The organism is Streptomyces sp. AC512_CC834, from assembly GCF_019049325.1.
GTDB lineage: Bacteria > Actinomycetota > Actinomycetes > Streptomycetales > Streptomycetaceae > Streptomyces.
Window position 1 is genome coordinate 54,970 of record NZ_JAGMUO010000013.1, and the last position, 57,671, is coordinate 112,640.

51 protein-coding genes and 1 riboswitch (1 of these 52 running past the window's edge) are annotated in these 57,671 nt (G+C 72.5%); of the genes, 27 read left to right on the forward strand and 24 right to left on the reverse strand.

Annotation, left to right across the window (positions count from 1 at the left end; translation table 11 throughout):
* Positions 1–66 precede the first annotated feature (66 nt).
* On the reverse strand, positions 67–771 hold the full coding sequence (locus KUM40_RS03675; protein WP_308401055.1) for a class II aldolase/adducin family protein: 705 nt from the start codon (positions 769–771) through the stop codon (positions 67–69).
* A gap of 224 nt (positions 772–995) precedes the next feature.
* Here KUM40_RS03675 and KUM40_RS03680 point away from each other — a divergent pair, with 224 nt between their 5' ends.
* The 9 genes from KUM40_RS03680 to cobI all read left to right on the forward strand — a co-directional run bounded on the left by KUM40_RS03680 (position 996) and on the right by cobI (position 14,087).
* Complete coding sequence (locus tag KUM40_RS03680; protein ID WP_217162749.1) at positions 996–2,294, forward strand: inorganic phosphate transporter; 1,299 nt, start codon at positions 996–998, stop codon at positions 2,292–2,294.
* A 34-nt stretch (positions 2,295–2,328) separates the two neighbouring features.
* Positions 2,329–2,550, forward strand: coding sequence for a hypothetical protein (locus KUM40_RS03685; protein WP_217162751.1), 222 nt, complete (start codon positions 2,329–2,331; stop codon positions 2,548–2,550).
* Between the two features lie 158 nt (positions 2,551–2,708).
* A riboswitch (cobalamin riboswitch) is annotated at positions 2,709–2,853 on the forward strand.
* Between the two features lie 126 nt (positions 2,854–2,979).
* Complete coding sequence (locus KUM40_RS03690; RefSeq protein WP_254394492.1) at positions 2,980–3,999, forward strand: cobalamin biosynthesis protein; 1,020 nt, start codon at positions 2,980–2,982, stop codon at positions 3,997–3,999.
* Positions 3,996–5,504, forward strand: a complete 1,509-nt coding sequence (locus KUM40_RS03695) for a cobyric acid synthase (protein WP_217162753.1) — start codon at positions 3,996–3,998, stop codon at positions 5,502–5,504. The genes KUM40_RS03690 and KUM40_RS03695 overlap by 4 nt, the downstream gene beginning before the upstream one ends.
* On the forward strand, positions 5,501–9,151 hold the full coding sequence (gene cobN / locus KUM40_RS03700) for a cobaltochelatase subunit CobN (RefSeq protein WP_217162755.1): 3,651 nt from the start codon (positions 5,501–5,503) through the stop codon (positions 9,149–9,151). Before KUM40_RS03695 ends, cobN begins: the two co-directional genes overlap by 4 nt.
* A gap of 169 nt (positions 9,152–9,320) precedes the next feature.
* Positions 9,321–11,321 (forward strand): putative cobaltochelatase, encoded by a 2,001-nt coding sequence (locus KUM40_RS03705; protein ID WP_217162757.1) that lies wholly within the window; start codon positions 9,321–9,323, stop codon positions 11,319–11,321.
* A complete protein-coding gene (gene cobO / locus KUM40_RS03710) occupies positions 11,321–11,920 on the forward strand; it encodes a cob(I)yrinic acid a,c-diamide adenosyltransferase (RefSeq protein WP_217162758.1) in 600 nt (199 codons plus the stop codon). Before KUM40_RS03705 ends, cobO begins: the two co-directional genes overlap by 1 nt.
* On the forward strand, positions 11,917–13,359 hold the full coding sequence (locus KUM40_RS03715) for a cobyrinate a,c-diamide synthase (RefSeq protein ID WP_374227336.1): 1,443 nt from the start codon (positions 11,917–11,919) through the stop codon (positions 13,357–13,359). Before cobO ends, KUM40_RS03715 begins: the two co-directional genes overlap by 4 nt.
* A complete protein-coding gene (gene cobI, locus KUM40_RS03720; protein WP_217162760.1) occupies positions 13,356–14,087 on the forward strand; it encodes a precorrin-2 C(20)-methyltransferase in 732 nt (243 codons plus the stop codon). Before KUM40_RS03715 ends, cobI begins: the two co-directional genes overlap by 4 nt.
* Before the next feature lie 11 nt (positions 14,088–14,098).
* On the opposite strand, the gene KUM40_RS03725 is transcribed toward cobI, so the two are convergent.
* Positions 14,099–14,827 (reverse strand): ZIP family metal transporter, encoded by a 729-nt coding sequence (locus KUM40_RS03725; RefSeq protein ID WP_217162761.1) that lies wholly within the window; start codon positions 14,825–14,827, stop codon positions 14,099–14,101.
* A 131-nt stretch (positions 14,828–14,958) separates the two neighbouring features.
* Between KUM40_RS03725 and cobM the strand changes: the two genes are divergently transcribed.
* Genes cobM through cobC form a run of 5 tightly spaced genes read left to right on the forward strand, consistent with a single transcriptional unit; the run spans position 14,959 to position 20,848 of the window.
* Complete coding sequence (gene cobM, locus KUM40_RS03730; RefSeq protein WP_217162763.1) at positions 14,959–15,807, forward strand: precorrin-4 C(11)-methyltransferase; 849 nt, start codon at positions 14,959–14,961, stop codon at positions 15,805–15,807.
* Positions 15,804–17,060 carry a precorrin-6y C5,15-methyltransferase (decarboxylating) subunit CbiE gene (cbiE, locus tag KUM40_RS03735; RefSeq protein ID WP_217162765.1) on the forward strand — a complete coding sequence of 419 codons (1,257 nt, stop codon included), beginning with the start codon at positions 15,804–15,806 and terminating at the stop codon, positions 17,058–17,060. The genes cobM and cbiE overlap by 4 nt, the downstream gene beginning before the upstream one ends.
* Positions 17,057–18,826, forward strand: a complete 1,770-nt coding sequence (cobJ, locus tag KUM40_RS03740; protein ID WP_254394495.1) for a precorrin-3B C(17)-methyltransferase — start codon at positions 17,057–17,059, stop codon at positions 18,824–18,826. The genes cbiE and cobJ overlap by 4 nt, the downstream gene beginning before the upstream one ends.
* Positions 18,823–19,728 (forward strand): sirohydrochlorin chelatase, encoded by a 906-nt coding sequence (locus KUM40_RS03745; RefSeq protein ID WP_217162767.1) that lies wholly within the window; start codon positions 18,823–18,825, stop codon positions 19,726–19,728. The genes cobJ and KUM40_RS03745 overlap by 4 nt, the downstream gene beginning before the upstream one ends.
* Positions 19,712–20,848 carry an Rv2231c family pyridoxal phosphate-dependent protein CobC gene (gene cobC / locus KUM40_RS03750; protein WP_254394496.1) on the forward strand — a complete coding sequence of 379 codons (1,137 nt, stop codon included), beginning with the start codon at positions 19,712–19,714 and terminating at the stop codon, positions 20,846–20,848. Before KUM40_RS03745 ends, cobC begins: the two co-directional genes overlap by 17 nt.
* A 124-nt stretch (positions 20,849–20,972) precedes the next feature.
* On the opposite strand, the gene KUM40_RS03755 is transcribed toward cobC, so the two are convergent.
* From KUM40_RS03755 to KUM40_RS03770, 4 genes are all read right to left on the reverse strand, one after another.
* Positions 20,973–21,932 (reverse strand): SCO1860 family LAETG-anchored protein, encoded by a 960-nt coding sequence (locus KUM40_RS03755; protein WP_217162770.1) that lies wholly within the window; start codon positions 21,930–21,932, stop codon positions 20,973–20,975.
* A gap of 196 nt (positions 21,933–22,128) precedes the next feature.
* The gene (locus KUM40_RS03760; protein ID WP_217162772.1) at positions 22,129–23,220 is read right to left on the reverse strand and encodes an amidohydrolase family protein; all 1,092 of its coding nucleotides are present in this window, start codon (positions 23,218–23,220) and stop codon (positions 22,129–22,131) included.
* A 173-nt stretch (positions 23,221–23,393) separates the two neighbouring features.
* On the reverse strand, positions 23,394–24,575 hold the full coding sequence (locus tag KUM40_RS03765) for a hypothetical protein (RefSeq protein ID WP_217162773.1): 1,182 nt from the start codon (positions 24,573–24,575) through the stop codon (positions 23,394–23,396).
* Positions 24,576–24,788: 213 nt separating this feature from the next.
* The gene (locus tag KUM40_RS03770; protein ID WP_217162775.1) at positions 24,789–25,274 is read right to left on the reverse strand and encodes a hypothetical protein; all 486 of its coding nucleotides are present in this window, start codon (positions 25,272–25,274) and stop codon (positions 24,789–24,791) included.
* A gap of 264 nt (positions 25,275–25,538) precedes the next feature.
* Between KUM40_RS03770 and KUM40_RS03775 the strand changes: the two genes are divergently transcribed.
* The 5 genes from KUM40_RS03775 (at position 25,539) to thpD (ending at position 30,319) form a co-directional block, all read left to right on the forward strand.
* Positions 25,539–26,666, forward strand: a complete 1,128-nt coding sequence (locus KUM40_RS03775) for an aminotransferase class V-fold PLP-dependent enzyme (protein WP_217162874.1) — start codon at positions 25,539–25,541, stop codon at positions 26,664–26,666.
* 329 nt (positions 26,667–26,995) lie between these two features.
* Complete coding sequence (gene ectA / locus KUM40_RS03780) at positions 26,996–27,508, forward strand: diaminobutyrate acetyltransferase (protein ID WP_217162777.1); 513 nt, start codon at positions 26,996–26,998, stop codon at positions 27,506–27,508.
* A gap of 127 nt (positions 27,509–27,635) precedes the next feature.
* A complete protein-coding gene (gene ectB, locus KUM40_RS03785; RefSeq protein ID WP_217162779.1) occupies positions 27,636–28,907 on the forward strand; it encodes a diaminobutyrate--2-oxoglutarate transaminase in 1,272 nt (423 codons plus the stop codon).
* A gap of 104 nt (positions 28,908–29,011) precedes the next feature.
* Entirely contained in the window at positions 29,012–29,410 is a 399-nt protein-coding gene (locus tag KUM40_RS03790; RefSeq protein ID WP_217162780.1) for an ectoine synthase, read from the forward strand.
* A gap of 6 nt (positions 29,411–29,416) precedes the next feature.
* Positions 29,417–30,319 (forward strand): ectoine hydroxylase, encoded by a 903-nt coding sequence (gene thpD, locus KUM40_RS03795; RefSeq protein WP_217162783.1) that lies wholly within the window; start codon positions 29,417–29,419, stop codon positions 30,317–30,319.
* 121 nt (positions 30,320–30,440) lie between these two features.
* On the opposite strand, the gene KUM40_RS03800 is transcribed toward thpD, so the two are convergent.
* The 4 genes from KUM40_RS03800 to KUM40_RS03815 all read right to left on the reverse strand — a co-directional run bounded on the left by KUM40_RS03800 (position 30,441) and on the right by KUM40_RS03815 (position 34,619).
* A complete protein-coding gene (locus KUM40_RS03800) occupies positions 30,441–31,544 on the reverse strand; it encodes an aminotransferase class V-fold PLP-dependent enzyme (protein ID WP_217162785.1) in 1,104 nt (367 codons plus the stop codon).
* A 33-nt stretch (positions 31,545–31,577) separates the two neighbouring features.
* Positions 31,578–32,252 (reverse strand): DsbA family oxidoreductase, encoded by a 675-nt coding sequence (locus KUM40_RS03805; protein WP_217162787.1) that lies wholly within the window; start codon positions 32,250–32,252, stop codon positions 31,578–31,580.
* Between the two features lie 85 nt (positions 32,253–32,337).
* Positions 32,338–32,946 (reverse strand): DUF1349 domain-containing protein, encoded by a 609-nt coding sequence (locus KUM40_RS03810; RefSeq protein ID WP_217162789.1) that lies wholly within the window; start codon positions 32,944–32,946, stop codon positions 32,338–32,340.
* Positions 32,947–33,089: 143 nt separating this feature from the next.
* A complete protein-coding gene (locus KUM40_RS03815) occupies positions 33,090–34,619 on the reverse strand; it encodes an aldehyde dehydrogenase (NADP(+)) (protein WP_217162796.1) in 1,530 nt (509 codons plus the stop codon).
* Between the two features lie 124 nt (positions 34,620–34,743).
* Here KUM40_RS03815 and KUM40_RS03820 point away from each other — a divergent pair, with 124 nt between their 5' ends.
* The 8 genes from KUM40_RS03820 to KUM40_RS03855 all read left to right on the forward strand — a co-directional run bounded on the left by KUM40_RS03820 (position 34,744) and on the right by KUM40_RS03855 (position 42,031).
* Positions 34,744–35,517, forward strand: a complete 774-nt coding sequence (locus tag KUM40_RS03820) for an IclR family transcriptional regulator (protein WP_217162798.1) — start codon at positions 34,744–34,746, stop codon at positions 35,515–35,517.
* A gap of 3 nt (positions 35,518–35,520) precedes the next feature.
* Positions 35,521–35,991 carry a GNAT family N-acetyltransferase gene (locus KUM40_RS03825; protein WP_217162800.1) on the forward strand — a complete coding sequence of 157 codons (471 nt, stop codon included), beginning with the start codon at positions 35,521–35,523 and terminating at the stop codon, positions 35,989–35,991.
* A gap of 102 nt (positions 35,992–36,093) precedes the next feature.
* Entirely contained in the window at positions 36,094–37,125 is a 1,032-nt protein-coding gene (locus tag KUM40_RS03830) for a hypothetical protein (RefSeq protein WP_254394498.1), read from the forward strand.
* Positions 37,122–38,423, forward strand: a complete 1,302-nt coding sequence (locus KUM40_RS03835; RefSeq protein WP_217162801.1) for a histidine kinase — start codon at positions 37,122–37,124, stop codon at positions 38,421–38,423. Before KUM40_RS03830 ends, KUM40_RS03835 begins: the two co-directional genes overlap by 4 nt.
* A 10-nt stretch (positions 38,424–38,433) precedes the next feature.
* Complete coding sequence (locus KUM40_RS03840) at positions 38,434–39,093, forward strand: response regulator transcription factor (RefSeq protein WP_217162803.1); 660 nt, start codon at positions 38,434–38,436, stop codon at positions 39,091–39,093.
* 73 nt (positions 39,094–39,166) lie between these two features.
* The gene (locus tag KUM40_RS03845; protein WP_217162806.1) at positions 39,167–40,621 is read left to right on the forward strand and encodes a penicillin-binding protein 2; all 1,455 of its coding nucleotides are present in this window, start codon (positions 39,167–39,169) and stop codon (positions 40,619–40,621) included.
* A gap of 76 nt (positions 40,622–40,697) precedes the next feature.
* Positions 40,698–41,273, forward strand: a complete 576-nt coding sequence (locus tag KUM40_RS03850; RefSeq protein WP_217162808.1) for a SigE family RNA polymerase sigma factor — start codon at positions 40,698–40,700, stop codon at positions 41,271–41,273.
* On the forward strand, positions 41,270–42,031 hold the full coding sequence (locus KUM40_RS03855) for a hypothetical protein (RefSeq protein WP_217162810.1): 762 nt from the start codon (positions 41,270–41,272) through the stop codon (positions 42,029–42,031). Before KUM40_RS03850 ends, KUM40_RS03855 begins: the two co-directional genes overlap by 4 nt.
* 19 nt (positions 42,032–42,050) lie before the next feature.
* Here KUM40_RS03855 and KUM40_RS03860 read toward each other — a convergent pair whose 3' ends face one another.
* The 14 genes from KUM40_RS03860 to KUM40_RS03925 all read right to left on the reverse strand — a co-directional run.
* Positions 42,051–42,848, reverse strand: a complete 798-nt coding sequence (locus KUM40_RS03860) for an HAD family acid phosphatase (RefSeq protein ID WP_217162812.1) — start codon at positions 42,846–42,848, stop codon at positions 42,051–42,053.
* Between the two features lie 143 nt (positions 42,849–42,991).
* Complete coding sequence (locus KUM40_RS03865) at positions 42,992–44,131, reverse strand: pectinesterase family protein (RefSeq protein ID WP_217162814.1); 1,140 nt, start codon at positions 44,129–44,131, stop codon at positions 42,992–42,994.
* A 99-nt stretch (positions 44,132–44,230) separates the two neighbouring features.
* The gene (locus tag KUM40_RS03870) at positions 44,231–45,565 is read right to left on the reverse strand and encodes a polysaccharide lyase family 1 protein (protein ID WP_217162816.1); all 1,335 of its coding nucleotides are present in this window, start codon (positions 45,563–45,565) and stop codon (positions 44,231–44,233) included.
* Between the two features lie 60 nt (positions 45,566–45,625).
* A complete protein-coding gene (locus KUM40_RS03875) occupies positions 45,626–46,426 on the reverse strand; it encodes a rhamnogalacturonan acetylesterase (protein WP_217162818.1) in 801 nt (266 codons plus the stop codon).
* Positions 46,427–46,593: 167 nt separating this feature from the next.
* Entirely contained in the window at positions 46,594–47,952 is a 1,359-nt protein-coding gene (locus KUM40_RS03880; protein WP_374227337.1) for a sugar ABC transporter substrate-binding protein, read from the reverse strand.
* An 84-nt stretch (positions 47,953–48,036) separates the two neighbouring features.
* A complete protein-coding gene (locus KUM40_RS03885; RefSeq protein WP_217162823.1) occupies positions 48,037–49,575 on the reverse strand; it encodes a glycoside hydrolase 43 family protein in 1,539 nt (512 codons plus the stop codon).
* Positions 49,572–50,462 carry a PmoA family protein gene (locus tag KUM40_RS03890; RefSeq protein WP_217162825.1) on the reverse strand — a complete coding sequence of 297 codons (891 nt, stop codon included), beginning with the start codon at positions 50,460–50,462 and terminating at the stop codon, positions 49,572–49,574. The genes KUM40_RS03885 and KUM40_RS03890 overlap by 4 nt, the downstream gene beginning before the upstream one ends.
* Complete coding sequence (locus KUM40_RS03895) at positions 50,459–51,616, reverse strand: Gfo/Idh/MocA family protein (protein ID WP_217162827.1); 1,158 nt, start codon at positions 51,614–51,616, stop codon at positions 50,459–50,461. The genes KUM40_RS03890 and KUM40_RS03895 overlap by 4 nt, the downstream gene beginning before the upstream one ends.
* A 5-nt stretch (positions 51,617–51,621) precedes the next feature.
* The gene (locus KUM40_RS03900) at positions 51,622–52,518 is read right to left on the reverse strand and encodes a carbohydrate ABC transporter permease (protein WP_217162829.1); all 897 of its coding nucleotides are present in this window, start codon (positions 52,516–52,518) and stop codon (positions 51,622–51,624) included.
* On the reverse strand, positions 52,515–53,450 hold the full coding sequence (locus tag KUM40_RS03905) for a carbohydrate ABC transporter permease (RefSeq protein WP_217162832.1): 936 nt from the start codon (positions 53,448–53,450) through the stop codon (positions 52,515–52,517). Before KUM40_RS03905 ends, KUM40_RS03900 begins: the two co-directional genes overlap by 4 nt.
* A 140-nt stretch (positions 53,451–53,590) precedes the next feature.
* A complete protein-coding gene (gene araD, locus KUM40_RS03910) occupies positions 53,591–55,354 on the reverse strand; it encodes an L-arabinonate dehydratase (protein ID WP_217162834.1) in 1,764 nt (587 codons plus the stop codon).
* Complete coding sequence (locus KUM40_RS03915; RefSeq protein WP_217162836.1) at positions 55,351–56,259, reverse strand: dihydrodipicolinate synthase family protein; 909 nt, start codon at positions 56,257–56,259, stop codon at positions 55,351–55,353. The genes araD and KUM40_RS03915 overlap by 4 nt, the downstream gene beginning before the upstream one ends.
* Positions 56,256–56,924 (reverse strand): GntR family transcriptional regulator, encoded by a 669-nt coding sequence (locus KUM40_RS03920; protein ID WP_217162837.1) that lies wholly within the window; start codon positions 56,922–56,924, stop codon positions 56,256–56,258. Before KUM40_RS03920 ends, KUM40_RS03915 begins: the two co-directional genes overlap by 4 nt.
* A gap of 190 nt (positions 56,925–57,114) precedes the next feature.
* A protein-coding gene (locus tag KUM40_RS03925) for a TIGR03086 family metal-binding protein (protein WP_217162839.1) crosses the window boundary here: on the reverse strand, positions 57,115–57,671 show its 3' portion. It continues 46 nt past the right edge of the window; only the last 557 of its 603 coding nucleotides appear in the window; its start codon lies off the right edge, out of view; its stop codon occupies positions 57,115–57,117.

Here is a 57,671-nt window from a genome sequence, read left to right on the forward strand (position 1 = left end):
CTCGCGTGTTGCCCGGGTCATGCGTCGCGTGTTGCCCGGGGGCCGTGCCTTCGCGTGTTGCCCGGGTCAGGACCCGTCCCGTTCGTCGGTCCGCTGCCCGTATCCGCGGAGCCGTTCCGTCACCTCCGCAAGTTGGGTCTCCGTCAGGAGCGACGGGGACCGGCCCGGCACGGAGGAGGCCGTCAGCCACAGGCGGCACATCCACTCCAACTGGGCGGTGCGGTCGTAGGCCTGGTCGAGGGAGGTGCCGTAGGTGACCGTGCCGTGGTTCTGGAGCAGGCAGCCGGTGCGGCCGGTGAGGGCGTCGAGCATGGCACGGGCGAGTTCGTCGCTGCCGTAGGCCGCGTACGGGGCGACCCGGACGGGGCCGCCGAGCGCGGCGGTCATGTAGTGGACCGGCGGGAGTTCGGGGACGAGCAGCGAGACCGCCGTCGCGTGCACGGCGTGGGTGTGGACGACGGCCCGGGCGCCGGTGTCGGCGCGGTACACGGCGAGGTGCATGGGCAGTTCGCTGGTGGGGACCAGCGTGCCGAGCACCTGCCGTCCGTCGAGGTCCACGCCGGTCATGTCGTCCGGGGCCAGTCGGTCGTAGGGCACCCCCGACGGGGTGACCAGGACCGTGTCGCCGACGCGCACCGAGACGTTGCCGGAGGTGCCGACCACCAGCCCGTCCGCGACCGTCCGCCGGGCCGTCGCGACGAGTTCCTCCCAGGCCGTCGCGGCCCGTTCCCCTGCCGCTCCGCCCACCCGTCCGACCCGCGATCGCGTCACAGTCACCGTCTCCTCACGGGCACCTCCGCGCCCCTCACGTCCCGCCGCCGCACGGCCTCGCGGCGATCCTGCCAGGGACGTCTCCGGAGAGCACCGGACCGGGCACGCAGAGGGAGCCGCCGACACCGGTTCCGGTCACCGTGAAGCCCTGCTCAGTTCATCTTCCGTTCACTCTGGTTACCTAGGTTCGTCCAGCCAATGACCTCGAACGATTGCCTGGGTAAATGGAAAGCTTCTCGCTGATCCTCGCGATTGTGGTGGTAACCGCACTCGCGTTTGATTTCACGAACGGTTTCCACGACACCGCGAACGCGATGGCAACGACCATTTCGACCGGTGCGCTCAAGCCCAAGGTGGCGGTGGCGATGTCCGCCGTCCTCAACCTTGTAGGCGCCTTCCTCTCGGTGGAGGTCGCCAACACGATCTCCAAGGGTCTCGTCGACGAGACCGGCATCCGTCCCGAGGTCATCTTCGCCGCCCTGGTCGGCGCGATCCTCTGGAACCTCATGACCTGGCTGGTCGGGCTCCCGTCCAGCTCCTCGCACGCCCTGATGGGCGGTCTGATCGGTGCCGCCGTCGCCTCGGCGGGCATCGGCGCGGTCAACGGTGACGTGCTCGTCACCAAGGTGCTCCTCCCGGCGATCGCCGCCCCGATCGTGGCCGGTCTCGCGGCGATGCTCGCGTCCCGGATGACGTACTCGCTGGGCCGCAAGGCCGACGGCAAGGCCGCCAAGAAGGGCTACCGCGCCGGGCAGATCGCCTCCGCCGGTCTGGTCTCGCTGGCCCACGGCACCAACGACGCGCAGAAGACGATGGGCATCATCACCCTCGCCCTGATCGCCGGCGGCTCGCTCGCCCCCGACTCCGACCCGCCGGTGTGGGTCATCCTGGGCGCGGGCCTGGCCATCGCGCTCGGCACCTACCTCGGCGGCTGGCGCATCATCCGCACCATGGGCAAGGGGCTGACCGACCTCCAGCCGCAGCAGGGCTTCGCCGCCCAGACCAGTGCCGCCACGGTCATTCTGGCCTCCTCCCACCTCGGCTTCTCCCTGTCCACCACGCACTCGGTCTCCGGCGCGGTGATGGGCGCGGGCCTCGGCCGCAAGGGCGGCGTGGTCCGCTGGTCCACGGCCACCCGGATGTTCGTCGCCTGGGGTCTGACGCTGCCGGCTGCCGCCCTGGTCGCGGCGCTCGCCGAGTGGGTGTGCCGCCTCGGCGACTGGGGCACGGCCCTCGTCGCGGTCTTCCTGATCGCGTCCAGCTTCGCGATCTGGCGGATCTCCCGCCGCGAGGTCGTCGACCACACCCACGTCGTCGGCGCCGACCCCGACACCGACGCCGAGGGGGCCGGGCAGTCCGAGCCGGCCGGTGTGGTCACCACGGCGATGGCCGCCGTATCGCCGCCCCCCGTGGGCGTGACCGAGGACGTGAGCGAGGGCGTGACCGAGGACCTGGCGGCCACCGTCCCGGCCCCGGCCACCACCCCCGACCCCAAGGCCCCGTCGGCCGCCACCACCGTCTGAACCCGCGCACCGGGTACGAAGAAAGCGAACCTCCATGAGCATCGACTGGGCAGCACTCGGCTCCGTCTTCGGCATCAGCCTCGTGGTCACGGTGGCCCTGGTGGGCCTGTTCACCCTCGGCATCGTCGGCCTCTCCCGTCAGGAGCGGGCCGTCGCCCAGGGCGGCTCCGCGGGCCTCGCGGTCACCGGCGCGTACGCGTGCTTCGCGGCCTGCGCGGCGGCCGTGGCGTACGGGATCTACCTGATCGTCGCCTGATCCACCTGATCGTCGTCGCCTGACCACCGCGCACCCGTGAGGCGGGGCGCCGGACGGACTCGAACCGTCCCGCGCCCCGCCTTCGCGTGTGCCGGCGCATACCACCCGTGTGTGGGCCTTCGCACACTCCCCCGTCGCAGGTCAACGCCAGGTTGACGGGTGTTCGCGGGCCGTGGTGGACTTCCGAGGCCATCTACGGCGGCAGGAGAGGAAGCCCGGTGCGAATCCGGCGCGGTCCCGCCACTGTGACCGGGGAACAGGACCCTCGGGAGCCAGGAACTCTCACCGCCGGACTCTTCGAACCAGGGCGTGGACACCCTGAGTGAGGACATGACGCGATGCCCGGCTGCCGATCGACGTTGAGTACCAGGTACTTCCCTGGCGTCCCTGACTTCCCTGGCGTCCCTGACCGTGTGACCGGCTGAGCCCATGCGTGCCGGACGCGTCTTCGCGTACGGCGCCGCCGCCGGCCTTCTCGGCGACCTCCTTCTCGGCGATCCGCGCCGCGGACACCCGGTCGCCGTGTTCGGCCGTGCCGCCGGTGCCGTGGAACGGGTGCTGTGGCGGGACCACCGGGGGTGGGGCGCGCTGCACACCGTCGTGTGCGCCGGTGGCGCCGCCGCCCTCGGCTCGGCCGCCGCGCAGGCCGTACGCCGCTCCCCCGCCGCCTCCGTCGCGCTGACCGGCGCGGCCACCTGGGCCGTGGTGGGCGGCACTTCGCTGGCCCGCGAGGCGGGTGCCATCGGGCGGGCCCTGGAGGCGGGCGACGTCGAGGCGGCGCGGGCGCGGCTGCCGCACCTGTGCGGGCGGGACCCGCAGGCACTGGACGCCGACGGGATCGCGCGGGCCGTCGTGGAGTCCGTCGCCGAGAACACCTCGGACGCGGTCGTGGGCGCCCTGGTGTGGGGCGCCGCCGGCGGGGTGCCGGGGCTGCTCGGCTTCCGGGCCGTCAACACGCTGGACGCCATGGTCGGCCACAAGTCCCCCAAGTACCGCCGCTACGGCTGGGCCTCGGCCCGCCTCGACGACCTCGCGGGCTGGCCGGGCGCCCGCCTGACCGCCGTCCTGACCATCGTCGCCGGCGGCGATCCGCGGGGCGCGGCACGAGCCTGGCGCGCGGACGCGCCACGGCACCCGAGCCCCAACGCCGGGCCCGTGGAGGCCTCGTTCGCGGGCGCCCTGGGCGTGCGGCTCGGCGGGACGCTGTCCTACGGCGGGCGCGTCGAGCACCGGCCCGTCCTCAACGGGGCGGCGGGACGCGCGGTCCGGGCCGGTTGCGGCGACATCGACCGGGCGGTACGCCTCTCCCGGCGCGTGGGCTGGCTGGCGCTGGGCGTGTGCGCGGGCGCGCGGCTGCTCGTGCGCGGGGCCGCCGGGAAGCGCCTGGCTGCCGGGACGCACCTGGCCGTCAGGAAGCACCTGGCCGTCGGGAAAGGACGTACGTCATGAACGGTGGCCTCCTCGTCGCCGGCACCACCTCCGACGCCGGCAAGAGCGTCGTCACCGCCGGGATCTGCCGCTGGCTGGTGCGCCAGGGCGTCAAGGTCGCGCCCTTCAAGGCGCAGAACATGTCGCTCAACTCCTTCGTGACCCGCGAGGGCGCCGAGATCGGCCGGGCGCAGGCCATGCAGGCCCAGGCCTGCCGCGTGGAGCCGACCGCGCACATGAACCCGGTGCTGCTCAAGCCCGGCGGGGAGCGCAGCAGCCAGGTCGTGCTGCTCGGCAGGCCGGTCGGCGAGATGAGCGCGCGCGGCTACCACGGCGGGCGCCAGGAGCGGTTGCTCGGCACGGTGCTCGACTCCCTGGCCGAGCTGCGCGGCACGTACGACGCGGTGATCTGCGAGGGAGCGGGCAGTCCCGCCGAGATCAACCTGCGCCGCACCGACATCGTGAACATGGGGATCGCCCGGGGCGCCCGGCTCCCCGTCCTGGTCGTCGGCGACATCGACCGCGGGGGCGTCTTCGCCTCCTTCTTCGGCACGGTGGCGCTGCTGGCGCCCGAGGACCAGGCGCTGGTCGCCGGGTTCCTCGTCAACAAGTTCCGTGGCGACGCAACCCTGCTGGAGCCGGGGCTGGACATGCTGCACGGCCTCACCGGACGGCGGACGTACGGCGTCCTGCCCTTCCAGCACGGTCTCGGCATCGACGAGGAGGACGGGCTGCGCGTCTCCCTGCGGGGGACGGTGCGGGAGTCGGCCGTCGCCCCGCCGGTCGGCGAGGACGTGCTGCGGGTCGCCGTCTGCGCCGTCCCGCTGATGTCCAACTTCACGGACGTGGACGCGCTGGCCGCCGAACCGGGCGTCGTGGTGCGGTTCGTGGACCGGCCCGAGGAGCTGGCCGACGCCGACCTGGTGATCGTGCCGGGGACGCGCGGGACGGTACGGGCGCTGGAGTGGCTCCGGGAGCGGCGGCTCGCGGACGCGATCGCCCGCAGGGTGGCCGAGGACCGGCCCGTGCTCGGGATCTGCGGCGGTTTCCAGCTTCTCGGCGAGCACATCGAGGACGAGGTGGAGTCGCGCGCCGGGCACGTGGACGGGCTCGGGCTGCTGCCCGTGCGGGTGCGGTTCGCCCGCGAGAAGACCCTCACGCGCCCGGTGGGCGAGGCCCTCGGCGAACGCGTCGAGGGGTACGAGATCCACCACGGGGTCGCCGAAATCCATGCGGGGGAAGCCTTCTTGGACGGCTGCCGGGTCGGCCGGACCTGGGGCACGCACTGGCACGGTTCGCTGGAGTCGGACGGCTTCCGGCGGGCGTTCCTGCGCGAGGTGGCCGCCGCCGCGGGCCGCCGCTTCGTGCCGGCGCCCGACACCTCCTTCGCCGCGCTGCGCGAGGAGCAGCTCGACCGGCTCGGCGACCTGATCGAACACCACGCGGACACCGACGCGCTGTGGCGGCTCATCGAGTCCGGCGCGCCACAAGGACTGCCCTTCATTCCACCGGGAGCGCCCGCATGAGCACAGTGTTGTTGTTGTCGACCGCCGACACGGATCTGCTGGCGGCCCGTGCGTCTCGGGCCGCCTACCGGATCGGCAACCCGACCCGGGTCGACGTGACGCAGGAACTGCCGGGGCTGGTCGAGGGCGCGGACCTCGCCGTCGTGCGCCTGCTCGGCGGCAAGCGCGCCTGGGAGGACGGGCTGGCCGCGCTGAAGGCGTCCGGAATCCCCACCGTGCTGCTCGGCGGCGAGAGCGTGCCGGACGCGGAGCTGATGGCCGAGTCGTCGGTGCCGGCCGGGGTGGTGGCCGAGGCCCTGCGCTATCTCGTCGAGGGCGGCCACGACAACCTCACCCAGCTCGCCCGGTTCCTGTCGGACACGGTGCTGCTGACCGGCGAGGGCTTCGACGAGCCGCGGAAGATGCCGGAGTACGGCGTCCACGGCGAGCGGACGATCGTGGGGGGCCGCCCGACGGTCGGCGTGCTCTTCTACCGCGCCCACCAGCTCAGCGGCAACACCGCCTTCGTCGACACGCTGTGCGACGCGATCGAGGCGCGCGGCGCCAACGCGCTGCCCGTGTACTGCGGTTCGCTGCGCGGCGCGGACCCCGGGCTGTACGAGCTGCTGGGCCGGGCCGACGCCCTGGTCGCCACCGTCCTCGCGGCCGGCGGCACGCACGCCTCGCAGGCGTCGGCGGGCGGCGACGAGGAGGCCTGGGACATCGGGACGCTGGCCGACCTGAACATCCCGGTGCTGCAAGGTCTCTGCCTGACCTCCTCCCGGGCCGCCTGGGAGGCCTCCGCCGCCGCGCTCTCCCCCATGGACGCGGCGATGCAGGTGGCCATCCCGGAGTTCGACGGACGGCTGATCACGGTGCCGTTCTCCTTCAAGGAGCAGGGGCCGGACGACGTGCCGGTGTACGTCGCCGACCCCGGGCGGGCCGGCCGCGTCGCCGGGATCGCCGTGCGGCACGCGGCGCTCGGGCACAAGGCGAACGCCGACAAGAAGCTCGCGCTGGTCTTCACGGCGTATCCGACCAAGCACTCCCGGGTCGGCAACGCGGTCGGCCTCGACACCCCGGCGTCCGCGATCCGCGTCCTGGACGCGCTGCGGGACGCGGGGTACTCCCTCACCGAGTACCCGTCCGGCGGCGACGAGTTGATCCACCGGCTCATCGAGGCCGGCGGTCACGACGTGGAGTGGCTGACGGAGGACCAACTGGCCGCCGCGCCCGCGCGGGTGCCGCTGGCCGACTACCGGGCGTGGTTCGAGAAGCTGGACCCGGAACTGCGCGACGGCATGCGGGAGGCGTGGGGCGAGCCGCCGGGTTCGCTGTACGTGGACGGGGACGACATCGTGCTCGCGTCGCTCCAGTTCGGGAACGTCGTGGTCATGATCCAGCCGCCGCGCGGCTTCGGCGAGAACCCGATCGCGATCTACCACGACCCGGACATGCCGCCGTCGCACCACTACATGGCCGCGTACCGCTGGCTGGAGAACAGTTTCGGCGTCGACGCGATCGTGCACATGGGCAAGCACGGCACGATGGAGTGGCTGCCGGGCAAGGGCCTCGGACTGAGCGGCGGCTGCGCGCCCGACGCCGTACTGGGCGACCTGCCGCTGATCTACCCGTTCATCGTCAACGACCCGGGCGAGGGCACCCAGGCCAAGCGGCGCGGGCACGCCACGGTGGTCGACCACCTCGTCCCGCCGATGGCGCGCGCCGACACCTACGGCGACCTGGCCAAGCTGGAGCAGTTGCTCGACGAGTACGCGCTCGTCTCCGACCTGGACCCGACTAAGGTGCCGGCCGTCCGCGCGCAGATCTGGACTCTGGTCAAGGCGGCCGAGCTGCATCACGACCTGCACGTGGACGACCAGCCGGACGACGAGGCGTTCGACGAGTTCGTCATGCACATCGACGGCTATCTGTGCGAGATCAAGGACGTGCAGATCCGCGACGGCCTGCACATCCTGGGCGGCGGCCCGGTCGGCGAGCCGCGCGTCAACCTGGTGCTTGCGGTGCTGCGCGCCTCGCAGGTGTGGGGCGGACAGGCGAACGCGCTGCCGGGGCTGCGGGCCTCGTTTGCGGAGCACTTCGGGCTGGTGGAGAAGGAGTTGCTGGCCGAGCCGGGCGCCCCGGTGAAGGTGCCGGTGGAGCTGACGGAGCTGGTGGACGGTCCGGCGCGGTCGGCGGCCGACGCGGTCGACCTGCTGGAGCAGCTCTGCCGGCGGGTCGCGGAGGGGATGGAGGCGCGGGACTGGGACCGGGCGGCCGTACCGGGCCTGGCACGGGAGGTGCTGGGCGCCGAACTGCCCGCCGCGGTCGCGGTGCTGGAGTTCGCCTGCGCGGAGGTCGTGCCGCGGCTCGCCCGTACGACGGACGAGATCGGGCACATCCTGCGGGCGCTGGACGGGGGTTACGTTCCGGCGGGACCGTCGGGTTCGCCCACGCGCGGGCTGGTCAACGTGCTTCCGACCGGGCGGAACTTCTACTCCGTCGACCCCAAGGCGATTCCGTCCCGGCTGAGCTGGGAGGTCGGGCAGTCGCTGGCGGAGTCGCTGGTGCAGCGGTATCTGCAGGACACGGGTGAGTACCCGAAGTCCGTCGGCCTCACGGTGTGGGGTACGTCGGCGATGCGCACCCAGGGTGACGACATCGCGGAGATCCTCGCGCTGCTGGGCTGCCGTCCGGTGTGGGACGACGCGTCGCGCCGGGTGACGGGCTTCGAGGTGGTGCCGGTGGCGGAGCTGGGCCGGCCGCGCGTCGACGTCACGGTGCGCATCTCGGGCTTCTTCCGGGACGCGTTCCCGCACGTGGTGGGGCTGATCGACGACGCGGTACGGGCGGTGGCGGAGCTGGACGAGCCCGCCGAGTCCAACTACGTGCGGGCGCATGTGGAGGAGGACGCGGCGGAACACGGCGACCGGCGCCGGGCGACCTCCCGCATCTTCGGCTCCAAGCCGGGCGCGTACGGCGCCGGTCTGCTGCCGCTGATCGACGCCCGCAACTGGCGCAGCGACGCGGACCTCGCCGAGGTGTACGCGGTGTGGGGCGGTTACGCCTACGGGCGCGGGCTCGACGGACGGGCGGCGCGCGGCGACATGGAGACGGCGTTCCGGCGGATCGCGGTGGCGGCGAAGAACGTCGATACGCGTGAGCACGACCTCGTCGACGCCGACGACTACTTCCAGTACCACGGCGGCATGGTGGCGATGGTGCGCCATCTGACGGGTGAGAGCCCGGAGGCGTACGTGGGTGACTCCGCCACGCCGGACCAGGTGAAGACGCGCACCTTGGGCGAGGAGACGCACCGGGTCTTCCGCGCGCGGGTCGTCAATCCACGGTGGATGGCGGCCATGCGGCGGCACGGCTACAAGGGTGCCTTCGAGATGGCGGCCACCGTGGACTACCTCTTCGGGTACGACGCCACGGCCGGGGTCGTGGACGACTGGATGTACGAGAAGCTCAGCGTCGAGTACGTCTTCGACGCGGAGAACAGGGACTTCATGAAGAAGTCCAACCCGTGGGCCTTGCGCGGCATCACGGAAAGACTACTGGAGGCGTCCGACCGCGGCCTGTGGGCTGAGCCGGACCAGGAAACCCTGGACCGGCTCCGGGCGACCTACCTCGAGCTTGAGGGAGATCTGGAGGGAGACGCGTGATCTCCCTGGAAATCCCCGCGAGTGCGGGGAGCACACCAGCACACCGCCTACCGCTGGCGACACGGCAGGACCATCCCCGCGTCGGCGGGGAGCATGCCTCGACCATGACGGCTCTGTGGCCCCGCCGCGAGTGGTCTTGGCACGATTCCCTCGAAGGAGTGATCACCGCGTGAGCACGCCCTATCCCTTCACCGCCCTGGTCGGACAGGAAGACCTCCGCCTGGCCCTGCTTCTGAATGCGGTCAGCCCGGCCGTCGGCGGTGTGCTGGTTCGTGGTGAGAAGGGCACCGCGAAAAGCACGGCCGTGCGGGCGCTGTCGGCGCTGATGCCGGAGGTGGACGTCGTCTCCGGGTGCCGCTTCTCCTGTGCCCCCGACTCCCCCGACCCGGGCTGCCCGGACGGCCCGCACGAGCCGGGTGCGTTCGCCTCGCGCCCGGCTCGCATGGTCGAGCTGCCCGTCGGCGCCTCCGAGGACCGGCTGGTGGGCGCGCTGGACATCGAGCGGGCGCTGGCGGAGGGCGTGAAGGCCTTCGAGCCGGGGCTGCTGGCCGACGCACACCGCGGGATCCTGTACGTCGACGAGGTCAACCTGCTCCACGACCACCTCGTGGACCTGCTGTTGGACGCCGCCGCGATGGGTGCCTCCTACGTCGAGCGTGAGGGCGTGTCCGTGCGGCACGCCTCGAAGTTCCTGCTTGTCGGGACCATGAATCCGGAAGAGGGGGAACTGAGGCCACAACTGCTCGACCGGTTCGGGCTCACCGTCGAGGTCGCCGCCTCGCGCGAGGCCGACCAGCGGGTCGAGGTCGTGCGGCGCCGACTGGCCTACGACGACGATCCGGGCGGTTTCGCCGCGCGCTGGGCCGACGAGGAGGCCGCCGTACGGGCGCGGATCGTGGCGGCGCGAGAGCTGCTGCCGTCGGTGCGCCTGGGCGACGGGGCGCTGCGGCAGATCGCGGCGACGTGCGCGGCCTTCGAGGTGGACGGCATGCGGGCCGACATCGTCATGGCGCGCACGGCGACCGCGCTGGCGGCCTGGGCCGGGCGGACGGACGTGCTCGCGGAGGATGTGCGGCAGGCCGCGTTGCTCGCGCTGCCCCACCGGCGGCGGCGCAATCCGTTCGACGCCCCGGGGCTGGACGAGGACAAGCTGGACGAGACGCTGGAGGAGTTCAGCGGGCAGAACGGGGATGAGGGCGAGGACGATCCGGACCCGGGTCCCGGCGGCGGTCCCGGTGGGCAGCCCGAGCCCGATGACGCGCCCCAGGGCGACACCGCCGCGCGGCCCGAGGCCGGGGAGGGCGGCGAACCCCAACCTTCCGGCGGTACCGGCGAGCGGTCTCCCGCGCGCGCTGCTGAGCCGTTCCGGACCAAAGTGCTCAGCGTGCCCGGGCTTGGACAGGGAGCTGCCGGACGTCGTTCGCGGGCGCGGGCCGAGCAGGGGCGGACCACGGGCGACCGGCGTCCGCGAGGTGCGCTGACGAAGCTGCATCTGGCGGCCACCGTGCGGGCTGCGGCGCCGCACCAGCGGACGCGGGGGCGCCGCGGGCCCGGGCTCGTGGTGCGCCGGGACGATCTGAGGCAAGCGGTGCGTGAAGGTCGCGAATCCAACCTCGTGCTTTTCGTCGTCGACGCCTCCGGGTCGATGGCCGCGCGGCAGCGGATGAGCGCGGTGAAGGGCGCCGTGCTGTCGCTCCTGCTGGACGCCTATCAGCGGCGGGACAAGGTGGGGCTGGTGACCTTCCGGGGTTCGGCCGCTGATGTGGCGCTGCCGCCGACGTCCTCGGTGGACGCGGCCGCCGCCCGGCTGGAGTCGTTGCCGACCGGTGGCCGTACGCCGCTCGCGGCCGGGCTGCTGCGCGCCCACGAGGTGTTGCGTGTAGAGCGGTTGCGGGATCCGGCTCGTCGGCCGCTGCTGGTCGTCGTGACGGACGGCCGGGCAACGGGCGGTCCTGAGCCGGTGGCGCTGTCGGGGCGTGCGGCGCGGCTGTTCGCGGCCGAGGGGGTCGCCTCGGTGGTCGTGGACTGCGAGTCGGGGCCGGTGCGGCTGGGGCTCGCCGGGCAGCTCGCCGGTGAGCTGGGCGGTACGGCGGTGACGCTGGACGAGTTGCGGGCGGACTCGATCGCCGGTCTGGTCAAGGACGTTCAGGGCAGCAGGAGGGCCGCGTAATGCCGAAGGGGCAGCCGAGTGTCGTACCGGACGACGGTTTGACCACCCGGCAGCGGCGCAACCGGCCGCTGGTCGTGGTGCACACGGGCGTCGGGAAGGGCAAGTCCACCGCCGCGTTCGGGCTGGCGCTGCGCGCCTGGAACCAGGGGTGGCCGATCGGGGTGTTCCAGTTCGTCAAGTCGGCCAAGTGGAAGGTCGGCGAGGAGAACGCGCTGCGGGTGCTCGGTGCCAGTGATGAGGGCGGCAGCGTCGACTGGCACAAGATGGGCGAGGGCTGGTCCTGGGTTCAGCGCGACGCGCAGATGGACAACGAGGAGAAGGCCCGGGAGGGCTGGGAGCAGGTCAAGCGGGACCTGGCCGCCGAGACGTACAAGCTTTACGTGCTGGACGAGTTCGCGTATCCGATGCACTGGGGGTGGGTCGACACCGACGAGGTGGTGTCGGTGCTGCGTGAGCGGCCCGGGACCCAGCATGTCGTGATCACCGGGCGGAACGCGCCCGACACCCTCGTGGGGTTCGCCGATCTCGTCACCGACATGTCCAAGGTCAAGCACCCGATGGATGCCGGTCAGAAGGGGCAGAGGGGCATCGAGTGGTGACCCCTTCCGTCCCCAGGCTGGTCGTCGCCGCGCCCTCATCGGGCAGCGGCAAGACCACCGTCGCCACGGGGTTGATGGCCGCGCTGGCGGGGCGCGGGTTCGCCGTGTCGCCGCACAAGGTCGGGCCCGACTACATCGATCCCGGGTACCACGCGCTCGCCACCGGGCGGGTGGGCCGCAACCTCGACGCGTACCTGTGCGGGCCCGAGCTGGTCGGGCCGCTGTTCCTGCACGGGGCGCGCGGGTGCGACATCGCCGTGGTCGAGGGCGTGATGGGGCTGTACGACGGTGCCGCGGGCGAAGGTGAACTGGCGTCCACCGCCCAGGTCGCCAAGCTGCTGCGGGCGCCGGTCGTGCTGGTCGTGGACGCGTCGTCGCAGTCGCGGTCGGTGGCGGCGCTGGTGCACGGGTTCGTGAGCTGGGACCCGGAGGTGCGGGTCGGGGGCGTGATCCTGAACAAGGTCGCCTCGGACCGGCACGAGGTGCTGCTGCGGGAGGCGTTGGACTCCGTCGGGGTGCCGGTGCTGGGGGTGTTGCGGCGGGCGCCACAGGCCGATGTGCCGTCCCGGCACCTTGGGCTGGTTCCTGTTGCCGAGCGGGGCTCGCGGGCGGTGGAGGCGGTTGCGGCGATGGCCGCGCAGGTGGCCGACGGGTGTGATCTGGAGGCGTTGGTCGGGCTGGCGCGGGGGGCGGGGGCGCTTGGTTGTGCGGCTTGGGATGCGGGTGAGGTTCTTGGTTCTTCGCCCCCGCCGCCCCTTCCCGTCCCGTCCCTGGGGGCTGCGCCCCCAGACCCCCCTGTCGGCCTGCGGCCTCGTCCTCAAGCGCCGGACGGGCTGAAGAAGCAGGTTGCCTTGGCCGGTGGGGCTGCGTTCACCTTCTCCTATGCCGAGCACTCCGAACTGCTCGCCGCTGCCGGGGCCGAGGTCGTCGTCTTTGATCCGTTGCGGGACGAGGAGCTGCCCGAGGGGACGGGCGGGCTGGTCCTCGGTGGGGGGTTTCCCGAGGTGTACGCCGCTGAGTTGTCGGCCAACGACGGGCTGCGGAAGTCCGTCGCCGAGCTGGTGGTGAGCGGTGCTCCCGTCGCGGCCGAATGTGCCGGGCTGCTGTATCTGTGCCGGGAGCTGGACGGGTTGCCGATGTGCGGGGTGCTGGACGCGTCCGCTCGGATGTCGCAGCGGCTGACCCTGGGTTACCGGGACGCCGTGGCCGTGTCCGACAGTGCGCTGGCCGTGGCGGGTACGCGGATGCGGGGGCACGAGTTCCACCGGACGGTCGTGGAGCCGGGGGCCGGGGCGGCGCCGGCCTGGGGTGTGCGGGCGCCCGAGCGGCGCGTCGAGGGATTTGTGGAGCGCGGTGTGCACGCGAGCTATCTGCACACGCACTGGGCGTCCGAGCCCGGTGTCGCCCGTCGGTTCGTGGAGAGGTGCCGGACGTCATGAGCAGCAGGCTGATCGGGGTGGGGGTCGGGCCCGGGGATCCCGAGCTGGTGACCGTCAAGGGTGTGAACGCGCTGCGGGCCGCCGATGTCGTCGTCGTACCCGTGATGGACACTGGCGAGCGCGGGCGGGCCGAGGCGACCGTGCTGCACTACGTGGGCGCCGAGAGGGTCGTACGGGTCGTGTTCGCGTTGAACGAGCGCACCGACCGGGCGCGGCGCGAGGCGGCCTGGGACGCGGCCGGGGAGCGGGTTGCCGGGCTGCTGCGGGAGTACCCGAGCGTTGCCTTCGCGACCATCGGGGATCCAAACGTGTACTCGACCTTCACCTACCTCGCGCAGACCGTGGGCGCGCTCGTGCCGGGCACCGTCGTGGAGACCGTGCCGGGGATCACCGCCATGCAGGATCTCGCGGCGCGGTCGGGGGCCGTACTGACCGAGGGCACCGAGCCGTTGACGCTGGTGCCGGTGACCGCGGGGGCCGCCGTGCTCAAGGAGGCGTTGCACGGGCCCGGCACGGTCGTCGCCTACAAGTTCGGCCGGCAGGCGGCGGAGGTGGCCGAGGCGCTGCGGGAGAGCGGGCGGCTGGACGACGCGGTGTGGGGGTCGGCGCTGGGGCTGCCGGAGGAATCCGTACGGGCGGCGGACGAGCTGGACGGGGCGCCGCTGCCCTATCTGTCGACGCTCATCGCGCCCGCCCGGCGCGAGGGCGGGCGGGGCGGCAAGCTGTGAGCGGCCGTGGCTCAGTCGGCGATGCCCACCACCAGCCAGATGAACGCCGCTCCCGCGATCGTGCACAGCAGGGTCGAGCGGGCGGGGTGCTCGTGGTGGGCCTCGGGCAGGATCTCGGCCGCGGCGAGATAGAGGAGTACGCCGCCGAAGAGGCCGAGATAGGCGCCGAGCGCGCCCTCCGGGATCGTGAACAGGAGGGTGGAGGCCGCGCCGACGACGGGGGCCAGCGCGTCGGCGACCAGCATCGCGATCGCGCGGCGGCGGGCGTTCCCGTACAGGCTGGTCAGCGTGTAGGTGTTGAAGCCGTCGGCGAAGTCGTGGGCGATCACGGCCAGCGCCACCGCCGTGGCCATGCCGCCGCCGACCTGGAAGGCGGCGCCGATCGCCACGCCGTCCATCGCGCTGTGTCCGACCATCGCGGCGGCGGCCGTCAGGCCCACCTCGGGCGAACGGTGTCCGTGCTCGTCGGCGCCGTGCGCAGCGCGGCGGGCGGCCAACAGGCGTTCCACCAGGTGCGCGAGCAGGAATCCGGCGACGAAGAGCAGCAGTGCCGCGGGCACGCCGAACACCTCGTCGCCCGCCGCCTCGAGCGCCTCCGGCAGCAGGTCGAGGCCGACCACGCCCAGCATCAGGCCGCCGGCCAGGCCCAGGACCAGGTGGCGCCGGTCGGTCACGCGCTGTGCCGTCCAGCCGCCGGCCAGCGTCATCAGGAACGCGCCGAGCGCGACGAAGACCGCCATGGGCCCTTGGTATCCGATCACCCCGCGTTCACGCGCGTCCGACAGCAGCAACCGCAGTAAATATGCGCAGGATGCGCAGGAGAGGACCGAAAACGATGGATTCCGTGGGTTCTGTAGGTTCCGTGGGCTCCGTGGGGTCCACGGTTTCCGGCGCCGACGCCGACGCCGAGGCGCGGGGCGGTCGGGTGACCTTCGTCGGTGCCGGGCCCGGCGCCGCCGATCTGCTGACGTTTCGCGCCGCGCGTGCCATCGCCGAGGCCGACGTGGTGATCTGGGCGGCGAGCCTGGTCCAGGCGGAGGTCCTCCAGCACGCGCGGGAGGGCGCCGAGGTGCTGGACTCGGCGACGATGTCGCTGGAGGACGTCGTCGCCGTCTACCGGCGGGCCCGGGAGGAAGGGCTGCGGGTGGCCCGTATCCACTCGGGCGACCCGGCGCTGTGGGGCGGTACCCAGGAGCAGCTCGACCGGTGCGCGGAGCTCGGCATCGCGACCGAGATCGTGCCCGGTGTCTCGGCCTTCTCCGCGGTCGCCGCGCTCGCGCGGCGGGAGCTGACGATCCCGGAGGTCGCGCAGTCCGTGGTCCTCACCCGGCTCGGCGGCGGCAAGACGCCGATGCCGCCCGGGGAGGAGGTCCGCGAGTTCGCGAAGCACGGCACCACCATGGCGATCTTCCTGTCGGCGGCCCGCAGCGGTCAGTTGGTGCGGGAGCTGCTGGAGGGCGGTTATCCGACCGAGACGCCGGTCGTCGTCGCGTACCAGGCCACCTGGCCCGAGGAGCTGGTCGTGCGGTGCACGATCGGGACGCTGGAGGAGACGGTCAAGGAGCACAGGCTCTGGAAGCACACCCTGTTCCTGGTCGGCCCGGCCCTCGACGCGCACGGTACCCGCTCGCACCTGTACCACCCGGGGCACTTCCACGGCTATCGCAAGGCCGACCCCGAGGCGCGCCGTGAGTTGCGTTCGCGGGGTGCGAGCACGTGATCACCGTGGTCGGGACGGGGACCGGCGCGGCGACCGCCGGGGACTTCGCCGCCGGGGATGTCGCCGCCGGTGCGGAGCTGGTCGTCGGCGGGCGGCGGCATCTGGACGCCGTACGGCTGCCGGAGGGGGCCGAGACGGTCGTCCTCGGGGCGTTGGCCCCTGCCCTCGACACGGTCGCCGAGTATGTCGCGAAGGAGCGGCCGGTGGTCGTGCTGGCCTCCGGCGACCCGGGGTTCTTCGGGATCGTGCGGGCGCTGGCCGAGCGGTTCGGGCCGGAGCGGCTCGACGTCCGGCCCGGTGTCTCCTCCGTCGCCGCCGCCTTCGCGCGGGCCGGGCTGCCGTGGGACGACGCCGTGGTGGCCAGCGCGCACGGGCGGGACCTGCGGACGGCGGTGAACCTGTGCCGGGCGCACCCGAAGGTCGCCGTGCTGACGGGGCCGGGGGCCGGTCCCGCGGAGCTGGGGGCCGCGCTTCGGGGCGAGGCGCGGGTGCTCGTCGTCGCCCGTGCGCTGGGCTCGGCCGAGGAGCACGTGGAGCGGGTGACGCCCGCCGAGGCCGCCGTCCGGGACTGGGGGGCGGCGGTGAGCGTGGTGCTGTGCCTGGACGAGGCTCGGGTGCTGGGGCCGGTGCGGACCGTCGCGGGGCGGGGCTGCGGGCCCGCCGGGTGGGCGCTGGACGAGGACGCGTTCGCGCACCGGGACTCGATGATCACCAAGTTCGAGGTGCGGGCGCTGGCGCTGGCCCGGCTCGGCCCCCGCCCCGGCGACCTGGTGTGGGACGTCGGTGCGGGGTCCGGGTCCGTGGCCGTGGAGTGCGCGCGGCTGGGCGCCGCCGTCACCGCCGTCGAGAGGACGCCGGACGGTGTCGGGCGGGTCCGCGCCAACGCCGTCGCGCACGGCGTCGACGTACGGGTGGTGCACGGGGCGGCGCCCGCGGTGCTGTCGGAGCTGAACGACGACCCCGACCCCGATGCCGTCTTCGTGGGCGGTGGTGGAGGCGAACTGCCCGCGATCGTCGCCGAGTGCGCGCGGCGGGCCCGGCGCGCGGTGGTCGTCGCCGTGGCCGCGCTCGACCGGGTGCCGGCGGCCCGCGAGGCGCTGCTCGCGGCAGGGCTCGAGTGCGGCGGGGTGCTGTTGCAGTCGTCCCGGCTCGCGCCGCTGCCGGGGGACGTGACCCGGCTCGCGGCCACCAATCCCGTCTTCCTGCTGTGGGGCGTGAGGCCGCACAGCCGTACCGAAGGAGTCTCCCCTTGATCGGCCTCATCTCCGCCACGGCGGCGGGAGCGGCGGCGCGGGACCGGCTGGCCGCGGCGTGGCCGGACCGCACGCGGGTGTACGAGGGTCCCGTCGCGGACGCCGTACGGTCCGCGTTCGCCGAGTGCGAGCGGCTCGTGTGCTTCCTGGCCACGGGGGCCGTGGTCCGGCTCGTGGCGCCGCTGCTGGACGACAAGCGCACCGACCCGGGTGTGGTGTGCGTCGACGAGGGCGGGCGGTTCGCCGTGTCGCTGGTCGGCGGGCACGGGGGCGGTGCCAACGAACTCGCCCGCGCCGTCGGCGAGGTACTGGGCGCCGAGCCGGTGGTGACGACGGCGACGGACGCCGTGGGCCTGCCCGGCCTGGACACGCTCGGGCTGCCCGTGGAGGGCGACGTCGCCGGGGTCTCGCGGGCCCTGCTGGACGGTGTGCCGGTGGCTCTGCGCGCGGAGGTGGGCTGGCCGCTGCCGCCGCTGCCGGTGACGACCGAAGGCGCGGACGGGGCGTACTCGATCCGGTTGACGGACCGGCTGGTGGAGCCGGCCGGGCGCGAGGCCGTCCTGCGTCCGCCGTCCCTGGTCGTCGGCGTCGGCGCCTCCAGGGGCGCGCCGGTGGACGAGGTGCTCGGGCTGGTGGAGGACGCCCTGCGCGAGGCGGGGCTGTCCGCGGCGTCGGTCGCGGAACTGGCCACTGTGGACGCCAAGGCCGGGGAGCCGGGGATCGTCGGGGCCGCCGAGCGGCTGGGCGTGCCCCTGGTGACGTATCCCGCCGAGGCGCTGGCAGGTGTCGAGGTGCCCAACCCCTCCGACGCCCCGCTCGCGGCCGTGGGCACTCCGTCGGTCGCGGAGGCGGCGGCGCTGGTGCGCGGGGGCGAACTCCTCGTGCCGAAGCGGAAGTCGGCGGCGGTTCCCGCGATGGCGACCTGCGCGGTCGTACGGCGTCCCGGGCGCGGGCGGCTCGCGGTGGTCGGGCTCGGGCCCGGCGCCCGGGACCTGGTGACGCCGCGGGCGCGGGCGGAGCTGCGGCGCGCCTCGGTGCTGGTCGGCCTGGACCAGTACGTCGACCAGATCCGCGACCTGCTGCGGCCCGGCACGCGGGTCCTCGAGTCGGGACTCGGCGCCGAGGAGGAGCGGGCCCGGACGGCGGTCGAGGAGGCCCGGCGCGGGCACGCGGTCGCGCTGATCGGCAGCGGGGACGCCGGGGTGTACGCCATGGCCTCGCCCGCGCTGGCCGAGGCGTCCGACGACATCGACGTGGTCGGGGTGCCGGGCGTGACGGCGGCGCTGGCGGCCGGGGCGATCCTGGGCGCGCCGCTCGGCCACGACCACGTGTCGATCAGCCTGTCCGACCTGCACACGCCGTGGGAGGTCATCGAGCGGCGGGTGCGGGCGGCGGCCGAGGCAGACCTCGTGGTGACGTTCTACAACCCGCGCAGCCGGGGCCGCGACTGGCAGTTGCCCGAGGCGCTCGCGATCCTCGCGGCGCACCGGGAGCCGACGACGCCGGTGGGTGTCGTGCGCAACGCGTCGCGTGCCGACGAGTCGAGCCGTCTGACCACGCTCGCCGCTCTCGACCCGGCGACGGTCGACATGATGACGGTCGTGACGGTGGGCAACACCGCGACCCGGGAGATCGCCGGGCGCATGGTGACGCCGCGCGGCTACCGCTGGCAGACGGACGACACCGCGCCGCGCGAAGAGAACCCCGTTTCATCCGAAGTATCCGCGGCATCCGAGAACTCCGAAAACTCCGAGGAGAACCTGTGACCACCCCGCCCGCCCTGCTCATCGCCGGACACGGCACCCGGGACGAGGCCGGAGCCGAGGCGTTCCGTGACTTCGTGCGGGAACTGGGCCGCCGCCACCCCGAACTGCCCGTCGCGGGCGGCTTCATCGAGCTGTCCCCGCCCCCGCTGGGCGAGGCGGTCGCCGAACTGGTCGAGCGCGGTGTGCGCCGGTTCGCCGCGGTGCCGCTGATGCTGGTGTCCGCCGGGCACGCCAAGGGGGACATCCCGGCGGCGCTGTCCCGTGAGCGGGAGCGTCACACCGGCATCTCCTACACGTACGGGCGTCCGCTGGGCCCGCATCCCGCGCTGCTGCGCGTACTGGAGCGGCGGCTGGCGGAGGCGGTCGACCCGGCCTGGGACCCCGCCGAGGTGACGGTGCTGCTGGTCGGGCGCGGGTCCACGGACCCGGACGCCAACGCCGAGGTGTTCAAGGCGGCGCGGCTGCTGTGGGAGGGGCGCGGATACGCGGCGGTGGAGACGGCGTTCGTGTCGCTGGCGAAGCCGGACGTGCCGGGCGGCCTGGACCGGTGTGTGCGGCTGGGGGCGCGGCGGGTCGTGGTCCTGCCGTACTTCCTGTTCACCGGCATCCTCCCGGACCGGGTCCGGCGCCAGACCGAGGAGTGGGCCGCCGCGCATCCGGAGACCGGGGTGCGGTCGGCGGACGTGATCGGTCCCGAGCCGGAGCTGCTGGACCTGGTCTGGGAGCGGTACGAGGAGGCCGTCAAGGGCGACCTGCGGATGAACTGCGACAGTTGCGTGTACCGGATCGCGCTGCCGGGGTTCGAGGACAAGGTGGGGCTGCCGCAGCAGCCGCACTTCCACCCCGACGACGACGGCGATCACCACCACGGGCACCATCACGGGCATGGACACGCACACTGAGGCCGCCGCCGGGGCCGGGGCCGGGGCCGGGGCCGGGGCCGGACCCGGCGGCCCGGACCTGCGGCACCACGGGGACGCCGAGGTCCGCGACGACGGCTCTGCGCTGGTGGACCTCGCGGTGAACGTCCGCGCGGACACTCCCCCGGCCTGGCTGCGCGCGCACGTGGCCGCCTCGCTCGGTTCCCTCGCGGCCTACCCGGACGGGCGGGCCGCGCGGGCGGCGGTGGCGGCGCGGCACGGGCTGCCGGTGGAGCGGGTGCTGCTGACGGCGGGCGCGGCGGAGGCGTTCGTGCTGCTTGCGCGGGCGCTGAAGGTGCGTCGGCCGGTCGTGGTGCACCCCCAGTTCACGGAGCCGGAGGCGGCGCTGCGGGACGCGGGGCACACGGTCGGCCGGGTACTGCTGAGGGAGGCGGACGGCTTCCGCCTGGACCCTGCCGCCGTCCCGGACGACGCCGACCTGGTGGTGGTCGGCAACCCGACCAACCCCACGTCGGTGCTGCATCCGGCGGCCTCGCTCACGGAACTGGCCCGTCCCGGGCGGACGCTGGTCGTGGACGAGGCGTTCATGGACGCGGTGCCCGGTGAGCGGGAGGCGCTGGCCGGGCGCACGGACGTACCCGGGCTTGTCGTGCTGCGCAGCCTCACCAAGACGTGGGGGCTGGCAGGGCTGCGCATCGGCTACGTCCTGGCCGCCCCGGAGACGATCACCGAGCTGGAGCGCGCGCAGCCCCTGTGGCCGGTGTCCACGCCCGCGCTGGCGGCCGCCGAGGCGTGCGTGGCGCCGCGGGCGCTGGCGGAGGCCGCCCACGCCGCCCACCGTGTCGCCGCCGACCGGGACCGTCTCGTCGCCGGGCTGACGCGGTTCGCCGGTGCCGGAGTGCGGGTCGCCGGACCTGCCGAGGGTCCCTTCGTCCTCGTCCGGCTCCCGCACGCCACCGCCGTACGCCACCGGCTGCGCGGCCTCGGGTACGCGGTGCGGCGCGGGGACACGTTCCCGGGGCTGGGCGAGGAGTGGCTGCGCCTGGCGGTACGGGACCGGGCGACGACGGACGGATTCCTGCGCGCGCTGGAACGAGCGCTGGAGCGGGCGGTGGAAGGGGCGGTGGCGGAACCGGCCTGAGGCGTGCCGGGTGCGACATGCCGCGCCCCGGCCGGCTCCTCCCCCTCGTGATTCGTGCGTGGTGCGTGGTGCGTGGTGCGTGGTGCGTGGCGTGTGGCGCGTGGCGCGTGGCGCGTGTGCGTGGTCAGCCGCGCCTGCGCCGGGCCAGGAGCAGGGCTCCCCCGCCCGCCAGGACCAGGGCGGCGGCGCCCGCCGCGACATACGGCGTCGCCGAACTGCCGCCGGTCTCGGCCAGGTCGGCCTCGGTGCGGGCGCCCTGGGCCTTCACGTCGGCGGCCGGTTCAGCGGCGGGCTCCGCGTCCTGGTCGCCCCGATCGGCCTGGTCGTCCTGGTCGTTCTGCTCGGCCGGCGGTTCCTCGGCCTTCGCCGGGGACTCGCACGTGGCCTCGGCAAGGGTCACGGTGCCGTCGACCTCGGCGACGTTCAGGTCGAGGGGGTTGATGGACAGCTTGAGTTCGAGGGCAGTGGCGGCGGCCGTGCGCGAGGTGGTCCCGGTCTTCGAGAGGTCGAGCCGTACCTCGCCGACGCCGGGCACCTTCACCTCGGTCGGCCCGCCGGTGCTCAGCGTGACCTTCTTGCCGAGGACCGTCACCGTGCCCAGCAGGTTGGCGTCCGCGACCGGCTGCTTCCCGGCCTCGCAGGTCGCCCTGGAGGTGACCTGCTCGACCTCGACGACCGAGAGCAGGGGCAGCCCGGGGACGTGGAGCCTGGCGCGGGCCAGGGTGACGGAGCCCTCGCTCTTGTCCGCGGTCGCCGTCGCCCTGGCCTCGGCGACGTCGGCGCGCAGGACGCTGAAGGGCTTTCCGCCGTCGACGCCGTCGAGCCGGGCGGTGAGCGCGGTCTTCTCGGCGCTCTCGGGTGCCTGCACCTCGTTGAGGGTGACCGCGAGCGGGACGTTCACGGTCTTGTTGAGCAGGGAGACGTCGAGCCCGGTGCGCAGGACGGTGGCGCTCGCGCGGCCGTGGTCGCCGGTCGCGTGGGCGGACCCCGCGGCTGCCAGGGTCGCGGGACCCGCGGCCAGGGCGGTGGCCGCCGCGACGGTGACGAGACGGCGTGCGGGCATGCGGAAGGTGTTGCCGTTCAAGGTGGTGGGACCCCCAGTGAGACATGCGTGCGGAACACGCATGAGCGACATGCTTGGGACCCGGAAAGAATGTCCCCGCGTTCGCCCAACCGTCAGCGATCCCGGGGCACTTCACCCCTTCGTGGGGTTTTGGCGAATCTTTTCGAATCCCTTCACATCTCTGTGCACGGGTGTTCCCCCGCGTCACTCTTGTCGGCTAACCGACGACCCGCCCGTTGAGTACCACCCGGCGCGGATCGACGAGCACGCGCACGTCCGCGCGCGGGTCCTGCTCGTACACCACCAGGTCCGCCGGTGCGCCCTCGTCAAGGCCGGGACGGCCGAGCCAGCTCCGCGCGGCCCAGGTGGTGGCGGCGAGGGCCTCGACGGGCGGGATGCCGGCGGTGACCAGTTCCGCGACCTCCGCCCCGGCCAGTCCGTGGGCGAGGGAGCCTCCCGCGTCGGTGCCGACGAAGACCGGGATCCCGGCGTCGTAGGCGTTGCGGACGGTCTCGTAGCGGCGTTCGTGGAGTCGGCGCATATGGGCCGACCAGCGGGGGAAGCGCGACTCGCCGCCGTCGGCGAGTGCCGGGAAGGTGGCGATGTTGACGAGGGTCGGCACGATGGCGACGCCCCGCTCGGCGAAGAGGGGGATCGTGTCGTCCGTCAGCCCCGTGGCGTGTTCGATGCAGTCGATGCCGGCCTCGACCAGGTCGCGCAGGGAGTCCTCGGCGAAGCAGTGCGCGGTGACGCGGGCGCCCAGGCGGTGGGCCTCGGCGATCGCCGCCTCGACGGCGCCGCGCGGCCAGCAGGCCGACAGGTCGCCGAGGTCGCGGTCGATCCAGTCGCCGACCAGCTTGACCCAGCCGTCACCGCGCCGGGCCTCCTGGGCGACGTACGCGACGAGATCCTCGGGCTCGACCTCCCAGGCGTAGTTGCGGATGTAGCGGCGGGTGCGGGCGATGTGCCGGCCGGCCCGGATGATCTTCGGGAGGTCCTCGCGGTCGTCGATCCATCGGGTGTCCGAGGGGGAGCCCGCGTCGCGGATGAGGAGGGTGCCCGCCTCGCGGTCGGTCAGCGCCTGCTCCTCGGCGACGGCCTCGGGGACGGCCCCGTGCTGGTCGAGGCCGACGTGGCAGTGCGCGTCGACCAGGCCGGGCAGCGCCCACCCCTCGACGGTGCGGACGTCCGCCGCGCCGGTGGGGCGGTCGTACGAGATCCGGCCGCCGATCACCCACACCTCGTCGCGGACCTCGTCCGGTCCGACGAGCACCCGCCCCTTCACGTGCAGCACCCTGCGATCGCTCATGCCCCGCACCTTAGATCGCACCGGATCGCAATGGACCTCGGGGTCGGTACGGGCTCCGACAGTCCGACAGTCCGACAGGGAGAGGAGTCCGGGTTCGGCCCGGGCGACGTTCGCGGCGGGCCCGAAGGAACGACCCGAAGGAGCGGCCCGAAGGAGCGACCCGAAGGAGCGGCTCAGCCGGAGAAACGTGTGCGGCGGCGCAGGCGACGACGGGCGCGGCGGGCGACCACCCGCAGGAGGTCCTGGGCGGTGACCTTGCGGACCGGGCGGTTCTCGATGGCGTCGGAGTATGACCGCTCGGCCTGCCGGGACGATGCCAGGGCCGAGCCCGCGCGGATCCCGCCGAGTACCGCTTCCACGGCTGCGGCGGTGGGAATCCCGGCCGGGGCGGTGGGCTCGGCGGTGCCGTCTGCGCGCCGGGTCAGGGTGGACAGGTCGCCGATGACCCGGACGCCGAGGGCGGAGATGTTCGCGACCATCTCCGCGGCCACCTCGGCCGCCGCGGTCTCGGCCCAGGCCGGGGTGGTGATCCGTGGCTCGCCGGAGGACGGCTTGTAGGCCTGCATCTGCGGGACCACTCCCTCGCGCACCACCTTGCCCCTGGGCAACTCGAGCTCCCGGAGCCTGCGGTTGAGCCGTACGACGAGTTCCGTCTGGCTGTGTGTCAGGGAGCGGTTGGCGCCACCGTCGCCCTCCTCCGGTAGGAGTGTCCCCTCCGGCAGGCCGAGCAGTTCCTCGAAGACCCGGAACAGCCGCAGCGGTTCGGCATCGTTGACCACGACCACCGTGACGTTGTCCAGGCCGACGGCGTCGGCCCACCGCGTGAGGAGGGCGTCGTGCCGCTGCCGGTGCCAGAAATCGGGTGTCGGTTTCTCGTACGGGGGCTTGCGGAGCATGCCGTCGAGCCATTCGTCATAGGATTCGCACAGCCCGTGCTTGACGTATTGCTGCCAGTGCGAGGGGAGAATCCTGTGCAGTGGCCGCAGGGTCACGACGACGTGTACGCCCGTGCCACCCAGCCCTTTCACCACGGCCTGCGCCGCGTCGGCGTCCGCCTGTGAGAAGAATTCGCTGCTGATCGCCACGCGCCGGTCACCGGCCTCGGCGACTTCCGCGCAGAACACGTCCCAGAGCGCCCTTTTGGCGACCCCGGCCTCGGTCAGCGGGTCCGCGGTGGTGATCGCCGCGGCCGGCTCCTTGGCCTGGCGCCCCTTGCCCGCGTACACCACCCCGTGTCTCGCCAGCTCTTCGCGCGCCTGGTGGAACGCCCCCTGCAGCGCGGTCGTTCCCGTCTTGTGCGGCCCGATGTGCAGCAACCGCGTTCCGGGCGCGACGGTAAAACGGTCCTCGGACATGCGGAATCCGAACTCCCTTTGACGCCGGCGTTGATGATTCGACCCTGCCGTGAACTCCGCGTCCACGTCGACAACTTCCGCATGAGAATCGGATAAGGGTCTTTCCGTCCGCCTCGCATTGTCCGTGCCGATGCCCTCCGGCCGGATTCCGGATGAAGAGCGGCACCATGTCGATCACCGGCAGGGGCCGCCCTGTCTACGGCCGGGGCCCGGTCACCGGCTGTCGCCGCGCGCTGCCGCGCGGGCGCGCAGTTCCTTCGTGTACCCGGCGCCGACGGCGCTCGCAACGGCGGTGAGGGCGAGGACGGCGGTGGCGGGGGTGACGTAGCCGGGGACGTCGTCGGTGGCGTACTCGCCGCCGTCCTCGGTCTCGCAGACGAAGTCCAACGGCAGGAAGGAGACCGACTGGTCGACGACGTGCATGGCACGCTCCTCGTACCCGGGCATCCGGCAGGGAACCGCGGGCGCGGAGCCGGCGCCGGAGTCGTCCGACGCCATTTCGGCGCCCGCCAGGTGCAGCAGACCCCAGGCGTACGCCACGAGCGCGGCCGCACCGGCGAACGCGGCCAGGGCGTGGAGCGGCTGCCCGGGGCGCGGGCCCCGGGCGCGCCGGGCGGCGAGGACGCTCCCGCCGTGGCCGGCCAGGCCGACTGCGGACACCACGGCGACCACGACGAGCAGCAGGAGTACCAGGAACACGAGGGTCAGTCCATCAGGTGGTGGCCCCTTCGGCTGTGGCGGAAGCCACGATTCCGGGCGTGGGGGTGTCGCAACGGATGACCTCCCCCGCGAGTGACGACGGGGCGCGCGGTTACTCTCGACTCCGTACGCGGCGTATGCGCGCCCGTACACGACGTACCCGCGACGTACCCGCGACGCACTCGCTTCGCAGCCGCGTCGCAGCGCGTCGTAGCCCTGTCGTAGCCGCGTCGTAGCCTGCCCGTGAGCGAAGAGAGCACCGTCGTGACCCATCCCTTCCTGGACCTGGCCCCGCTGACCGCCGGCCGTTTCGCCGCGATCGAGGACCGGGTCGCGCGCCTGCTCGGCACCGGGCAGGACGTCGTGGTCATGCAGGGTGAGGCGCTGCTGCCGCTGGAGGGCGCGATCCGCGCCGCCGCCGGTCCCGGGACCGTCGCGCTGAACGTCGTCACGGGGCCGTACGGGCAGACCTTCGGGAACTGGCTGCGGGACTGCGGCGCGACCGTGCACGACCTGGCCGTGCCGTTCCGCGCGGCCGTCTCCGCCGAGCAGGTCGGCCAGGCCCTGGCCGAGCATCCGGAGATCGACTTCGTGTCCCTGGTGCACGCCGAGGCGGCGACCGGGAACACCAACCCGGTCGCGGAGATCGGTGCGGCGGTACGGGCGCACGGCGCGCTGTTCTACCTGGACGCCGTGGCCTCCGTGGGGGCCGAGCCGGTGCTGCCGGACGCGTGGGGTGTGGACCTGTGCGTCATCGGCGCGCAGAAGGCGATGGGCGGTCCGGCCGGGGTGTCGGCGGTGTCGGTGAGCGAGCGGGCGTGGGCGCGGATGGCCGCGAACCCGAACGCTCCGCGGCGGTCGTACCTGTCGCTCCTCGACTGGAAGGAGCGCTGGATCGACGGCGGGCGCAAGGCGCTGCCGCACGCGCCGGCGCAGTTGGAGATGCTCGCGCTCGAGGCGTGCGTGGAGCGCATCGAGGCTCAGGGCGCGGAGACGGTGATGGCGCGGCACGCGTCCGCCGCGGCGGCGACCCGGGCCGGTGCACTCGCGCTGGGCGGTCTGGAGCCGTACGTGTTCGAGGCGAAGGACGCGGCGCCGGTCGCGACGACGCTGCGGACGCCGTCGGACGTCGACGCGTCCGCGCTGGTGGCCCGGGCCCTGCAGGCCGACCCGGCGCTGCCGCTGGCGGCGGGCGGGGGCTCGCTGGCCGGCGAGATGATCCGGGTCAACCACTACGGTCCGGACGCGACGCGCGGGGCCGTGCGGGGCTGCCTGGCGGCACTGGGTGCCGCGCTGGCCGAGCGGGGTCTGAAGGCCGACCCGGAGGCCGCCCGGCGGGCCGTCGAGGAGGCGTGGGAGCGGCCGGCCGGAGCCGGCCTTTCGGAAGGATGAATTCGACGGAATTCCCGAAGTCCACACGATCAGAATTAGGGAATTCCACTCAGCGCAGCTTCCCGTATTCTTCTGCCCGCTTTCCCCGGACCTAAACACAAAAGTTCCACGAACCCCGATCTGCGCATTTCGGGCACACCTCGCACGGGTTACGCGATTGTGACCCGATCCACATGCTGCCCGTTTTGCGGCTTACCGCCCGGTCAAATCAACACATCTCGCCGCCGTCTCGCGCGGAAGCACGCGCCCGCGTGATACCACATCAGGCGCTCATTCGTAACCCCTTTCGGCGATGCAATTTCGAATTTCCCTGGGTAAATTCAATTTGCATGACTGCCGCGCAAGCAGACCTACAAATCGATCGTCCGAGAGTGGCCGACGGGGCCGCCCTGTGGCGGATAGCGAGGGATTCCGAGGTCCTCGACCTGAACTCGTCCTACAGCTATCTGCTCTGGTGCCGGGACTTCGCCGCCACGTCGGCCGTCGCCCGCGACGAGCGCGGTGAGCCGGTCGGCTTCGTCACCGGTTACGTACGGCCTGACCGGCCGGACACCCTGCTCGTGTGGCAGGTGGCGGTGGACGCGGCGTACCGTGGTCGAAGGCTGGCCGGCACCCTGCTCGACGGGCTGGCCGACCGGACCGTCGCGGAGCTCGGGCTGACCACCCTGGAGACCACCATCTCCCCCGACAACACCGCCTCCCAGCGGCTGTTCACCTCGTTCGCCGAGCGACGCGGCGCCCGGCTGGAGCGCGAGGTGCTGTTCGACACGGAGCTGTTCCCCGACGGACCCCACGAGCCCGAGGTCCTGTACCGCATAGGTCCCCTGTCCGCCACCGGCTGACCGACCGACCCCCGGACGGCCCGGCACCCCGTGCCAGTCCGGTCCCACAGACTTCCCGCGGACCGCACCGGTCCCCGGACCGTACGACCTTCCTCTCCCACCCTCACCCCACGAGGAGCGATTCGTCGTGACCATCACCCAGCCCGACCTCAGCGTCTTCGAGACCGTAGAGTCCGAGGTGCGCAGCTACTGCCGCGGCTGGCCCACCATCTTCGACCGTGCGGTCGGCAGCCGCATGTACGACGAGGACGGCCACGAGTACCTCGACTTCTTCGCCGGAGCGGGCACACTCAACTACGGGCACAACAACGCGGTCCTGAAACGCGCGCTGATCGACTACCTGGAGCGGGACGGCGTCACGCACGGTCTCGACATGTCGACCACCGCGAAGCGCCGATTCCTGGAGACGTTCCAGAACATCGTCCTGCGGCCCCGCGACCTGCCGTACAAGGTCATGTTCCCCGGCCCGACGGGCACCAACGCCGTCGAGTCCGCGCTCAAGCTGGCGCGCAAGGTGAAGGGGCGCGAGTCGATCGTGTCGTTCACCAACGCCTTCCACGGCATGTCGCTGGGCTCGCTCGCCGTGACCGGCAACGCGTTCAAGCGGGCCGGCGCCGGCATCCCGCTGGTGCACGGCACGCCCATGCCGTTCGACAACTACTTCGACGGCACGGTCGAGGACTTCCTGTGGTTCGAGCGGCTGCTCGAGGACCAGGGTTCCGGCCTGAACAAGCCGGCCGCGGTGATCGTCGAGACCGTGCAGGGCGAGGGCGGCATCAACGTCGCCCGGGTCGAGTGGCTGCGTGCCCTGGCCGCCCTGTGCGAGCGCCAGGACATGCTGCTCATCGTCGACGACATCCAGATGGGCTGCGGCCGTACCGGCGCCTTCTTCTCCTTCGAGGAGGCGGGCATCACGCCGGACATCGTCACCGTCTCCAAGTCGATCAGCGGCTACGGCATGCCGATGGCGCTGACCCTGTTCAAGCCCGAGCTGGACGTCTGGGAGCCGGGCGAGCACAACGGCACCTTCCGCGGCAACAACCCCGCCTTCGTCACGGCGACGGCCACGCTGGAGGCCTACTGGGCCGACGGTTCGGCGATGGAGAAGCAGACCCGCAAGCGCGGCGAGCAGGTCGAGCAGCACATGATCGCCATCACCGAGGAAAACCTCGCCGACGTCAAGGAGTACCGGGGCCGCGGCCTGGTCTGGGGCCTGGAGTTCCACGACAAGGACCGCGCCGGGAAGGTCGCGAAGCGCGCCTTCGAGCTGGGGCTGCTGATCGAGACGTCCGGCCCCGAGAGCGAGGTCGTCAAGCTGCTGCCGGCGCTCACCATCACGCCCGAGGAGATGGACGAGGGCATGAAGACCCTCGCCCGGGCCGTGCGCGAGACCGCGTGACCGTGCGGCAGGACCACCACTGATGCTTCCGGCGCCTTCGGCCCGCGCGGCCGAAGGCGCCGGGGATCCATGCACACCCTTCACCTAGGAGGCATCGCAACACCGTGATCGTCCGTTCGTTCAAGGAGTTCGAAGGCACCGACCGGCACGTGAAGAGCGCGTCCGGCACATGGGAGAGCACGCGGATCGTCCTCGCCAAGGAGAAGGTCGGCTTCTCCGTGCACGAGACGATTCTGTACGCGGGTACGGAGACGTCGATGTGGTACGCGAACCACATCGAGGCCGTCGTCTGCACCAAGGGCGACGCCGAGTTGACCGACCGTGAGACGGGGAAGACTTACCACATCACGCCGGGCACGATGTATCTCCTCAACGGCCATGAGCGGCACACGCTCAAGGTCAAGGAGGACTTTCACTGCATCTGTGTCTTCAACCCGCCCGTGACCGGACGGGAGGATCACGACGAGAACGGCGTCTACCCGCTGCTCACCGAGGAGGTGTGAGTCACCGTGACCACGACCACGACCACGAACGTCACCGATCTCTATCCCACCCGCGGCGCCACCGAGGTGGCAACCCCTCGGCAGGACCCGGTCGTCTGGGGCTCCCCGGACGCGCCGGGGCCGGTCTCGCGGGGTGACCTGCAGTCCCTGGACCGCGACGGGTTCCTCGCCATCGACCAGCTCATCGGGCCGGACGAGATCGGCGAGTACCAGCGTGAGCTGGAGCGGCTCACCAGCGACCCCGCCATCCGCGAGGACGAGCGCTCGATCGTCGAGCCGAAGTCCCAGGAGATCCGTTCGGTCTTCGAAGTGCACAAGATCAGCGAGATCTTCGCGAAACTCGTGCACGACGAGCGCGTGGTCGGCCGGGCCCGGCAGATCCTCGGTTCGGACGTCTACGTCCACCAGTCGCGGATCAACGTCAAGCCGGGCTTCGGAGCCAGCGGCTTCTACTGGCACTCGGACTTCGAGACCTGGCACGCCGAGGACGGTCTGTCCAACATGCGGACGATCTCGGTCTCGATCGCACTCACCGAGAACTACGACACCAACGGCGGTCTGATGATCATGCCGGGGTCGCACAAGACGTTCCTCGGGTGCGCGGGGGCCACGCCGAAGGACAACTACAAGAGGTCCCTGCAGATGCAGGACGCGGGGATCCCGTCCGACGAGGCGCTGACGAAGATGGCCTCCGAGTACGGCGTCAAGCTGTTCACCGGCAAGGCCGGCTCGGCGACCTGGTTCGACTGCAACTGCATGCACGGGTCGGGCGACAACATCACGCCGTTCCCGCGCAGCAACGTGTTCATCGTGTTCAACAGCGTGGAGAACACGGCGGTCGAGCCGTTCTCGGCTCCGATCCGGCGGCCGGACTTCATCGGGGCGCGGGACTTCACGCCGGTGAAGTGACCCGCGGCTGATCTCGGGCAGGGGCCTTTTCGTGTGGGACGGGAGGCCCCTGCCCGATACTTGTTCCGGTCCGGCGGCGCCGGACCGGTCCGGACCGGTGCCGTGTCGGCACGGGGCCGCCTCAGCCTGCCGGCAGGTCCAGCACGTCCAGCAGGCGGTCGACGTCGGCCGCGGTATTGTACACGTGGAAGGCGGCCCGCAGATTGCCCGCCCGGTCGGAGACCTGGACGCCGGCCCGGCCGAGCTCGCCCTGCCGGTGGCCGAGTCCGGGCACCGACACGATCGCCGAGCCCGGCGCGGGCACCGGCTCGTGGCCCAGCGAGCGCACCCCCGCGCGGAACCGGTCCGCAAGGCCGGTGTCGTGGGCGTGCACGGCGTCCACGCCGAGTTCCTCGATCAGGGCCAGCGAGCGCAGCGCGCCCGTGTACGAGAACAGGGCGGGACTCTCGTCGTAGCGCCGGGCGGAGTGCGCGAGCTCCTCGACGGGGCCGTAGCAACTGTCCCAGGGGTGCTCGCCCGACGCCCACCCGGCGAACAGCGGCCTCAGCCCGGCCGCCGCTCCCAGGTCATCCGGTACGACGAGGAAGGCGACGCCGCGCGGGCAGAGCACCCACTTGTAGGCGACGGCGGCCACGAAGTCGAAGTCGTCCGCGGCGAGCGGCAGCCACCCGTTCGACTGCGAGGCGTCGATCAGCGTCCGCGCCCCGTGGGCCCGTGCGGCGTCCCGCAGCGCGGCGAGGTCGGCGAGCCGCCCGTCGGCGGACTGGACGGAGCTGACCGCGACGAGCGCGGTGTCCGGACCCACCGACTCGGCGATCCGCTCCAGCGGCACGCTGCGCACCTTCAGATCGCCGCGCGTGTACAGCGGGTTCACCAGGGAGCTGAAGTCGGCCTCGGCGGTGAGCACTTCGGCCCCCGGGGGCAGCGAGGCGGCGACGAGCCCGCTGAACGTGGCGACGGACGCCCCGGTCGCCACCCGGGTGGCGGGCACCCCCACGAGCCGGGCGTACGCGGCGCGGGACGCCTCGACGTCGGCGAACATGTCGAGCGGCTGCCCGTCCGCGGCGGACGCCGCCGCGTCGCGCATGGCCACGAGGGTCCGCGCGGGGAGCAGGCCGGTGCTGGCGGTGTTCAGGTACGTGGTCTTCGGGGCGAACTCGGTGCGGACGAGATTCTCGAAGCTCTCCATGGCACCACTGTGCGGCCCCCGGACCTCCCCGTCCATCGCGTATTTCTACGCGGTTTCTCCAAGCAACGCTTATGTACGCGCGCTGGCCTGCGGCTTCGGCGGCGTGCGCTCGCCCCATGCCTGCGTCAGCGCCTGGGTGAAGACCTCGGCGGGCTGGGCGCCGGAGACGCCGTAGGCGCGGTCGAGCACGAAGAAGGGCACGCCGGTGGCCCCGAGCCGGTCGGCCTCGCGCTCGTCGGCGCGCACCTCGTCGGCGTAGGCGGCGGGGTCGGCGAGCACCGCGCGGGCCTCGTCCGCGTCCAGGCCGGCGGACCCGGCCAGCTCCACGAGCCGCTCGTCGTCGTTGAACACGGAACGCTCGTCCGCGAAGTTGGCCCGGTAGAACGCGTCAAGGAGCGCCTTGTGCCGACCCCGCTCCTTGGCGAGGTGCAGCAGCCGGTGCAGGTCGAAGGTGCTGCCGTGATCACGGCCCCGGGTGCGGTAGTCGAGGCCCTCGGCGGCGGCCTGCGCGCCGAGGTTGTCCTCACCGGCCCGCGCCTGCGCCTCGCTCATGCCGTACTTGGCGGTGAGCATCGTCAGCACGGGCTGCACGTCGTCCTTGGCCCGCCCGGGGTCCAGCTCGAACGACCGGTGGACCACCTCGACACCGTCGCGGTGCGGGAAGGCCGCCAGCGCCTTCTCGAAGCGGGCCTTGCCCACGTAGCACCAGGGGCAGGCGATGTCGCTCCAGATCTCGACGCGCATGTCTCGGCTCTTCTCCAGGTCGTACGGCCGCGGAGACCCTCTCCACCCATACGTGAACGTTCAACCAGCCGGTCCCATTCCCCGGTCAGTGGCCGTCCCGCAGGTCCCCGGGCCAGGTCGGCCGGAACTCCAGGTGGTCGTACGTCACCGTGCAGCCCTCCCCCGTCGGCGCCTGGGCCAGGAAGCCGACCAGGGCCGTGCCGGTCTCCTCCTCCTCGCCCAGGGTGAACAGCCGGACGAAGGTCCAACGCTCACCGTCGAGGGAGGCGTGGAAGGCGAAGGCCCGTCCGCTGCGGCTGACCCGGAGCCAGACGGAGTCTCCCTCCACCGTGAAGGAGTTGCAGTCGTCGGAGTGCCCCCGGGTGACCACCGTGCAGACGGTGGCCACGTCCGGGGAGTACTCCAGACACAGCTTGGCCCAGGCCCGCTCCCCCACGTGCACATAGAGCACCCCGGCGTCGAAGGCCCCCTTGAACCCGACGGTGACACGGGCGATGAGCTGAAAGTCCCCGTCGGGCGCCCCCAGCAGCCGCGGCGCGTCGGACGCGGGCTCCAGCGATTCGCCGGTGGGTGGCACGAACCGGTCCTGCCGGGGCCCGGCGACCCCGGTGAGTACGCCGTCCGCGTAGGCCCAGTTGCCGTGGGGCCCATGGGAGCGGAGGGGAAACGGCAGTTCGGGAAGTTCAAGGCTCATAGCCTGATCATCCCAGGTCCGGGCCGCGTACCTGAGGGGCGCGGGGCTCTGTCGATTTGCGGCTCCGCCGCGCGGGCGCGACCAGCCACGACGGCGCGGCAGACCGCTCACAACCTCGCACCCCACGGCGCAACCGCGGAGCCCTACCGCTCCAGCACCCCGTTGAACCGCCGCGGCAACCCCAGCGGATTGTCGTCCCGCAGCTCCGCAGGAAGCAGCGCCTCAGGCGCCCCCTGATACGCCACCGGCCGCAGCCACCGCTCGACGGCCGTACCCCCCACCGACGTGGACGTCGAAGTGGTCGCCGGGTAGGGCCCCCCGTGCTGCTGAGCCGCGGCCACCGCGACCCCCGTGGGCCAGCCGTTCACCAGTACACGCCCCGCCAGCGGCACAAGCTCCGCGAGGATCGACGCCCCGCGCCCCTGGCCCGCCGCCTCCTCGACGGAGACCTGCATGGTCGCCGTGAGGTTGCCCGGCAGCCGGGACAGCACGCCCCCCACCTCGGCGTCGTCCTCGTAGCGGGCCACCACGGTGACCGGCCCGAAGCACTCCTCCAGGAGCAGGTCGTGCTCACCCTCCGCCGCCAGCCGCGCGGCCGGCACGGTGAGGAACCCGGCGGCGACGGTGTGCTCGCCGCCCGATCCCGGTGTCACCGGGGAGTCCACGTCGGGCAGCGCGGTGCGCTCGGCGACGCCGGCGACGAAGTTGTCCCGCATGCGGTGGTCGAGGAGCACTCCGGCGTCGGTGTCGCTGACCGCGTCCGTGAGGGACTTGACCAGGCCGTCACCGGCGGCGCCCGCCGGCACGAGTACCAGGCCGGGCTTGACGCAGAACTGCCCGACGCCGAGCGTCATCGAACCGGCCAGCCCCGCGCCGATCGCCTCCGCCCGCTCCACGGCCGCCGCCTCCGTGACGACGACCGGGTTCAGCGAGCCCAGCTCGCCGTGGAAGGGGATCGGTGCCGGTCGCGCCGCCGCCGCGTCGAAGAGGGCGCGGCCACCGCGTACGGACCCCGTGAAGCCCGCCGCGGCGACCAGCGGGTGCTTGATCAGCTCGACGCCCGCCTCGAAGCCGTGCACCAGGCCGAGGACGCCGTCCGGGATGCCGTGGCGGGCCGCGGCCCGGCGCAGCACCTTGGCGACCAGCTCGGACAGCGCCGGGTGGTCGGGGTGCGCCTTGACGACGACCGGGCAGCCGGCCGCGAGCGCGCTCGCGGTGTCGCCGCCGGAGACGGAGAAGGCGAAGGGGAAGTTGGAGGCCGAGTAGACGGCGACGACCCCGAGGGGCACCTTGTAGCGGCGCAGGTCCGGGATGGGCGGGGTGGCGGTGTCGTCGGGGTGGTTGACGACCACGCCGAGGAACTCGCCCTCGTCCACGATGTCGGCGAAGGCCCGCAACTGGTAGCAGGTACGGGCGAGTTCGCCGGTGAGCCGGACCGGGCCGAGCGCGGTCTCCGCGTCGGCGACCTCGACGAGGGTGCCCTCGGCGGCCTTCAGCTCGTCGGCGGCGCCGCGCAGGAAGGCGGCGCGGACGGTGCGGTCGGCGAGTGCGTCCCGGGCGGCGTGCGCGGCGCGGACGGCGTCGTCCACCTCCTGGGCGGTGGCTTCCACCGCGACCTGTTCACGCTGCTTCCCGGTACGGGGGTCGACACTCCAGACTGGTGCTGCTGCCACCGCGGGTCCCTCCACGTGCATCGGAACGTGCTCCGCATCGACTCGTTCGATATGCTGAACGTTGTCTCTGCTGATGAATATGCTGTTCGAGACTATTTCCCGTCGAACGAAGGGGTCAAGGGCGATGTCGGCTGTCGAGACGGGGGGCGGAGCGCAGGTCAAGTCCGCGGTACGGACGGTTGAACTGCTCGAGTACTTCGCCGGACGCCCCGGTATGCACTCCCTGGCGTCGGTCCAGGAGGCCGTCGGTTATCCCAAGTCCAGTCTCTACATGCTGCTGCGCACACTGGTCGAGCTGGGCTGGGTGGAGACGGACGCCACGGGCACGCGGTACGGCATCGGTGTACGGGCGCTGCTGGTCGGCACCTCGTACATCGACGGCGACGAGGTGGTCGCGGCGGCGCGGCCGACGCTGGACCGGCTCTCCGACGACACGACGGAGACCATCCACCTCGCGCGCCTGGACGGCACGAACGTCGTCTACCTGGCCACCCGGCAGTCGCAGCACTACCTGCGGCCGTTCACCCGGGTCGGCCGCAGGCTGCCCGCGCACTCGACCTCGCTGGGCAAGGCGCTGCTGAGCACGTACACCGACGAGCAGGTCCGCAAGATGCTCCCGGAGACACTCCCGGCGCTGACCGAGCACACCATCACCGACCGGGAGAAGCTCATCGAGGAGCTGCACCAGGTGCGGGAGCAGGGTTTCGCCGTGGACCGCGAGGAGAACACGCTGGGCCTGCGCTGCTTCGGTGTGGCGGTCCCCTACCGCACTCCCGCGCGGGACGCGATCAGTTGCTCGGTACCGGTGGCGCGGCTGACGCCCGCGCACGAGCAGATGGTGAAGGACGCGTTGTTCGACGCCCGGGACCGGCTGACATTGGCCACGCGTAGGCTCTGATCCATGCACATCGCACTGCGCGAGGTTCACGACAGCGATCTGCCCGTCTTCTTCCGGCAGATGAACGATCCGGAGGCCCTGCGCATGGCGGCCTTCACCCACAAGGATCCGGCCGACCGGGACGCCTTCGAGGCCCACTGGAGAAAGATCCGGGCCTCCGATGACGTCGTGCGGACCATCCTCGGCGACGGTGACGTCATCGGCAGCGCGGCGGTGTACGGGGAGCCGGGCGAGCGCGAGGTGACGTACTGGGTCGACCGGGCGTACTGGGGCCAGGGCGTGGCCACGGCCGCGCTGCGGGCCCTGCTCGCCGAGGTGCGGGACCGCCCGCTGTACGGGCGGGCGGCGGCCGACAACGCGGGCTCGCGGCGCGTGCTGGAAAAGTGCGGCTTCGAGATCAGCGCGCGGGCGCGGGGGTTCGCAGCGGCCCGGGGCGAGGAGATCGACGAGGTCGTCCTGCACCTCGCGGAATGACCCGCGGAACGAGCCACTGAATGAGTCGTCTCCGCCGCGCGGCGGAGGCGGATCGTCGCGGCGTGGGACGCGCCCGGGGTGTGGGCACGGGAGCGTGGAGCCATGACGCAGCCCCTCGCCTCCACCCCCTCCAGCGCTTCCACGCCCTCCACCGCCCTCCCGGCCGCTTCCGCCGCGGGGTCCGCCCGCGCCCGTCGGCTGCTGCGCGCGGTCGCCGTCGCCGCCTGCCTGCCGTATCTCGGGCTCAAGGTCGCCTGGATCGCCGGGAGTCACGTCGGGATCCCGGCCGGCAGCGTCCTGCTGGACCACCGGGTCACCATGGCCGTGGCCAATGGGCTCACCCTGCTCCTGGACAGTTGTGTGATCGCGCTGGCGCTGACGCTCACCCTCCCGTGGGGCCTGCGGGTGCCCGCGTGGCGGCTGGCGTTCCCGGTCTGGGTCGCCACGGGTCTGCTCGCGCCGATCATGGCCGGGTTCCCGTTGCAGCTCCTGACGCGGGCGTTCGGCGAGGACACCGCGACGGCGTCAGGACCGGGAGGCGAGCCCTTCCTCCACTCATGGGTGTTCGCGGTCGTCTACACCGGCTTCATCGTGCAGGGACTCGCCCTGGGGACGCTGTTCGTCCGCTACGCGCGAGGCCGTTGGGGGCGGTTGTGGCGCGGCCGGATGTGGGATCTGCCGGTGCGCGCCGTCGCGGCGCCGTTCAAGGCCGTCGCCGTGATCGGTGCGGTTCTCGCGTCCTTCCCGTTCGCGGTCCGGCTGTACTGGGCGAGCGGCGGCACGGCGGGGCTCGGGGCGGGGGAACGCGCGGCCGGCTTCCGGGTGCTGGAGGGCCTGCACGTCGCGTTCCTCGCGGCGGCCGTCGTCGGCACCCTGCTGCTCGCCTTCCGCCGCGCCCGGCGCCTTCCGGTCGCGGTGCCCCTCGCCTCGGTCTGGGTCTGCTCCGCCGCCGTGGCCTGCTGGGGCGGCTGGGTGCTGCTCGCCACGCTGATGCCCGCCGACGATGCCGCCGACCGCCCGGCCACGCTGATGACGCTCGCCTACGCTGGGCAGATGACCGTCGGCCTCCTCCTCGCCTCAGTCGGCGCCCACTTCCTCACCCGGCGGTCGGTCACGGCCCGCACCCGGCCGTGACCGCGTTCGCCCGGTTCCTGTTCGGCCGGCGGGCGCGCCTGCGGTGGATCCATCTGATCCTCGGCGGCGCGCTCGCCATGCCGTACGTCCTCGTCGGCTCGGTCGTCGTCGGCCCGGTCGCCGGGGACGCGAACGTGTTCGGCTCGCTCCGCCTCCAACTGGCCTCGTTCGCCATCGGGTTGCCGCTCGCCGCCGTCACTTCGCTGTTCCCGCTGACCCGCCCTCTGGAGTCGGGCGTGGTGCGGTGGCTGTGCGGCGTCGAGGCCGACCGGCTGGCCTACGGGCCCGCCCGGACCAAGGGCGAGAAGGGGCGTACGGCGGCCTGGTTCACGCTGCATCTGGGGGCGGGCGGGATCGTCGCGGGGATGTCGCTGGCGGTGCCGCCGTTCGCGGCCGCGCTGGTCCTGCTGCCCTTCGTGCCGGCGCTGCGCGACGACCGGATGGGGCTGCCCGGCGTCCTCCACCACACCTGGGCGCTCGCCCTCGCGCCGTTCGCGGGCGCCGCGATGCTGGTCGCGCTCGCCGGTTGCGCGGGCGTCTGCGGCACGCTGCTGGCCCGCTGGGCGCCCGCGCTGCTCGGCCCCAGTGCCGAGGACCGGGTCGCGGCGGCCGAGGCCCGCGCCGCCGACCTCGCCGTACGCAACCGGCTCGCGCGTGAACTGCACGACTCGGTCGGCCACGCCCTGAGCGCGGTCACCCTCCAGGCGAGCGCCGCCCGCCGGGTGCTGGACTCCGACCCGGAGTTCGTGCGCGAGGCGCTCGCCGCGATCGAGGACACCACGCGCCGCACGGTGGGCGAACTCGACGCCGTACTGGGCGTACTGCGCGACGGCGACGCGCCCGGTGCCGCCTGGGACACCGCACCGGCACGAGCACCGGCACCCGCGCCCGCGCCCGCGCCGACGCTCGCCGCCGACCTGGACGGCCTGCTGCGCCGCACCCGCGCGGGCGGGCCGCGGGTGACGGCCACCGTCGCCACCGACCCGGAGACGCTGCCGCCGCTGGTCTCCCGCGAGGCGTACCGCATCGTGCAGGAGGGGCTGAGCAACGCGCTCAGGCACGCGGGCGAGGAGGTCACCGTGGCGCTGCGCGTCGAGGTGCTGGACGACGATCTGCGGATCACCGTCGAGAATCCCCTGGGCGGTTCCCGCCCCGTCCCGCGCCCCGGCGGCGGTCACGGCCTGCGCGGCATCGCCGACCGGGCCCGGCTGCTGGGCGGCGCCGCCGAGGCGGGCCCCGACCCCGAGGGGCCGCTGTGGCGACTCCACGTCCGACTGCCCCTGTCCGACCGCCGCTGAAGGGAACCGCGTGACCCGTCCGCCGATCCGGATCGTCCTCGCCGACGACGAACGCATGGTCCGTACCGCCCTGCGCGCCATCCTCTCCGCCGAACCGGACCTGGAGGTCGCCGGCGAGGCCGCCACCGGCGCCGAGGCCGTCTCCGTCGTGCGCCAGACCCGGCCGGACGTGGTCCTGATGGACGTCCGGATGCCCGAGGTCGACGGCATCCGCGCCACCGAGCAGATCCTCGCCACGCTCGCCGGGCCGCCCCGCATCGTGGTCGTGACGACCTTCGAGAACGACTCCTACGTCTACGACGCCCTGCGCGCCGGTGCCGCCGGTTTCCTGCTCAAGCGCGCCGACGCCGATACCCTCGTCCGGGCGGTGCGGCTGGTGGCGCACAGCGACACGCTGCTGTTCCCGGCGGCGGTGCGGACGCTGGCGGCCGAGCACGCGCGCGCGAATCCCGCGCCGCCGCCCTGGGTGGCGCGGCTCACCGAGCGCGAGGGCGAGGTGCTGCGGCTGATGGCGACCGGTCTGACCAACGCGGAGATCGCCGGGCGGCTGGGGGTGGGCCCGGCCACGGCGAAGACCCACGTGGCGTCGGTGCTGGCGAAGACCGGCGCCCGGGACCGCACCCAGGCGGTGATCCGGGCCTACGAGGCGGGCTTCATGAACGGGCGATGAGAAGGGATGAGAAAGATGAGAAAACGGGGCACATGGGAACGATCGCCGCCCGCCCGTTCGTCCCGTCAGTGGGATGAACAAGACGATCAGGCGCGCCTCGGTCTTCACGCTGCTCCTGGTGTTCGCTCTGCTGATCAGGGCGACCTGGGTGCAGTTCTACGACGGCCAGGCACTCGCGGACAGCAAGGACAACCGGCGCAACGCGATAGAGACGTACGCGGACCCGCTCGGGAACATCATCGTGGCCGGACGGTCGATCACCGGCTCGGCGTCGACGGAGGGCGGCGACCTCGCGTACAAACGCACGTACGAGAAGGGCAAGCTGTACGCGGCGGTGACGGGCTACGCCTCGCAGGCGTACGCGCCGACGCAGTTGGAGGGCATCTACCAGGACGTGCTCAACGGCACGGACCCGCGGCTGAAGAACGTGATGGACACGGTCACCGGCACGCGCGCCGAGCCGGGCAACGTGGTGACGACGATCGACCCGGACGTGCAGAAGGCCGGGTTCGAGGCGCTGGGCGAGAAGAAGGGCGCCGCCGTCGCGATCGACCCGCAGACGGGCAGGATCCTGTCGGTCGTCTCGACCCCCTCGTACGACCCGACGTCGCTGACCGACGCCAACACCGCAGGTGAGGCCTGGGAGAAGCTCACCAGCGATCCCGACAAGCCGCTGACCAACCGCGCGCTGCGCCAGCCGCTGCCGCCGGGCTCGACGTTCAAGCTGGTCGTGGCGGCCGCCGCGCTGGAGAACGGGCTGTACGGGTCGGTCGACGAGAAGACCGACAGCCCGGACCCGTACACCCTGCCGGACACCACGACGGACCTGACCAACGAGAACCCGAACGCCCCCTGCGAGAACGCCACGATCCGCACCGCGCTGCAGTACTCGTGCAACAACGTCTTCGCGAAGATGGCCGTCGACCTCGGCCAGGACGAGCTGCGCGCCATGGCCGAGAAGTTCGGCTTCAACGACGAGACGCAGGACGTGCCGGTACGGGCCTACACCAGCGTGTACCCCAAGGACATGAACCGGTCGTCGACGGCCCTGACGGGCATCGGTCAGTTCGACGTGACGGCGACCCCGCTGCAGATGGCGATGGTCTCGGCGGCCCTCGCCAACGGCGGCGAGCTGGTCTCCCCGCACATGGTGTCTCAGGTCACCGACAGCGGCGGCGACGTCCTCGAGGACCACACCGACCCGGACTCGAAGCGGATCGTCAGCTCCTCCACCGCCGAGCAGTTGCAGTCGGCCATGCAGACCGTCGTCGACGAGGGCACGGGGTCGAACGCGCAGATCGCCGGCGCGACGGTGGGCGGCAAGACGGGTACGGCCCAGCACGGCGAGAACAACAGCAAGACGCCGTACGCCTGGTTCACCTCCTACGCCAAGTCCGACTCCTCGGACAAGGAGGTCGCCGTGGCGGTCATCATCGAGCAGTCCGACGCGGCCCGCAGCGAGATCAGCGGCAACGGCCTGGCGGCCCCGGTGGCCAAGGCGATGATGGAGGCGGCGCTCAAGGGCTGACTTTCCGGGGGCCCTTCGGGTTCGGCCTGCCGTACGGTGTTCGGCACCGGGGAAGCCGCTGCGAGGAGAGTCCGCCGTGAGGCCAGTCGTCGACGACGCCGCCTCCGCGGAGTTCCGTGCCTTCTTCGAGCGCCACTACGCCGAACTGGCCCGGCTCGCCCACCTGCTGACGGGCGAGCCGGACGCCGCCGACGACCTCGCGGCCGACGCCCTGCTGGCCCTGTGGCACCGCTGGGACCGGGTCCGCGCGGCCGACCATCCGGTGGCGTACGCGCGCGGTGTCGTCGCCAACCTCGCCCGCACCCGTATCCGGACCGCCGTGCGCGAGCGCAGACGCGTCGCCCTGTTCTGGTCGCAGCGCGAGGAGCGGACGGAGAACCCGGACGTCGCGGGCGTGGTGGACGTGCGCGAGGCGCTGCGCCGGCTGCCGTTTCGCAAGCGGGCGTGCGTGGTGCTGCGGCACGCGTTCGACCTCTCCGAGAGGGACACGGCGCTCGCCCTGGGCGTCTCGGTGGGTACGGTGAAGAGCCAGACGTCGAAGGGCGTGGCCGAACTCCAGCGGCTGCTCGGCACCCGGGCCGCTCCCCGTGCTCCTCAGCAGGTGCGCGCGGCGATCGCGCACAGCTCAGAGGCCGCGGGAGGCAGCCGATGACCGGGCGGCGGGACGCGGACGAGGAGTTGCGCGCCCGACTGCGCGAGGCGGCCGGGGCGCACGCACCCGACCGGGCCCGGATCCTGGCCCGGGTCGAACGCGGCATGACGGCCCGGGACCGTCCCGGGCAACGCCGGCCGGCCCGTCCGCCGCTGCCGCTGCCGCTGCCGGGCTGGGTGCGGGTGGCCGGTGCGACGGCGGCGGTGGCGGGCGTCCTGGTCGCCGGCGGCTACGCGGTCACGTCCGCGGTGAAGGACGACGCCCCCGCACAGCGCTCGGTCGCCACCTCGCCCGGACCTCGTGAGTCCGGGTCGCGTGAGCCCGGGGCGCGTGAGCCCGGGGCGCGTGAGCCCGGGGCGCGGTGGTCGGACGGCGCGGTGTGGTCGGACGGCGCGGTGGACCCGCACAGCAACGAGTTCTGGGCGCAGAGCAACATCACCCTGAGGACGCGCGCTCCGCTGACCGCGCTCACGGTCGAACTGCGGGTGGCGCAGACCGGCTCGGTCACCTCCACCGGCGCCTGGCGGTCACTGCCGGAGCACGACTTCACCTTCACGGTCGACGAGCGGGACGGTTTCCTCGTCTACCGGTGGACGCTCAGGCAGGGCCGTACGGTGCCGGCGGGCGAGTGGATGTTCGCCGGGCAGTACAACCACGAGCGCGGTGGCCGGGACGCGGGCGGCGACCGCTACTCCGCGACGGCCACCGCCGCGTCCGGACGCCTCTCGGTGGAGGGCGACTTCACCGCCCTTGGCTGAGCGGGCGACCCGCGACCCGCTACTCGACGAAGTAGGTCGGGTTGGGCAGCTTGTACGTCCGGTCCGCGTAGCCGCCCTGGAGGTCGGAGTACTGGTCGCCGAAGTTGGCGACGATGTCGTACCCGAGGTCCCGCTCGATGTGCCGGCGGGTGCCCGCCTTGTACTGCACGGTGGTGCAGTTCCAGGCGTCCGGGGTGGCGCAGTGGGACAGGTAGGACGGCGGGTCGGCCTCGTCCTTGAGGAAGATGTGGCCGGTGTCGAGGTTCACGTCGGCGCCGATCTTCTTCAGGTTCTCGACGGCGGCGGCGCGCCGCGCCTCGCCCAGGCCCGAGTTGTAGAAGACCTCGACGCCCCTCTTCTCGGCGTACCGGGCGAGTCCCGGGCTGCCGGGGACGGCCGGGCGGTCGGCCCGGTCGACGTAGGCGGCCCAGGTGGCGCTGTCGTAGCCGTAGTTGTTCTTCTTCTCGTAGTCGAGGCTGAGGAGCAGCGTGTCGTCGATGTCGAAGACGACGGCGGGCTTCGTGTGCTTGTGGTGCGCCGAGCGGGCCGCCCGGTCGATCTGCCGCTTCGCGGCCCTGTCGAGCCGGGCCAGGTCGGCGGCGTACGGGCTGTCCGGGGAGGCCTGGTAGACGCCGTCGGCGTCGAGCGTGGTGCCGTAGTAGGCGTCGATGTCGTTGGCCAGCACCCCGATGTTGTACGGCTCGTGGGTGGAGTTGACCGTCGACTGGCCGGCGGTGGCCGCGCCCGTGCCGTACAGGACGGCGCCGGCGACGGCACAGGCGGCGGTGACGGTCGCAACGCGCAGTGGTTTATGCATGACACAGGTTTCTACGCGCGTCACCCGGGTGAGCGCGAGACCCGTGGCCGGATCCGCGCCCCTATACCTGGCAAAAATCGCGTCAAGCAGGTCAAGTGCCGCCCGCGACGGGCCGGTCGGCGCCCGCGGGTCAGCGCCGCGGGTCAGCGCCGCCAGTCGTACGGCCGCCAGTCGCCGAGGTACGCCTCCCTGGTGTGCGTCGCGGCCTCGGCGCGGGTGAGCTGGGGCCGGTTCTCCGGGACGGTGATCGCGGCGCCGGGTCCTGTGTTGCGGTACTCGCTGAACCGCTGCTCCTGCCAGGGGTAGGCGTCCCGCATGTTGGCGTACGGCGCCACCGCGTCGATGCCCGCGCCGAGGTGGGTCTCGCGCACGGTGAGCATCGGGCGGGCGGTGGTGTCGGAGCTGGGCACCCAGGGGCGGGCCAGCTTGTAGTAGCCGTCCGGGGCCTCGCTGGTGACGCGGCCGTGGGTGACCAGGTAGCCGCGCGGGTTGGCGCCCGCCGTGGACGGTGCGAACACGAAGCCGTAGGGGGCGGCGTCGAGGTCGGTGCGAGTCAGGGTGCGGAAGTGGCAGCGCTCGTACACCGCGGTCGCCCGGCCGAAGACGAAGTCGACGTCGCCCTCGACGTAGCAGCGCTCGTAGTACTGGCGGGCGAAGAGGGAGCGGTCACGGGTGTCGGCGTAGAGGGTGTCCTGGTGGCCGAGGAAGTGGCAGTCGTGGAAGGCGGACCGGTCGCCCATGACCTTGATGGCGACCGCCTGGGTGCCGGTCCAGTCGGGCTGGTCGGCGCGCAGCCAGTCGTTGGCGAAGGTGATCGAGCGGGCGGTGAAGCCGTCGGCGCGCACGGTGGTGGTCGCCGACCCGCTGGTGCCGTAGGTACCGGAGCCGTCCGGCTTGGGGGTGCCCGCCGCGTTGTCGTACACGATGACGACGTCGCGCGGGTCCCCGGAGGCGCCGATCCAGGTCGCCCCGGTGCGGTCGGCGTCCACGGAGACCGTCTCGCGGTAGGTGCCGGGGGCGAGGACCAGCGTCCAGCCGCCGCCCCCGGTCGCGGTGACGGCGGCCTGTACGGAGGTGAAGTCGCCGCGGCCGTGCGGGTCGACGTACAGGGTCTTCGGGGTGCGGCGGGCGGCCGGTGAGCCGTACCGGCCGAAGGGGCGCGGGTGCCGTCGGGTGCCGGCGGCAGCGGGTACGGCCGCGAGGCCGAGTGCGGTGCCCGCGCCGGCGGTCGTCAGGAGGAAGCCTCTGCGGGAGGGGGCGGGTCGGGGTCGGGGTCGGTGCATGCGGGTGCTCCTTCGGTGACGGGCGGCGGGCGGCGGGAGGACCGGAAGGGCCGGGGCCGGTGCGGGCTCCCCGGCCCTTCCGGTCCACGGGGGCGGGTGTCAGCGCAGGCGGCCGGCGCCCGCGCCGTGGTCGACGACGACCGGGACGGCCCAGGCCGGAAGGACCCGGGTGCGCAGGGTGGGCCGCCAGCCGGCGCCGGAGCGCAGGGTCTCGTCCGGGACCTGCGCGTTGTGGACGGCGATCAGGTCGACGGTGCGGCCGTTGACGCGGTTGTGGGCGGCGGTGAGCGGCGAGTCGTTCCAGCGCTTCAGCACCTTGGCGGGGCTGACGCCGTCGGGCAGGGTGAAGGCGTTGTACTCGGCGACGAGCGCGGACTCCTTGCCGACGCCGAAGCTGTAGGCGTAGTCGTCCGAGGCCACGAAGTGGTTGTTGTAGACGTCGACCTGGCCGAAGCGGACGCGGGGCGCGCGCTCGACGAGGTTCTTGAACAGGTTGTGGTGGAAGGTCACCTTCAGGTGGCCGCGGTCGACTGCGGCGGTGGACTCGCTGTCGCTGTTGCCGATCAGGATCGTCTTGTCGTGCTCGGTGAAGACGTTCCAGGACGCGGTGACGTGGTCGGCGCCCTTCACGATGTCCAACTGGCCGTCGTGCTGCTGGTAGAGCATGCCGAAGTAGGTGGGCGCCGCGCTGTCGGGGTGCTCGCCGTCGGTGAAGGTGTTGTGGTTCAGCCACACGTGCGTGGATCCGTACACGACGGCGCTGTCGTACTCGGAGTTCCAGTTGCCCTGGTCGCCGTCCGTGGGGTCCCACTGCGGGAAGCAGTCGACGGGGCTCTCGAAGGCCAGGTTGCGGACGATGACGTTGTCCACGCCCTTGATCTGGAGGCTGGCGCCCTTGAGCCCGGCGTCGCGGCCGACGCCGATGATCGTGGTGTTGGAGGGGACCTCGACCTTGATGGACTGGTCCTGCTGTGCGGCGGAGGCGCGGCGCAGGCCCTCGGGGCTGTCGTCGGGCTCGGCGCTCAGGTCGGTCTCCAGGCCCCAGTTCTCCGGGGAGTACTTCTCCAGGTAGGCGTCGAAGTCGTAACCGGGCGCAGCGAAGGCCTCGCAGCCCTCCGAGACGGCGTCGATGGTGCCCTTGACCTTGATGATGCGCGGCGCGGTGCCCTCCGCGGCGAGGGCGGCCCTGAATCCGGCCCAGTCGGTGACGGTGTACACGTCGTCCGCGTCGGCGGCGGCCCCGCCGGTGGTGCCGGTGCCCTGGGAGGCCCAGCCGTCGTTCGCGGGCAGCGTCTGCCGGGCGGTGTCCCGGGGGTGGTGGTGACCGGGGCGGGCCTCGGCCGTGGCGGCGGTCAGGCTCAGTACGAGGGCGGTGCAGCCGACGAGCGCGGCGGCGCTGCGAGTGACATGCCCATGCCATCTATAGGTGCTCATGGTGCGGCTCTCCCTGACTCTCGGGGTCGTGAGGTCGTGCGGTCGTGCGGTCGTGCGGTCTTACGCGGTGGCCGATGTCGGCCAGTTGATCCAGGACTCGGGGATCTCCTCGTCCAGCCGGCGCACGTCCCGGTGCGCCAGCACCCGCCCGCGCAGCAGCTCCCGGGCGACGAGCCGGGCGACGGCGATCGCGCCCGGCGGGTTGAAGTGGGTGTTGTCCTGCTCGGTGGCGGTCCAGTTGAAGTACACCTTGGTCCCCTCGACACCGAGCCGCTGCCACAGCGCGAGCGACAGCGCCTGTACGTCGAGCAGCGCCACGCCCTCCTGCCGCGCCAGCGCCCGCATCGCCGCCGGGTACTCCCCGTGGCTCGGCTGCGCGGTACCGCCCGCGTCGAACCGCCGCCGCTCGACGGGCGTGGCCAGCACCGGCCGCGCCCCACGGGCCCGCGCGCCGTCGACGTACATCCGCAGGTAGTCCTGGTACGTCGTCCAGGGCTCGGTGTAGCGGGCGGGGTCCTCGTCCTTCTCGTCGTTGTGCGCGAACTGGACGAGCAGGAGGTCGCCGGGGCGGATCGCGCCGAGCACGACGTCCAGCCGCCCTTCGTCGACGAAGCTCTTCGAACTCCGCCCGTTCACGGCGTGATTGGCGACGCGGAGGCCCTTGCGGAGGAAGAAGGGCAACGCCATCCCCCACCCGGTCTCGGGCGCGGCGTCGGCGTACTTCTGCGCGGCGGTGGAGTCGCCGGCGATGTAGAGGGTGCGGGGGTGGCGTCCGCCGGCCTGGGCGGTACCGGCGGCGGCGAACGCCAGGGGGATGGAGCCAATGGCGGCTGAGGTGACTTGTCTTCGGGTGATGGACACGCTGGCACACCTTCCAAGAGAGGTGAGGGAAGCACCCCCAGGGGCGCGGGGCTGTATCGATGTGCGGCTCCGCCGCGTGGGCGCGACAAGCCACGGACGGCCCGCAGCCCGCGACGACCCACGGACCGCCCACGGCGAAACCGAACCCGAACCGAACCCGAGCCCGGCTAACCCATCTGCTCCGTCCACTCGGCCTGCGCCTCGTTCAGCTTCTCGGCCAGCCCGTCCAGGAAGTCCTTCGCGCTCATGTCCCCGAGCAGCACCTTCTGGAACCCCGGCTCACTCTCCGACTTGGACAGCGTGTTCCAGTCCGGCAGGTAGTACGGCAGTTGGACGATGGTCGTGGACCCGTCGTTCAGCGCCTCGGCCGCCAGCTTCGTGGGCTCGGCCTTCTGGATCCACGCGTCACCGGCGGCCCCCGTGTTGGACGGCACCTGCCCGGCCGACTCGTTGAACTTCGAGTTCTGCTCCTTCGAGGTGGCGAACTCGATGAACTTCCAGGCGGCCTCCTTGTTCTCGGAGGCCTTGAAGATGCCGAGCCCGTCGACCGGGTTGGAGACCTGGACCCGCTTGCCGGACGGGCCGACCGGCTGCGGGATGCCGCGGAACTTGTCGACGCCGAGCGCCTTCACGTGGTCCTGGTAGGAGCCCAGATTGTGGTTGAGCATGCCGATGGTGCCGGTGTCCCACTGGGCGGTCATCTTCGCGAAGTCGTTGTTGACGTCGGCGGCCGGCGTGACCTTCTTGTAGAGGGCCGCGTACTTCTCCAGCGCCTCGACGTTCTTCGGGTCGTTGACGGTGGTCTTCTTCTTGCCGGCGTCCCAGAACGAGGTGATGCCGGACTGCCCGTACATCGCGTCGAGCGCCTGGGCGATGGATCCGGAGCCGCCGCGGATGGTGTAGCCGAACTCGTTCTCGCTCTTGTCGGTCAGCTTGTCGGCGGCTTCGTAGAACTTGTCCCAGGTCGTCGGCGCGTCAAGACCGGCCTTCTCGAACAGGTCGGTGCGGTAGTAGAGGACGCCGTTGTTGGCGGAGGTAGGCATCGAGTACAGGGTGCCGTCGCCGCCGCCGGCGGCCTTCAGGGACTCGACCATGTCCTTGTTGAGCTCGCCGCTCCGGGGGGACTTCGCGAGCCGGTCGTCCAGGGGTTCCAGGGCCTTCTGGGCGGAGAAGCCCGCGAGCATCGACGCCGTCACGCCGCCGACGTCCGGCAGGCCGCCGCCCTGGATGGCGGTGTCGACCTTGGACTGGTACTCGGTGGCGGCGATTCCGACGTACTCCACGTCGATGTCCGGGTTGGCCTTCTCGAAGTCGGCGATGATCTCCTTCCAGACGGCCGTACGGATACCGCCGTTGTTGTCCCAGAAGGTGATCTTCCCCTTGCCGCTGCCCTCGGCGCCCTTGCCGCCGCCCGACCCGCTGCCGTCGTCGCCGCAGGCGGTGGCGGTCAGTGCGAGCACGGCCCCCAGGGCGACGGCGACGGATGTCCGGCGCCTGCCTGCGCCGCTGTCTCTGCTGCTGAGCATGCTGATCCTCATTGGTCGGCTCTCTTCTTCTGGATCCAACAAAGCGGTGGAACGACAAAGCGGTGGAACGACAACGTGGGGGTTTCAGTGGGGCCCGACGCGGAACCGCGTGAAGGTGGCCACGCCGGCGTGTCCCTGGCCGGCGGGCGCGAGCGCGAACAGGCCGAGCAGTGCGCCGACCCAGCGCCAGGGCGTGGCGGCGAACTCCTGACCGGTGGGCCGGGGGCCGTCGCCGAGGTCGTAGGAGAAGCGGCAGCGCGCCCCGGGAACGGTCTCGATCCGCAGCCGGGCCCGTCCCCCGGGTGCGGGGCGGGGCCGGTCGGCGTCCCGCTCGGCCTCGGCCACCGACTCGGCGAACCGGTGCACCAGGTGCACCGTCCCGTCCGGGTCCCGCTCGAGCCCGATCCAGCGGTAGGCGTCGCCGAGCACCGCGAGCCCGGCCCGCGCGCCCGGTTCCTCGCTGTCCAGCCGTAGCTCGACCTCGATCACCGAGGGGTCGCCGGGAAATCGCTGGGTGAGGACGCTCGGCAGGACGCGCAGGTCGTGCGCGTCGGCCGAGCGGACGCAGGCCAGCCGCAGCCCGTCCCCGGAGTGCTGGGTGGCCCAGCCGTCGCGGGAGTTGGCCGTCCACGACCACTGGCGGCCGTACCGTCCGCCGGGGAAGTCGTCGTCGGTCGCGGGTGCGGCGGCCGGCTGCGGGGGCAGCGCGGGGCGCGGGTGCTCGGTGACCGGGGCGCCGTCGTCGCCCAGCACCGGCCAGCCCTCCGCGTCCCACCGCATCGGCTGGAGGTGCACCACCCGGCCGTACGCGCCGCGCTGCTGGAAGTGCAGGAACCAGTCCTCGCCGGCCGGCGTGCGCACCCAGCCGCCCTGGTGGGGGCCGTTGACGTCGGTGTCCTTCTGTTCGAGGACGACCTTCTCCTCGTACGGCCCGAAGAAGTCGCGGGAGCGGAAGGCGCCCTGCCAGCCGGTCTCCACCGAGCCGGCGGGTGCCAGGATCCAGAACCAGCCGTCGTGGCGGTAGAGCTTGGGACCCTCCAGGGTGAACCAGCCGGGGAGGCGGTCGCCGTCGACGATCACCTTGCCGTCGTCGAGGAGTTCGGTGCCGTCGGGGTGCATGCGGTGGCCAGTGAGGCGGTTCTTGACCCCGGAGCGGGACCTGGCCCAGGCGTGCACGAGGTACGCCTCGCCGGTCTCCTCGTCCCACAGGGGGCAGGGGTCGATCAGCCCCTTGCCGGCCTTCACCAGCCGGGGTGCGGTCCACGGGCCCCTGATCTCGGGGGCGTTGACCTGGAAGACGCCCTGGTCGGGGTCGCCCCAGAAGATCCAGAAGCGGTCGGCGTGGTGGCGCAGGGACGGGGCCCAGACGCCGCAGTCGTGCCGGGGCGTCGCGAACGCCCGCTCGGGTTCCAGGCGGTCCAGGGCGTGCCCGACGAGGGTCCAGTGGACCAGGTCGCGCGAGTGCAGGAGCGGCAGACCGGGGGCCCGGCCGAAGCTGGACGCGGTCAGGTAGAAGTCGTCGCCGACGCGCACGACGTCCGGGTCGGACCAGTCGGCGTTCAGGACGGGGTTCGTGTATGTCTCCGGGGTCTCCGGGGTCTCCGGGGCCGTCTCGGGGGTCACGGGCTCACCGCCTTTCGTACGAGGGTGGCGGCGCCGTCGGCGTCTAGGCGGCCGTCGGCAACGACGGTGACGATCCGGCGGACCAGGGTGTCGCCGGGGGCGACGGTCACCCGGGCGTCGTGGGCCAGCGAGGAGCCGACTCCCGGGTACTCCTCGGTGCGCACGAACCACGGGTCGCGCCGGGTGCGTTCGGTGGCGCCGGCGAACACCAGCGACCAGGTGTCGCCGGTCAGGGCGAGCCAGTCGGCGCCGGTGCCGTGGACCTCCGCTTCGCCCTCGCGGTCGGCGGTGAAGACCCTGGGCGCCGCGCTCTCCTTGCGGGCGCGCCAGAAGAAGCCGCCGTAGGCGGCGCCGGGGCGTCCATTGGTGGCGGGGCTGCCGATGGTGAGGGGGTCGGGGGTGATGTTGGTGAGGGAGAAGGTGAAGTCCAGCGCCCAGGCGCCGGCGGTGAGTCCGGTGGCGGTCAGCCCGCCGGCGGTCAGTCCGGTGGCGGTGAGCTCGGTGGCGGCGACCGTGCGGCGCTCGCGCAGCAGCTCGGTCCCGGCGGCGGCCCAGCGCAGTTCCTCGACGAAGCCGTCGGGGTCGCTGAGCTGGAAGGCGGTGTGCCGCTGGCTGCCGTGGTTGTCCAGCTCGGTCGGCCCGCGGCCTCGGACGTAGGTGCTCCCGCCCCAGAAGTTGTGCCCCTCGACGTCGGGAACGGCGACACCGACGCCGAGGTGATGGAGGTGGTCGGCGGGACCGCACTCGGTGACGGCGGTGCCGGCCAGGGTGGTGACGGGGTACAGGTAGGGGCGTGGGGAGAGCCGGGGCGGCAGCTCGGGCCGGGTGACGTAGCGGGCGACGGGGCGGCCCGCCACGCGCAGCACCGGGGAGTCGTTGCCGGTCATCGGGTGCTCACCTCGTGTCGCGGGTGCTCGGTGCGCGGGGCCCAGGGCGCGCCCAGCTCGGAGTACAGGGAGAGGGTGGAGGCGGCGGCGGTCACGAACCCGTCGATGCCGGGGACCACGCGGCGGCCCTCGCCGGGGACGCGGCGCCAGGCGGCCTCGGGCAGCGGTTCCGGGTCGGGGGCCCGGCGGATCGCCTCGACGACCCGCATGAAGGCGCCCGTCTCGTCCGGGGGTACCAGCAGGGGGGCGCCGGTGGTGAGGTGGTCGACGAGGTTCTCCAGCAGGTCGGTGCGGCCGTAGTGGTACTCCTCGGGGCCGTGGCCGCCGCGCTGGAGCAGGATGCGGTCCTGCTTGTACCAGAGGGTGATGCGGCCGCTGCCGCCGTGCACCAGGACGTACGGCTCGTCGGCCCGCTCGGCGCACAGGGTCGCGGCGACGGTGACGCGGTGCCCGCGTGCCGTGCTGATGCGCACGCAGGAGGTGTCGTCGGCCTCGATGTCGTTGGCGTGGCTCAGCTCGGTCTCGATGCCGGCGACGTCCTCGGCGCGGGCGGTGCCGCCGAGCGCGAGGGCGGTGGCGACGGCGTGCGCGAGCGGGTTGGTCAGCGCGCCGTCGATCACGTCGGCGCCGTTGAGGCGCCGCTTGCCCGACCAGGGTGCCCGGCGGAAGTAGGCCTCGTCGCGCACCCACGCACCGGCTCCGCCGATGCCCGCCACCTCGCCGATGGCGCCCTCGGCGAGCAGCTCGCGGACGGCGGGCACCGCGTGCGAGCCCAGCGACTGGAACCCGATCTGGCAGGCGACGCCGGCCTCGGCGACCCCGTCGGCCATGCGCCGGAACTCGGCGTACGACGGGGCCGGGGGCTTCTCGAGGAGCAGGTGGACGCCTTTGCGGGCGGCGGCCAGCGCGAGGTCGGTGTGGGTGGGGATCGGCGTGCAGATGACGGCGATCCGGGCGCCGGTGGAGTCGAGGAGGGCATCGAAGTCGGCGGACTGCTCGGGGAGTTCGCCGCCGGCCTCCTGCTCGGTCAGCGGGGTCAGTTCGCAGATGCCGGCCAGGCTGACCAGTCCGGCCCGCTCCAGGCGGCGGATGTTGGCGACGTGCCAGCGGCCGTGGCCGCGGGCGCCGGCGAGGACGACGGGAACCCGGCTCATCCGGCTCATCCCTTCACCGCCCCCGCGCTGAAGCCGGTGATCAGCCACTTCTGGATGAAGGCGAAGACGATCACGACGGGGACGGCCGCGACGATGCCGCCGGCGGCGAGCGCGCCGAGGTCGACGCTGTCCGCGCTCATCAGGGAGTTGAGGCCGACCGGGATGGTCTGCTTGCTCTGGTTGTTGAGGAACATCAGGGCGAACAGGAAGTGGTTCCAGGAGTGCACGAAGGCGAAGGAACCGACCGCGATCAGGCCAGGGCGCAGCAGCGGCAGCACGACGATACGAAAGGCGCGGAACCTGCCGCAGCCGTCGACCCAGGCGGCCTCCTCCAGGGAGTACGGCACGTTCTTGATGAAGTTGCTGATCAGGATGATCGACAGCGGTAGCTGGAAGACGGTCTCGGCGATGATGACGCTGCCGAGGGAGTTGATCATCTGGAGTCCGGCGAAGATCTCGAAGAGCGGCACGAGCAGCAGCGCGCCGGGCACGAACTGGGAGCAGAGCAGGCCGAGCATGAAGGCCCGCTTGATCTTGAAGTCGAACCGGGCGAGGGCGTAGCCGCCGGCCAGGGCGACGAGCGTGGTCATCACCAGGGTCGCGACGCCGACGTACACGCTGTTCTCGAAGAAGGTGCCGAAGGCACGGTCGGTCCACACCTTCTCGAAGTGCGCGGTGGTCATCGGCCAGGGCACGAGCGAGGTCGAGCCGGCCGGGCGCAGCGAGAAGAGCAGGATCCAGTAGAAGGGGATCAGCGTGAAGACCAGGTAGATCCCGAGCGGCAGGTAGATCTGCCAGCGGGGCACCTCGTCCCAGGCCGGGCGCTTCTTGCTCTGCCGCGGCGGGGCGGGGGCGGTCCGCGCGGGGGCGGGGGCGGCCGCGGCGGCCTCCTTGGTGATCACTTGTTCTCGCCTCCGAACTTGCTCAGCCGCAGGTAGACGATCGAGCAGAAGAGCAGGATCACGAACGCGACCGTGGTGAGGGCCGACGCGTAGCCGAAGTCGTGGGCGTCGACGCTGGTGTTGGCGATGTACAGCGGCAGGGTCGTGGTCACGCCCGCCGGCCCGCCGCCGGTCAGGGTGTAGAGCAGGTCGACGTTGTTGAACTCCCACACCGCGCGCAGCAGCGTGGACAGGATGATGGCGTCCTTCAGGTGCGGCAGCGTGATGTGCCAGAACTGCTTGACGCGGCTCGCCCCGTCGACCTCGGCGGCCTCGTACAGGTCCTTCGAGACGGACTGGAGGTCGGCGAGGATGAGGATCGCGAAGAAGGGCACGCCGCGCCAGAGGTCGGCGACGACCGCCGCGGAGAACACGGTCGAGGTGTCGGAGAGCCAACTGGTGCCGTAGGTGCCGATGCCCATGTCGGCGAGGTAACGGCTGATGCCGGTCTGGGAGTTGTAGAGCAGCACCCAGATCGCGGAGGTCAGCACGCCGGAGACGGCCCACGGGGAGAAGACCATGGCACGCCCGATGCCCCGGCCCACGAAGGTCTGGTTGACGATGAGCGCCAGCGCGAGACCGAAGAGCAGTTGCAGTCCGACCTCGACGAAGACCCACTTGGCGCTGAAGACGAGGGTGTCGTAGAACATCGGGTCGTCGGTGAAGATCTTGACGAAGTTGTCGAAGCCCGCGAAGCCGTTCCGCCACGGCTTGGTGGGGTTGTACTCCTGAAGGCTGTAGTAGAAGACGCTGATGACCGGATAGGCGATGAAGCCCAGCATCAGCAGGACGGCCGGCCCGATCAGCAGGTACGGAAGCCTGCGCGGCGTGGCCGAGGCACGGCGCCGCCGGGGTGGCGCGGGCGGTTTCGCCACGGCTGCGGCTTGGGCCATGACAGTTCTCCGTTCTGGTACGTCGTGCGTGGGTCGTGCGGTGCGCTTGGCGGGTCGTAAGTCGTACGGGAAGCGCTTTCTCCACTGGCAGGGGTGTGCGCGGATCCGGCTTGTGGTTCCGGCATGTGGTTCCGTGCGGTTCAGCCTGCGTAGGGGTCCTGCACCTTGCCGGGGCGGGCCAGGAACTCGAAGTCGCAGCCGGTGTCGGCCTGGGTGATCTGTTCGTTGTAGAGCGCGCCGTAGCCCCGTTCGTAGCGGGCGGGCGGCGGTGTCCAGGCGGCCCTGCGGCGCTCCAGCTCCGCGTCGTCCACATTGAGCTGAAGCGAGCGCGCCTCGACGTCGAGGGTGATCGAGTCGCCGCTGCGCACCAGGGCGAGCGGTCCGCCGACGTACGACTCGGGGGCCACGTGCAGCACGCACGCGCCGTAACTCGTGCCGCTCATCCGGGCGTCGGAGATCCGGACCATGTCCCGCACACCCTGCTTGAGCAGGTGGTCGGGGATGGGCAGCATCCCGTACTCGGGCATGCCGGGCCCGCCCTTGGGACCGGCGTTGCGCAGCACCAGCACGCTGTCGGCGGTGATGTTCAGGGCGGGGTCGTTGATGGTGCGCTGCATGGTCTTGTAGTCGTCGAAGACGACCGCGGGCCCGGTGTGCTTGAGCAGGTGGGGCTCGGCGGCGATGTGCTTGATAACGGCGCCGTCCGGGCAGAGGTTGCCGCGCAGTACGGCGACTCCGCCCTCGTCCGCGACGGGGTTGTCACGGGTCCTGATGACGTCGTCGTGGTGGACGAGGGCGCCGTCGAGCTGTTCCCGCAGGGTGTCGTGCGAGACGGTGGGCCGGTCCAGGTGGAGCAGGTCGGTGATGCGGGAGAGGAAGCCGGGCAGGCCGCCGGCGAAGTGGAAGTCCTCCATCAGGTAGGTCTGTCCGCCGGGGCGGACGTTGGCCAGCACCGGGACGGTGCGGGCGACGCGGTCGAAGTCGTCGAGGGTGAGGGTGACACCCGCGCGGCCCGCCATGGCGATCAGGTGGATCACGGCGTTGGTGGAGCCGCCGAGGCCGAGCACGGTGGTGACGGCGTCCTCGAAGGCGTCCGCGGTGAGGATGTCGCTCAGTCTCCGGTCCCGGTGGACCAGTTCCACGATCCGCAGTCCGGCCGCGGCGGCCATCCGGTCGTGCCCGGAGTCGACGGCCGGGATGCTGGAGGCGCCCGGGACCGTGACGCCGAGGGCCTCGGCGGCGGCGGTCAGCGTGGACGCCGTACCCATCGTCATGCAGTGCCCGGGCGAGCGGGCCAGACCGCTCTCCAGCTCCTGCATCTCGCAGTCGCCGATGAGGCCGGCCCGCTTGTCGTCCCAGTACTTCCACATGTCGGTGCCGGAGCCGAGGGTCTGCCCGCGCCAGTGCCCGGGGAGCATCGGCCCGGCGGGCACGAACACCGCCGGAAGGTCGACGCTTGCGGCGCCCATGAGCAGGGCGGGGGTGGACTTGTCGCAGCCGCCCATCAGCACGGCGCCGTCGACCGGGTAGGAGCGCAGCAGCTCCTCGGTCTCCATGGCGAGGAGGTTGCGGTAGAGCATCGGGGTCGGCTTCTGGAAGGTCTCGCTGAGCGTGGAGACCGGGAATTCGAGGGGGAAGCCGCCCGCCTGCCAGACCCCGCGCTTGACCGCCTGGGCGCGGTCGCGCAGGTGGACGTGGCAGGGGTTGATGTCGGACCAGGTGTTGAGGATGGCGATGACGGGCTTGCCGAGGTGCTCCTCGGGCAGGTAGCCGAGCTGGCGGGTGCGGGCACGGTGACTGAAGGAGCGCAGACCGTCCGTGCCGTACCACTGGTGGCTGCGAAGCTGTTCCGGGGATTTCCCGGAGGCCGTATGGGAGGTGTTGGAGGGTATGTGGGAGGTCATATGGACCACCCCGCAGCGATGGCGGCGACCTCGGCGCGCTCGCCCTCGGGCAGCGGCTTGCTCGGCGGGCGCACCTCCCGGCGGCACAGGCCCAGCGAGGCGAGGGCCTCCTTGACCACGGTGACGTTGTTGGCGGAGCCGTTGGCGGCGCGCAGTTCCTCGAAGCGGCGGATCTGCTCCCAGACCTTCATGGCGCCCGGATAGTCGCCGGATCGAAGCGCTTCGATCATGTTCAGCGAAACGGCCGGGGCGACGTTCACCAGACCCGAGGTGAAGCCGGTGGCGCCCGCGGAGAAGTACGAGGGCGCGTACGGCTCGGCCAGCCCCGCGACCCAGACGAAGCGGTCGAGGCCGGCGTCGCGGGCGAACGCTGCGAACCTGGCGGCGTCCGGCACGGCGTACTTCACGCCGATGACGTTGGGGCAGGCGTCGGCGAGGTCGTCGAGGCGGGCGCCGGTGAGCAGGGCGTTGCGGATGTAGGGCACGACGCCGAGTTCGGGCACGGCCTCGGCGATGGCGCGGTGGTAGTCGACCCAGCCGCCCTGGGAGACGTAGGGATGGACGGGCTGATGCACCATCACCATCGAGGCGCCCAGGTCGCGGGCGTGCCGGGCGGAGGCCACCGCGGTCGACACGTCGTGGCCGACGCCGACCAGGACGTCCGCGCGCTCGCCGGTCTCCTCCATCGTCAGTTCGGTGACGAGGCGGCGCTCGGCCGGGGAGAGGGCGTAGAACTCGCCGGTGTTGCCGTTGGGGGTGAGGGTCGTGATGCCACCGTCGAGGAGACGACGCAGCAGGGCCCGGTAGGTGGCGGGGTCGACGGTGCCGTCCTCGGCGAACGGGGTCACCGGGATCGCCACCACGTCGGCCAGGGCCGCCCGCTGGGTCTCGAACGTCGCTGTCATGCCTGACCTTCCTCTTCCTGGGCCGCCGTCCCCGCTTCGGGGAAGGCCCGTTCGACGAAGGACGCGATGTGCGCGTGCAGGGCGCGGGCCGCGCCGTCCGCGTCACCGGCGAGGGCGAGGCGCAGGATCTCCTGGTGCTCGCCGGCCTCCCGCTCCCAGGAGGGGTTGGCCGCCCAGGCGACCGCGGAGACGAGCGCCGCCTGGTCGCGGACCTCGTCGAGCATCCGGCCGAGCAGCGGGTTGCCGCACGGCACGTACAGGGCGCGGTGGAACTCGCGGTTGACAAGGGACCGTTCGGCGGTGTCCGTGGCCCGGTCGGCGCGGGTCAGCGCGTCCCGGGCGGCGTCGAGGGAGGCACCGCGGCGCACGGCGCGCCTGAGCGCCTCGGGCTCGAGCAGCAGCCGGACGTCGTAGACCTCGTGCGCCATGTCCGCGTCCACCATGCGCACGGTGACGCCCTTGTACTGGCTGTTCACGACCAGTCCGGTACCGGCCAGCGTCTTGAGCGCCTCGCGCACCGGTGTCTTGGACACCCCGAACTGTGCGGCGAGGTCGGTCTCGACCAGGGCCTGGCCGGGCGTCAACCGGCCGGTGAGGATGCGGCGTTTGATCTCTTCCAGCACGTACTGCGTGCGGGAGGGGATCGGCGTGGGCACAGAGGTCATGCGCGCCTCTCGGAATCTCGCGTCGGATGCGCGGACCGATCTCAGATATCTGATCTCGCGTATCGCGTCTCATATATGACGTACGGAGTACGACGCGTCGAAGGTAAGAGCGGCGCGGAGCCACGTCAATGCTTCTGACAAAGGAAGTCGAGGCGGTCTCCGCCACTACCGGTCGAGGCGGTGTCCGCTGCTACCGAGCGGGGCGGGTCCAGCGCGGGTCGCGTCCGCTCAGCCCCACCGCGCGCTCCAGCAGCGGCGCGTCGGCGGGCACGGCGACGACGGGGCCGAACATCCCCTCGTCCCGGTCGGACTCCCCCGCGGCGGCGCTGAGCAGGCCGTACGCCGTCTGGAGGGCGGCCGGATCGGGGGCGTAGTCCTGGCCGGTCGCGCGGGCCAGGTCCCAGCCGTGGATCACCAGTTCGTCGGCCGCCACGGCGCCGGCGACCTCGCCGGGCAGGTCGATGCCGCCCGCCCGGGTCATACCGACCCAGGCGTCGGGGTCGCGCCACGCCTGAGCGAGTTCCCCGAGCACCTCGACGAACTCCGCGCGCCAGGCGGGCCCGATGTCCGGCACGCTCGCCTCGGGACTGGTGTTGGTGGTGGTGCCGAGGTCCTTGCGCGCGGCGTCGCGGAAGGCGGCGGCCAGCCCGGTCAGATGGCCGAGCAGGTTGCGCACCGCCAGGTCGGGACAGGGCGTCGGGTCCGCGAGCCGCGCGTCACTCACGCCCTCGGCGAGGCGGGCGAGGA

Coding starts and splice junctions, on each gene's coding strand:
- KUM40_RS03680 (WP_217162749.1), top strand. CDS start 996: ATGGAAAGCTTCTCGCTGATCCTCGCGATTGTGGTGGTAACCGCACTC.
- KUM40_RS03685 (WP_217162751.1), top strand. CDS start 2,329: ATGAGCATCGACTGGGCAGCACTCGGCTCCGTCTTCGGCATCAGCCTC.
- KUM40_RS03690 (WP_254394492.1), top strand. CDS start 2,980: ATGCGTGCCGGACGCGTCTTCGCGTACGGCGCCGCCGCCGGCCTTCTC.
- KUM40_RS03695 (WP_217162753.1), top strand. CDS start 3,996: ATGAACGGTGGCCTCCTCGTCGCCGGCACCACCTCCGACGCCGGCAAG.
- cobN (WP_217162755.1), top strand. CDS start 5,501: ATGAGCACAGTGTTGTTGTTGTCGACCGCCGACACGGATCTGCTGGCG.
- cobO (WP_217162758.1), top strand. CDS start 11,321: ATGCCGAAGGGGCAGCCGAGTGTCGTACCGGACGACGGTTTGACCACC.
- cobI (WP_217162760.1), top strand. CDS start 13,356: ATGAGCAGCAGGCTGATCGGGGTGGGGGTCGGGCCCGGGGATCCCGAG.
- KUM40_RS03725 (WP_217162761.1), bottom strand. CDS start 14,827: ATGGCGGTCTTCGTCGCGCTCGGCGCGTTCCTGATGACGCTGGCCGGC.
- cobC (WP_254394496.1), top strand. CDS start 19,712: ATGGACACGCACACTGAGGCCGCCGCCGGGGCCGGGGCCGGGGCCGGG.
- KUM40_RS03760 (WP_217162772.1), bottom strand. CDS start 23,220: ATGAGCGATCGCAGGGTGCTGCACGTGAAGGGGCGGGTGCTCGTCGGA.
- KUM40_RS03765 (WP_217162773.1), bottom strand. CDS start 24,575: ATGTCCGAGGACCGTTTTACCGTCGCGCCCGGAACGCGGTTGCTGCAC.
- ectA (WP_217162777.1), top strand. CDS start 26,996: ATGACTGCCGCGCAAGCAGACCTACAAATCGATCGTCCGAGAGTGGCC.
- KUM40_RS03800 (WP_217162785.1), bottom strand. CDS start 31,544: ATGGACGGGGAGGTCCGGGGGCCGCACAGTGGTGCCATGGAGAGCTTC.
- KUM40_RS03805 (WP_217162787.1), bottom strand. CDS start 32,252: ATGCGCGTCGAGATCTGGAGCGACATCGCCTGCCCCTGGTGCTACGTG.
- KUM40_RS03810 (WP_217162789.1), bottom strand. CDS start 32,946: ATGAGCCTTGAACTTCCCGAACTGCCGTTTCCCCTCCGCTCCCATGGG.
- KUM40_RS03820 (WP_217162798.1), top strand. CDS start 34,744: ATGTCGGCTGTCGAGACGGGGGGCGGAGCGCAGGTCAAGTCCGCGGTA.
- KUM40_RS03825 (WP_217162800.1), top strand. CDS start 35,521: ATGCACATCGCACTGCGCGAGGTTCACGACAGCGATCTGCCCGTCTTC.
- KUM40_RS03830 (WP_254394498.1), top strand. CDS start 36,094: ATGACGCAGCCCCTCGCCTCCACCCCCTCCAGCGCTTCCACGCCCTCC.
- KUM40_RS03845 (WP_217162806.1), top strand. CDS start 39,167: ATGAACAAGACGATCAGGCGCGCCTCGGTCTTCACGCTGCTCCTGGTG.
- KUM40_RS03855 (WP_217162810.1), top strand. CDS start 41,270: ATGACCGGGCGGCGGGACGCGGACGAGGAGTTGCGCGCCCGACTGCGC.
- KUM40_RS03860 (WP_217162812.1), bottom strand. CDS start 42,848: ATGCATAAACCACTGCGCGTTGCGACCGTCACCGCCGCCTGTGCCGTC.
- KUM40_RS03865 (WP_217162814.1), bottom strand. CDS start 44,131: ATGCACCGACCCCGACCCCGACCCGCCCCCTCCCGCAGAGGCTTCCTC.
- KUM40_RS03870 (WP_217162816.1), bottom strand. CDS start 45,565: ATGAGCACCTATAGATGGCATGGGCATGTCACTCGCAGCGCCGCCGCG.
- KUM40_RS03880 (WP_374227337.1), bottom strand. CDS start 47,952: ATGCTCAGCAGCAGAGACAGCGGCGCAGGCAGGCGCCGGACATCCGTC.
- KUM40_RS03890 (WP_217162825.1), bottom strand. CDS start 50,462: ATGACCGGCAACGACTCCCCGGTGCTGCGCGTGGCGGGCCGCCCCGTC.
- KUM40_RS03895 (WP_217162827.1), bottom strand. CDS start 51,616: ATGAGCCGGGTTCCCGTCGTCCTCGCCGGCGCCCGCGGCCACGGCCGC.
- KUM40_RS03905 (WP_217162832.1), bottom strand. CDS start 53,450: ATGGCCCAAGCCGCAGCCGTGGCGAAACCGCCCGCGCCACCCCGGCGG.
- araD (WP_217162834.1), bottom strand. CDS start 55,354: ATGACCTCCCACATACCCTCCAACACCTCCCATACGGCCTCCGGGAAA.
- KUM40_RS03915 (WP_217162836.1), bottom strand. CDS start 56,259: ATGACAGCGACGTTCGAGACCCAGCGGGCGGCCCTGGCCGACGTGGTG.
- KUM40_RS03920 (WP_217162837.1), bottom strand. CDS start 56,924: ATGACCTCTGTGCCCACGCCGATCCCCTCCCGCACGCAGTACGTGCTG.